Origin of the sequence: Bifidobacterium rousetti, assembly GCF_008698235.1 — a bacterium.
GTDB lineage: Bacteria > Actinomycetota > Actinomycetes > Actinomycetales > Bifidobacteriaceae > Bifidobacterium > Bifidobacterium rousetti.
In genome coordinates this window covers 1-57671 of record NZ_PEBH01000001.1, presented here as the reverse complement: position 1 = coordinate 57671, position 57671 = coordinate 1, and the positions used below count along the sequence as shown (strand labels likewise).

The window sequence follows — 57671 nt, the reverse complement described above, 5'->3', positions numbered from 1 at the left end:
CATCGAGATCGTGCCGCTCTCCGTCGTCACCCTTGACGATCAGGGGCGCGCCGCCGACATCCACACCTACGAGCGCGGCCACACCAGCATGCGACACCGCCTCCGCACCGACCTCATCGACATCGTCACCAACACCACCTATGACTACCTCTACGGGGAGGACGAATGAGCATCAATACGATAGTCCACCGTAAACTGCGCGTGCTCGCGGGGTGCCTGCTGATCATCCTCGTGGGTATCCTCGCCGGATGCGGCAACGATACCGGTGACGGCACCGCCCAGTCGCCCGACACGAGCGCCGAGACCCGCGTCTACCAGACCGACGACGGACGCCGCGTCACCTGCATCGTCATCACCCGGGGACTCGTCCGAACCCCGCAGACGATGTCCTGCGATTGGATCCACGCCGACGGCAGCGACTACATGGGAGCGGAATCATGAACGTCAGCGTCTCGATCGACTGGAAACACACGCCACTGAGCGAACTCAACCAGCACCGGTTCATCGCGATCACGCAGGAAGGCCAGACCCTCGACGGATACCTGTCATACGAGCCCGACGGCATGCACGGGCCCACCTGCTTCGACTGGGACTACCTGACCGAGGTCCTCGAACGCCACCCGGCCGGCCACAACGTCCCCCACCCCGGCTTCCGCTCGATCAACGTGCTCGAGGAGATGAAACCATGACCAGACAGAACATCAAGGATCTGGTCGTCCGCTGGCATGCCCGCGACGCCGCCACGCCCGAGGAGACCGCGCGCCTGCTCAACCTGCCGCTGGCCGAGGTCAACGCGATCCTCGCGGAGGCCGGCCGGCGCCACCCCAGCGTGAGGACCACCGGCCCGGAGTTCATCGAACCCGAACTGTTCCAATAATTAATACAATAATTAAATATTTAAATAATTATTTCAGTAATTAATTAAATAAATAATTATCGCGACAAATAATCATGGCCTTCCCCTGACGCCAATCAGAACGGGAAGACCGGAAGACAACGGAAGATAACATGTCACCCGGTATTCGATTCTACCAGAGGACGGAGAAGCCTGTGACCACCACCTGCCAGAACTGCCGGAACACCGTCGAAACCCCATGGACCCTATGCGCCGCATGCCGACGCGACTACGCGGCCCAACTCCACAGGCTCCGCCACGACATGCAGCTCCTCCAACGACTCGCACGCCACGAATACAAGCTCACCGACCCCGCGAACGGCGGACACGCCCACGGCGGCGACGCCCCGCTGCCAGTCAACCCGCACCTCGAGGACATGCTCGACGACATCGAGGACACGCTCCAGGACATCTGGTTCGACACCGGCGCCACATGGACCGACAAATGGCAGCGGCTCATCACCCGCATGCAAACCCACCTCAACGACCTCTGCCAGGCGCCCCACGCCGGCCAATCACTCCGCAGCATCACCAAGGCCATCATCCGCATCGAGAACGTGCCCGTCGACCGACGCCCACGCACCCGCCGCATCATCGGCCACTGCCCCGAATGCGGCCGCGAGATCACCGCCGCCAAACAGGAGCTCTACCGCATCTGCGAGACCTGCGGCACGCTCGTCAACGTCAACGACATCCGCGAACAGGCCCGAAGGGACGTCGACAAATACCACAAGACGCTCACACCGGCGGGCTGCGCCCAGTGGCTCCGCGAGGAATACGGGTACGAGGTCAGCCGCAAGACGGTGTCGAACTGGCTGAACCGGGGCAAGCTGCCCTCCTCGAAGCGCGTGGAGGGTTCGGACGGCTACTGGGAGTTCAACGTCAGGGAAGTGCTCGCGATGGCCATGGCGATCGGACGGGGCTGATCAGACGGCGGTGAGCTTGTGCGTGGCGAGGCGGTTGAGGCTGATGCCCTGCTCGGCCGCCTCCAACGCGAGCTTTCGATGGTCCTCGGGCGGGATGCGGACCATGAAGCGGCCGGAAAACGTGCGGTCGGACAACGGCTCCGGAACGGTTTCGCCATTGCGCTCCATATCGGCCACGGCCTCGCGCACGACCTGCTGGACGCCGGCGAGCGTCTGTGCCGGGGATTCGTCCAGCCAGCTCAGGCCGGGGAATTCGGCGCATGTGCCCACGTACTCCCCGTCCTCGTTGGACCACTGCACCCGGTATGCGTAGTGGTTGATCATGGTGTTCGAGTCCATCACTTGCCCTCCTTCTTGTCGATGGCCCTGAGGATCTGCCGGACCTGATACGCCTTGGCGTTGCCGTCGTGCCCGCGCTGGATGTTCACGTAGGGCTCGCCCTGCCACGGCGTGCGGTACACGTGGTGCGACGTGCCGTTGTTGCGTGGGACGCCGAAGTAGTGCTCGCACACCTTGGACACGTCGTCGAAGCGGACGGCCTTGGGGTTGTTGCGCATGGCGGCGATGATCTTCTCGATGCTGGGCATACCAACATGATACCAATAATAGTGCATATAGGCAACCCGGGAACACCCAAGCGACAAAGCAACTTCCAAGCGGCAGTAGATTGAATCCACCCCGTGGTATACTCCGTATCAGGATCAGTGTGAGGCCTTGGAGAACAACAACCCCAAGGCCTCTCGCATACCCATCAAGGCTTGCGTGCCCGAGAGGCCTAAAGGACGACGTCGGGAGACGTCGTGTGAAGCAAACCAATCGCCACTTCACCGCGGATTCGAATCCCGCCCAAGCCACCAACAAACACAGCCCCGGCCAACCACCGGGGCCTTCGCATACCAGGACTCAAACCCATGCGAACCAAACCCAACCCGCGCAAAACCAACGGATGGCGACGCAACCAGCTCACCGCCCGAGTCAAAGCCGCCTACGACACATGCGTCATCTGCGGCCGCCCAGTCGACAAGACCATCAAATGGCCCAACCCATGGTGCGCCGTCACCGACGAAATCATCCCCGTCGCCAAAGGCGGCAACCCATACGAATGGACCAACCTCGCCCTCGCCCACAAATGGTGCAACGAGATCAAAAGCGACAAAACCCTCGAATGGGCCCAAACCGAAGTCCAACGCATCCTCAACGGCCAAGGACCCGGCACACAAACCAAACCAACCGCCATCCCATTCCGACGCCTCAACATATGAACAAAACATCTCACCATACGACCATATGGGGGGTTGGGGGTCGAAAGGTTTTTCGGCCCACCCCACCGGCATAGGGCCGATATCTCCCCGGGAAATGGTCAAGCGTGACGCGGTAAGCGTGACGGAAGGAACGAATGCCTATGAAGTGCCTCGAATGCGGCAGGGAATTCGCCCCGTCCAACCACGGCAGCCCTAGCAAATACTGCTCCGGGGCGTGCCGTGCGAAGGCATACCGCAAACGCCGAAGGGCCGGCGGCGAAGTGGAGGAAAAGCGTGACACGGCGCCGGCGAAGCCAAAGACTTCCGTTCTCACCGGCCGCGAGTTCGAGCGCATGATGGACGACAGCATGGAGGACGTGCTGCGCCACACGCGCGACGTGCTCCGCAAGGCGATGGACGATCCGGGCACCAGAGCGAGCGATCTGCCGGCACTGTCGCGTCAGTACATCGCCGTATGCCGCGAACTGGAGTCCCAGTCCGGCGGTAACGACCTGTTCGCTGCGGACGACGAGACCATGGGGGTGAGCGCGGATGCAGGAGCGTCGATTGTCTGAACTGGCCCATGTGCTCTCCCGGCCGTCCGGCGTTGTCTCCAGTGACTTCCCTCGAATCGAACGCGCCGCGGCCCGTATGGGCATCCACTATGACCTGTGGCAGCAGGGCATGCTCTACCTGCTGTTCGGCCGACGCGAGGACGGGAGGTATGCGTGCGGCGAAGGCGGCGCTGTCATCAGCATCTGCCGGCAGGTCGGCAAGACGTTCACGATCGGGTCGGCGGTGTTCATCCTGTGCGCCGGCCGCTCCGGCTTGAAGATCCTGTGGACCGCGCACCGCACCAGAACCTCGGATGAAACGTTTCAGACGATGTGCGGGTTCGCTCAGAACAAGCTCATGGCCCGCTACGTGGATCACATCCGCCGTGCGAACGGCCAGCAGGAGATCGCGTTCCGCAACGGGTCTCGCATCATGTTCGGCGCCCGCGAACAAGGGTTCGGCCGTGGTTTCGACGCGGTCGACATGGAGGTGTTCGACGAGGCTCAGATCCTCACCGTCAAGGCGTTGAACGACATGATCCCCGCCACCAACGTGAGTCCGGACCCGCTGATCGTGTTCATGGGCACTCCCCCGCAGCCGGGCGATCCGTCGGACACGTTCGCGGAAAAGCGGGCCGCGGGGCTCGCCCACACCGACGGCATGCTGTACATCGAGTTCTCCGCCGACCGCGACGCGGACCCGGACGACCGGGAGCAGTGGGCGAAGGCGAACCCCTCATACCCGAAACGCACCAGCGAGACCGCGATTCTCAGGATGCGCAAGATGCTCGGAGATCCGGACAACTTCCGTCGCGAGGGGCTCGGCATCTGGGACGAATCCGTCACCTCGCACGCGATCGATCCGGATTTATGGGAGCGGGGCGTGGTCGAGGACCCCGACTTGGACGGCCGGCTGGCGTTCGGGTTGGACATGCCGCCGGACCGGCGGTCGCTGGCGGTCGGCATGGCCGTCAAGCACGAGGACGACACCGCGTTCATCACATTGCAGGAGTACCGGGACACCGCGAAGGATGGCGTCATGTGGGCGGTCGACTGGCTCGAGGAGCGCTGGCCCAGGACGTGCGCGGTCGTGATCGACGCGCAGTCGCCCGCCATGAGCCTCGTGGACGAGCTGATGAAACGGCACGTCAGGGTCACGGTCACGCAGACGCGCGATCTCGGCGCGGCCACCGGCCGCGTATTGGACATGGTTCAGGCCGGCACATTGCAGCATTTCAACGCACAGGAGCAACCCCAGCTGAGCATGGCCGTCAACGGGGCCACGTTGCGTGACCTCGGGCCGAACGGCATGAAGGCGTGGAACAAGAAAGGCAGCGACGTGGACATCAGCCCATTGCAGGCATGTACCCTCGCCTTGCACGGCGCGTTCACATCGAAACGACATCCCGGCAGACGGGCGAAGGCGGTGGCACTATGACTCATCAGCTCGTACCCGATCTGGCCAACGTCAACGTGGCGAACCTGCCAGACGAATACAGGAACGACATGCAGATCATGTGCCGTCAATGGTCATCGAAGCTCACGAGGAATCTGCTGCGCACCACCTACTACGATGGTCGCAACCGGTTGAAGAACCTCGACATCGCGGTGCCTGACAGCATGACGCGCATCGACGAGGTGGTCGGCTGGCCGCAGAAGGCCGTGGACGTGCTCGCCAACCGCGTGCGGTTCGACGGGTTCGTCACCACCGGCGACGACCGCAACCCGCTCGGACTGGACGAGATCCTCGACGCGAACGACTTCAACGTGACGCTGCCGCAGGCCATACGTAGCGGGCTCACCCACTGCTGCTCGTTCCTCGCGGTCCGTTCCGCGGAACCGGAGGACCACATCGATTCGCCGGTCGCCGTCTCGTTCCGCAGCGCCCTGTACGCCACCGGCATTTGGGACGCACGCCGTAGAGGCCTCACCGCCGCGCTGACGGTCTCCGACATCGACTGGGACATGTACGCGCAACTGCAGATCGTCGTCCCGGTGGAACTGTTCCTCTACGAGCCCGGCGTCACCATCCGCATCCGCCGGGCCGGCGAAATGACATACATGGCGGACGCTCCTATCCCGACGAGCATCACCGACCATGTGCCCGTGTACATGCTCCCCTACCATCAGGATCTCGAACGTCCGTTCGGCCGCAGCCGTATCAGCCGCGAGGTGATGAGCCTGACGGACACGGCGGTGCGCACGATGCTGCGCATGGAGGTGTCCGCGGAATTCTACTCAAGCCCGCAGCGTTATCTGCTCGGCGCGGACCCTCCCGTAGGCAAGGACGGCAAACCGTTGACCGGCTGGCAGGCCGCGGTCTCGAAGATGCTGGTCGTCAACCGCGACGAGAACGACAACCTGCCGACCATCGGCCAGTTCGAACAGATGACCATGGCACCCCACACGGACATGCTGCGCGCCCTCGCCGGCCGTTTCAGCGGCGCGACCGGCGTGCCCATGGCCCAGCTGGGAGTGCTCACCGACTCCGGCCCCTCGAGCGCGGAGGCCATCGCCGCAGCCGAGACGGAGCTCGCCATCGAGGCGAGGAACACATGCGAGGCGTTCGGCGCGCAACTGCGACGAGCCGCCAAGGACATGCTCCGCATCGCCAGCGAGAGCGTGGACGAGGACTCTCTGCGCAATCTTCAAGTCAATTGGCGCAACCCCGAGCGGCCGAGTCAGGCCGCGATGGCAGACGCCGTATTGAAGCAGGTGCAGGCGATCCCGTGGCTGGCGAATTCGACGGTCATCCTCGAGATGCTCGGCTACACCGACTCGCAGATCACACGGCTCCTGTCGGACAAGAACAAGCAGAACGCGGCGGCGGTGCTCGACAGGCTCGTCAACTCGAACGCGGTCAACCAGCCGGCGAACACAGCGGTGAACGGAGGCGGCGATGGCGGACAGCAGCAGCCGTACACCCAGCCGCAGCCAAGTGGACGACCTGACCAAAGCCCAACTGGAGGCGGTGCGCCAGGCGCAGTCTGAGCTGACCAAGGTGTTCAACACGGTCTACAACATGTACGACGACCCGGCCGAGATCCGCAACGCCCTGCTCGACCTCGTCCCCGCGATCGCCCGCAAGTACGGGAACCTCGGGAGCGTGGCCGCGGCCGAATGGTACGACCGGATGCGCGCCAAATGGTTCAAGGACGACGGGTACTCGGCCGACTCCACGTACGACCCCGACGACGTGCCGATGCGCAAGACCGTCCGCCGTCTGGCCGGCAACCTCTGGGACAAGGACGAGAACACGCCCGCGAATCCGGACCTCATGCTGAGCGGCCTGCACGCGGCCATGGACCGGTGGGTCAAGGCCGGCGGCCGCGAGACCATCACGCGCGCCGTCAAAAAGGACCCCAGTAAGCCGCGGTTCGCCCGCGTGCCGCAGGGTGCCGTGACGTGCGCGTTCTGCGCGATGCTCGCCGGCCGAGGGTTCGTGTACTCGAGCGCCGAGGCCGCCGGAGCGATGAACCAGTACCACCATGACTGCGACTGCGTGCCCGTGCCCAGCTGGGACAGGAAGAACCCGAAAGTTGCGGGGTACGACGACAAGGAGTACGAGAAGCGGTACCTCGAGGCACGGCGCATGCTCGAGAATCATACGGTGCCCGAGAAGCTCATGGACGGGCTGCTGAGGATCAAACCCTATCTCGAGCCGAAGCACAGGAAATCGTGGTACGGCCCGGAGGATCCGAACAACGCCAACTCCATCACCTACCTCATGCGCCACCTGCACCCCGACGAATTCGTCGACCGTGTCGAACGCGACGGCATCATCCCGACAGAGCGCCCCATACCGGATTACAAGGAAAAACAGCCCAGCAAACCATTTGAAGGAGATGCTTGGAATTCGCTTAATGGCTGGAGCCGGAACGATTACACCAACATCCGCAAAGTGCAGAACGGTGAAGCACCCCGTACATGGGAAGGTCTTATCGACCGCTACCGGGAGGAGGGAGACCTTCTCGAGGAATCGGTCAAAGGGTACTCGACTGGGAAAACCCTTTACCGGGGACTGAGCATGAACTCTGATGACTGGCAGACAATATTGAACGCTTTTCCCGGCGAGGAGCTCAACGAACACGCACTATCATCATGGTCATCAAGCGCAAAAACCGCTATCGAGACATTCGCCACCCCTCGCACCTCCCTTGATTCATCCGTGGTCATCATCATGCCCCATGGAGGTAAGAACATGCTCTCCGTGGACAAGGGGCTCGGAAAGAATAGGATGGAATACGAATACCTCAGTTCGGGCCGGAATCGTTACCGGATCATCAGTGTCACGAACGGGAAAGCGTCCGATATCGATGCATCATTGGACGACAGGCCGATAACCATCATCGAGGTGAGACAGATATGAAGCATGAATTCTATGAGTACTGTGAGCCTTGTCCTGATTGGATGAACGAACTCCCTTGGGATGAAGCGCAGAAGATTCCCGCCCACGTCGATGTCGATATGCTGCAATCATATGAGGACGGATACCGGATTCTTCGTCATGTCGCCATTCGCAGGAAGGAAGGTTACGGCGGTCTGATCAACAGCAACGAGGTGGCCGAATACTGCATCCGGCACAAACCCGAAGCGCTGTCCGACGACGAGGCGCGGCGTGTGTTCTCCGCGCTTGCCAAGGAAGCGGCCGCAGCCCAATAGCCAAAACATCTTTCACGAAGCCACCTTTCGGTGGCTTTTCTCGTATAAGGAGCACACCATGATAGACGAGCATGCAGAGACCGCCAACGTCTCGGTGAAGGTCGTACCGGATCTGAGCGTGATGCGAAGTATGCTGCTGGACATGGTCGCCGTCATCGACAAATACGATGACGGCGACCGCTCCGACTCTGAGCATTCAGACTAAGCCGTGAGCCTTGGCGCACTTACCGCAGACCGGCAGCGAGTCTGGCGGCAGGTTCGCCGGTGGCTGCATGCGCTTATGGCAGTAGGCGCATTCATGCCGATGCTCGGCGGCATACTGTTTCACGGCCCGCTCGCCGAGTTTCTTCAACGCATTCGCGTTGAGCTTGATCTTTGTCACTACGGATTGGCCTCCTTTCTGCGGGTATGCCCGCATAGACCACGATAGGGGCGGTCCGTCTTCGATTTTTCAGCCATCCCGCACGGGGTGGCTTTTTTCATGCCCGCATGGGCCTAACCCCAAGGAGGAACCATGGCCGAGGAAACGACTGGAGACCAGCAGGCGCAGGAGCCGAACGGCGAAGCGCGGCAGCCCGAACCCGACTGGAAGGCCAAGTACGAGGAGACGCTCGCCCACTCGCGCGAGTGGGAGAAGCGCGCGAAGGCCAACAAGACCGCCGCCGACGAGCTGCAACAGCTCAAGGAATCGCAGATGAGCGAGGCGCAGAAGGCCGAAGCCAGAACCGCGCGTCTCCAGAAGGAGCTCGACCAGCTGAAGGCCGAGAAGCAGACGAACGCTTGGCGGGCTCAGGTCGCCGAGGAGTCGAAGCTGCCGGCCTCGCTCGTGTTCGGCTCCACGCTCGAGGAGATGCAGGCCAACGCCAAGGCCATCGGCGAGTACATCGCAGAGAAGACGCGCCCGGCCGTGCATGTGCCGGGAGAAGGCAAGCAGCCGTCCCAGCCGCCATCCGGCGGCTCCGGCGACTGGCTGCGTGACGAGTTCCTCCATAACAAGTAACCCCCTTCATAATCCGCTATCCCGAAAGGAGCAGTCAGATGGCTTCCAATGTGAATTCCATCATCACCAGCGGCGATCTCGGCGGCGGTCTGATCCCCACCGAGTATTCGACCCAGATCATCCAGGACGCGCCGAAGTCCAGCGTGTCCCTGACCCGCATGCGTCAGATCCGCATGTCGACGCGTACGCGCACCCAGCCGGTGCTTGATTCCAAGCCGATCGCCTACTGGGTCGGCGGCGACACCGGGTTGAAGCAGACCACGAAGCAGGCGTGGAGCGGTCTGAGCATCACGGCCGAGGAGATGGCCGCGATCGTGCCGATCCCGGAGGCCGTGATCGCCGACTCCGGCATCCCGCTGTGGCCCGAGGTCCAGCCCCGCTTGGCGGCCGCGCTCGGCTACAAGCTGGATCAGGCGACCCTGTTCGGCGTGGACAAGCCCGCCTCGTTCCCGGAGGGCATCGTCCCGCAGGCCATCGCGGCCGGCAACACGCTCACGCAGGGCAAGGATCTCGCCAAGGACGTGGCCACGATGGGCCAGAAGCTCGCCGAACAGGGGTTCGCGATGAACGGCTTCGCGTCGCAGCCGGGCCTCAACTGGCAGCTGATCGGCCTGCGTAACGCGAACGGAAGCCCGATCTACGTGCCGTCGCTCGCGTCCGGCACCCCGTCCACCCTGTACGGGTACGGGCTCAACGAGGTCGACAACGGCGCGTGGGACACCACGAAGGCCGTGCTGCTCGGCGCCGACTGGAGCAATTTCGTGATCGGCATCCGCCAGGACATCACGTACAAGATGCTCGACCAGGCGGTCATCACGGACGACAACGGCAAGGTCGTGCTGAACCTCGCGCAGCAGGACTGCGTCGCGATGCGCGTCGTGTTCCGCGTCGGCTTCCAGATCGCGAACCCGATCAACGACGTGCAGCCCGACAAGACGAAGCGTTTCCCGGCATTCGTGATCGCCCCGCAGGCGGCGGCACCGGCCCCGACCACGAAGTGAGGCCGTCATGAGTCTGAACCGACAGGTGCAGTTCGTGCACCAGGACAAGCCGGAGCCGGGCGAGCTCATCGCCACGGTCGCAGTGTTCGACGAGAACGGCAACCCGGTCGACATCACGGGCGGCGGCTCGTCCCAGCCCGCCACGCCGGCGGATGGGAGCGTCACCGCGGAGAAGATCGCGACCGGCGCGGTCACCCCGATCAAGCTCGCCGCCTATGACAGCAACACCGGCCACGGGAAGGTGCCGAAGGTCAAGGCCGATGGCACTGGCTTTGATTTCGTCGACCTGCCCGCGGCGCCAGCCGCCGCCACGCCGACCGCGGCCGGCATCGTCCGTCAGGCGGCGCATGTCGCCGACCCGGCCGGGGCCGGTCCGACGAAGGCCGAGTACGTGGCCCTGCGCGACGCGCTCGTCAACGCCGGCCTCATGGCCGCCAAATAGCAGGAGGGAGGCCGCTCATGAGCGAACCGGAAGACGTCGACCCGGGCATGAGCGTGCCCACGCCGCCGTTCGCAACGGTCGACGACCTCGAACTGCGGTGGCATGCGCTCACCAGCGAGGAGCGGGACCGCGCCGAGGTGCTGATCGAGGACGCGGCCGACGTGATCATGACCCAATGCCCACGCTGGTATTCCGCGTCCCCGGCCACGTTGAAGCGCATCACATGCGCGATGGTCAGGCGCGCCATGTCGGCCCCCGACTACGGGGGCGCGGACGTGACGCAGGCCAGCCAGTCGGTCGGTCAGGTCAGCATCGGCCTGACGTACAGCAACCCGAACGGCTCCCTGTTTTTGTACAACAACGAGAAACAGCAGTTGGGGTGCGGGGTCCAGCGGTTCTGGAGCATCGACCTGTCGAACGGGGAGGCGGACACGCCATGAGCCTGTTCGACTGGTGCCGGACCCCTCTGACCGTGGAACGCGCGCCCCTCATCGGGGAGCGTGGGAGCATGATCCGCGACTGGGAGCACGCCGAACCGCACACGATAGACGGGTGCGAGATCCAGCCGGGCGGCATGCAGCTGTCCGCGGACGGGACGCGCGTCGAGAACCGCACCGTCCTCTGGAACGTATGGCTGCCCCCGGACGCGGACATCCAACCGTCCGACCGGATACTGATCGACGGCCGCCCGTACGCGGTCGAGGACGGCGTCCAGCCGTGGAGGGGGCCGACCGGCATGATCGACCACCTGCACATGCAGCTCGTCGACTGGAAGGGGTGAACAATGGCCCAAAACGTTCGACTGAAGTTCAACCGCAAGGCGTTCGGCGAGATCCTCAACAGCCAGAGCGTGCAGGAGCTCGTGGACCGGACCGGCGCCGACATCGCGCACCGGGCCAACGTGCTATACAGGGGGCCGCGCGTGAGCACCGGCCGCAAACCCGTCGTACAGGACTACCGGTCCACCGAGGGCCTGCACGGCAAGTACGGCCGACGCGGCGGCGGACGACCCGTCTGCTACGCGCACCCGCACGGGTGGCTCGCACGCAAGGACCAAGCCCTGAACCATACGCTCGAAACCAGTCTGAGGGGATGAGCGTATGGGCAATCTCGTCAGAACCGTGGACGCTGCCGACCGGCTGCGCCTCGACCTCGACGCCCTGTCCGATGAGGCCGGCGTGCGGCTGAACGTCGGATGCTCGCCGTTGCGCGAGGATTTCGACCGGATGCTGCCGTTCGCGTGGATACGCATGCTCGGAGGCGACCGGCACGGCATCGTCGTGGACTCCGTGACCCTGTCCGTGGACGTGTACGCGGCCACGTGGAAGCAGGCGATGGACGCCGCGTTGGACGCGCACATGCTCACGGCCCGGCTCCCCTACGACCAGGACGCGCTCACCGACTGGAAGACGGTGAGCGCGCTGTCCCTGCCGTACGAGAACCCCGACCCGGACCATCCGAGCATCCCCCGATGCTCGTTCTCATTGACCGCCGTGGTGAAGGCGGACATCAGATAAACCACAGTTTTCCCATATCAAGGAGGAGACAATCATGGCTGTAAACGCCAAGAAGGTGCTGGTCGGCACCCCGGACCAGAAGGTGACCGGCGCGATCATGTCGGCCCCGATCGGCACGCCGCTGCCGCAGACCATCGACGACGAGCTGGACGAGGCGTTCACGAACGGCGATTCCGGCTATGTGAGCTCGGACGGTCTGACGCTCACGCCGGACGTGAGCACGAACGACATCAACGAGTGGGGCGGCGCGCTCGTGCGCCGTGTGCTCGAGACGTTCTCCGGCTCCCTGTCATGGACGTACATCGAGACCGGCATCGCGGAGCTGAGGAACGCGTTCGGAGACAACAACGTGGAGGTCACCGCGGAGGCGAACGACCAGCACGGCACGCAGGTCCGCGTCGGCATCGGCGCCGAACTGCCCGCCCGCAAGAGCTGGCTGTTCCGGATGAAGGACGGTGACGCGCGCGTCATGATCGTCGTGCCGGACGCCCAGCCCACGTCATTCGATGACATCACGTTCAACGCGACCGATCCGATCCCGTGGCCGATCAACTTGGCCACCTACCCGGACGCGAACGGCAAGAGCATCTACATCCTGCTCGACGACGGCCAGAAGATCGGCGTCGCCCCTGTCAAGAAGCCGGTCACCGGCGTGGACCTGACCCCGGAGACCGCGACCGTCACCGAAGGCGAGGACGTCGACCTCACCGTCGCGTTCACCCCGGATGATGCGACCGACCAGACGTACACGGTCGCATCCTCGGATGATGAGACCGCCACCGCGCAGATCAAGGTGGGTTCCCCGCTGACCGTGGTCGTGCATGGCGTGAAGGAGAACGCGGACCCGGTGACCGTCACCGTCACCACGAATGATGGTGCGAAGACCGCTTCCGCTCAGGTGACTGTCGCCCCAAAAGCGTGAAGTCGGTGACGGTCACCGCCGTTGACGGCGGAGCCGCGCCGACCGAGGTGCTGATCGGACGCACCATCACACTGAAAGCCAGCGCTGTCTACGGGGATGATTCACCGGTTGAGACGCCGACCGTCGTGTGGGCGTCCAGCAAGCCGGATGTCGCCACGGTAGCGGATGGCGTCGTGACCGGCAAGACGGCCGGCTCCACCGTCATCACCGCCACGGTGGATGGCGTCACATCCCCCGATCTGACCGTCACCGTAGCCCCGGTGCCGGTCGAGACGGTGAGGATCACCAGCACCGTGAACCAGGGCGTGGAGGGTTCGGATGTGACGTTGACGACCGAGGTCACGCCGGACGACGCGACGGACAAGACCCTCACATGGGAATCCAGCACGCCGGAGGTGGCCGCGTTCACGAAGACCGGTGCTCCTGCGGGCGGCAAGATTCTGACCCTGTTGAAGAAGGGCGAGACCACGATCACCGTGCATGCGGGCGACCAGTCGGCCACGCTCGACTTCACCGTGCTCGGCTTGGACGCGTTGACGGTGACGGCCACGGCCCGTCAGGGCGGTCAGACCCTCGCGGTCACGGAAGCGGTCGGCGATGGTCTCCAGCGCCGCTACATGATCACCGACGCCGACGCGAAGCCGACCGTCGCATATGACACGGTGTGCGCGACCGCAGACGGCTGGCTGGCATGGCCGGCCAACGGTGAGGTGTCCGGCACCGAAGGGCAGGTCGCGACCGTCGTGGACGTGACCGTGCAGGGCGCGAAGTCTCGCGGCAAGGGCGAGGCGGTGCTTCCTGCCCCTTTAGCGTAGGCCCCGAATCCATCACGGTCTCTCCCAACCCCGTCACCCTACGGGTCGGGGAGACCGTGGCATTGGATATACGGGTGTTACCCGAAGGGGCGCCACAGGACGTGACCGTGGTATTCGACCATCCCGACATCGTGTCGGTCAAGAGCGTTGAGGGCGGGTACTCGCTGACCGCCGTCAAGGATGGTACCGCCACCCTCACCGTCGCTTCCACGGCCGATTCGGCCGTGACGGCCCTGATACCGGTCACGGTCGTGTCGAACATGCTCAGGTATGGTCCCGCCACAGGCTTCAACGGGGACAAGGCGACCGTAAACGAGGACGGCACGCTGAACCTCACCGGCACGGCAGCGACCGGCTGGACGGGCTTGAAATGGGAACAGGATATCGCGGCATTCCCACCGGGCACCACCTTCACGCTGGGATGCTACGACCTACCCGACGAACTCGAAATCATGTTGCAATTCAACGGCAACACGGCCGCCACGCACATGTTCACCAGCCCCGCCCGCAACAGCTTCAAGCCTACGGGCGTGGTGCCAGCCGACGCGAAAACCGTGTTCATGGCAATCCGACGACACAACACCGCAAGCGATTTCACCGTCACGAACGTCAAGCCGATGTGCAACACCGGCAGCACGCTTCTGCCGTTCGAGGCTCCCGCCGACATCAGCTTCAACGGGGGGGCATGAACTGATCCCATGGCGATACCCCGCCCTGCCTACCACAAGCAACGGCATCACGTTCACGCAGGATGGTGACGGCGTGCGCGCGAAGGGCACGGCGACCGGTTGGGCTTCATGTGATGCCCGTATCACGTTGGAGGCGGGCGACTACGAACTGTCCGCCACCACGCCCAATAGCGGCGTTTACGCGTCACTAATCAAGACGAGCGAGACCAGTTCGACACTCTCGACCCTCACCGCGAACCCGAATCGCGGCACCGTCGACGCCGGCACGTACCTGATGCGCGCCGGCGTCGTCTCACACGTGACCGTTGACGCGACCATCACGCCCACGCTCACCCGCATCACCTGAAACACACTCTGTTTGGACAGGCATGGGCCGCGACCCTGCCAGCGTCGGACTGGCTGTTCACCAACATCCCCTACACCATCTGACCTCTCGGGGTCGGTGTCCTAATTCTTCCCCGCGGGGTCTCTTAACCTTTCTTCGCCCCGCGGGGAACCTCCCCTCATTCGCACGGAGAAAGGCACTTGTTTTTGAAGAAAGGCACACTCATGAACATCGTCAACATCGCCGTACCGCAGGTCCAGACGTTCGACTTCACGGTCCCGGGCGTGGACGGCGTGCACCACATCCCGCTCATGGAATACCTGCCGAAAAAGCTGGTGCGCGCCTACCTCGACCTGCAGTCGATCGACGACGAGCAGGCCAGGGGCACGGCCGCGGACGACTGGATGAGCAGCGTGTTCGCCCAGTACTGCCCCGAACTCGACCTCGACGACAAACCGTTGAGCTTCACGCAGGCGATCATGTCCGCGTGGAGCGACGCGTCCAACGGTGATCTGGGGGAATCGCGGGGCTCCTCCGTCTCTGCGACGAGCACGGGGGCGCCCTCGACCATGACCTCCTCACCCGCACCGGATACACCCTCGATGATGTCCCCGACCGTCTGAACTGGACGAGTCTGAGGCATTTCGTCCAGTACCTCGGCCCGGACAGCACGCTCCTGATGGAGACCCGGCCCGAACTGGCCGGGTGGACGCGCGCCAACATGCTGACCGCCGCACTGGTGGACGCGGTGAACATGCTGCGCTGGGAGCTGGCCGCCAGGGACACGCCCAAGGGCAGGCCGAAACCGAGGAAGCCGGAGCCGATACCGCGTCCCGGCGTCCGCTCGAACGTGAAACGGTACGGACGGGACCCGATCCCGGCAAGCCGGTTCAACCAATGGTGGCATCGCAAGGCCGCCGAAAAACACAGGAACAGATAAGGGAGGCGGCGCATGGCCAGCAGCGATGGAGTCGAGGTCGCGAAGGCGTTCGTCACGATCCTGCCGGCCATGCCCGGCATCCAGAAGGACATCGCGTCCGCGTTCAACCCGGCCGCCGCGAACGCGGGCAAGCAGGCCGGCGAGAAGGCCGGAGGCGGGTTCAAGGGCGCGTTCGGCTCGGGCATCAAGGGCGTCGGCGGCATGTTCAAGAGCCTCGCCGGCGTGGCGACCGCCGCGTTGGGCGGCATCGCGTTCGGCAGCATCGTGTCCGGCGCCGTCGAAGCGTCGGATGCGACCAAGAAGTTCGCGTCGACATTGCAGTTCGCCGGCATGGGCAAAGACCAGATCGCCGGACTGACCGACAGCGTGCAACGGTACGCGGACCAGACAGTGTACGATCTGAGCGACATTCAGAACATGACCGCCCAGCTCGCCAGCAACGGTGTCCCGAATTTCGAGAAGCTCGCCGAGGCGGCGGGCAACCTCAACGCCGTGGCCGGAGGCAACGCAGAGACATTCAAGTCGGTCGGCATGGTCATGACCCAAACGGCCGGCGCCGGGAAGTTGACGACGGAGAACTGGAACCAGTTGTCCGACGCGATCCCGGGGGCGTCCGGCAAACTGCAGGAGGCCATGAAGGCCAACGGCGCGTATGTCGGCAACTTCAGGGACGCCATGGAAAAAGGCCAGATCACCGCGCAGGAGTTCAATGACGCGGTGATGCAGCTCGGCAGTTCGGACGTCGCGAAGCAGGCCGCTACCAGCACGAGTACGTTCGAGGGAGCATGGGGCAACCTGCAGGCCGCAGTCCAGAAAGGCACCGTCGAGATCGTCGACAAGGCCATGCCGTCGATCACGAACGCGATGAACGGATTGTCGAACGCGGCCCCCGGCGTGTTCGCCGTGGTTGCTGGCGCGGTGGGCGGGCTGGTCGGAGTGTTCGGACAATTGGGTGATGCGATCGGTCAGGCATGGTCGACAGTCCAAGGCTCCGACGCGTTCCAGACGCTGTCGGCCACCCTTCAATCGGCGTCCGGATCCGTGCAGGCATTCGTCGGATCGCTGGGTTCGATGATTTCCGGCTTCTCCACAGGTGATGGTGCGGTCTCCACGTTTTCCACAATCATAAGTGGATTCAGTGGACTGTTCACGCCGATCATCACCGCCTTCTCCTCTGTCGTCGGCTGGGTATCGAAATTCATCACCGCGATGGCAGACACTGGTGCCATCCAATCGTTCTTCACGGCGTGGGGCGACTGGATCGGAGGGATGGCGCAGTTCGAGGGCACGATCGCGTCCATCGTCACTGGCATGGGGTCGTTCGCCAGCGGCGCCAGCACTGCTTCCGCTGCCGCGGGACTGGTCAGCGCCGCGATGGATGCCGTATCCGCTGCCGTGCAGACGGCTGTCGGTTTGCTGCAGGGACTGTCTGGTTGGGCGGCCGATAATACCGGGCTGCTGCAGACGGCGTTTGCCGCCATTGCCGGCGGCTTCGCCGCATTCAAGGCATACACCGTCATCACTGCGGCGGTGTCGGCGTTGAAGGGGTTCAATCTGGCCACCACCGCGGCCAGTGTCGCGACCAAGGCCGCCACGGTGGCGCAGGCGGCGTTCAACGCGGTCATGAACGCGAATCCGGTCATGCTGCTCGTCACCGCGATCGGAGCCCTTGTCGCCGCGTTGGCGTGGTTCTTCACGCAGACCGAAACCGGCCGGAAGCTGTGGTCGCAGTTTACCGGGTTCCTCATGGCCGCGGCGCAGGCGGTGGGCGCGTGGTTCTCAGGTCCGTTCGTCCAGTTCTTCCAGTCCACGTGGCAGGCGATCCAGACCGGGTTCGGCGCTATCGGCTCGTTCTTCTCCGGAGTGTGGGACGGGATCGTATCCGTCGCCCAGACGGCGGCGGGCATCATTTCCACCGTGTGGGACGGGATCGTCACGGCCGCGAAGGCCGCGTTCACCTTGATCGCAACGGTGGTGCTGACCCCATGGCAGCTCGCGTTGACCGAATTGGGCAAGGCGTTCGACTGGCTGAACACGAACGTGTTCCAGCCCGGATGGTCCGCGATCCAAGACGTGTTCTCCAGCGCGTGGTCATTCATCCAGACGAACATCATCAAACCGTTCCAGGACGGGTTGAAGACCATAGGCGACGCATTCGACTGGCTGAACACCACCATCATCCAACCCGTGTGGAACGCGATCCTGTCGACATGCACGACCGCGTGGAACACGTTGAAAACCACTGTGTTCGACACGTGGAACGCCGCGGTCAAGGCGATCGGCGACGCGTGGAACTGGCTGTACACGAACGTGATACAACCTGTATGGAACGGCATCCAGACGGCGTTCACGACCGCGTGGAACATCATCAAACGAGTGGTCATCGACGCGTGGAACCGTGAGATACAGGGCTGGGGTCGCATCTTCAACTGGCTATACAACAACGTCGTCAAACCCGTATGGGACGGCATCAAATCCGTGTTCACCTCGACGTGGAACTGGATCAGCCGCAACGTCATCGACCCGTTCAAGCAAGGCGTTGACAACCTCGGCAAGGCCATGCAGAACATGAAGGACATGGCCTCCCGCGCTTGGGACGGGTTGAAGGAGGCATGCGCCAAACCGGTCCGCTGGGTCGTGCAGACCGTGTACGAGGGCGGCATCCGCAAGGTGTGGAACGGTGTGGCCGACGCGGTCGGTTTGAAACTGAAACTGCCAGCCGGACCGAAGTTCGCGCGAGGCGGCGTCATGCCCGGGTACACGCCGGGCCGTGACGTCATGATGGCCGCCGTCTCCGGCGGCGAGGCTATCATGCGCCCCGAGTTCACGCGCGCCATGGGCAAGGACTGGATCTACATGATGAACCGTCTCGCCCGGCAGGGCGGCCCCAAGGCCGTCAGGCAGGCGGTCGCAGGCTCCATGCCCGCGTTCAGGGACGGCGGAGTCGTCGGGTCGATCAAGTCCACACTCGGCAACATCGCCGACGGCGTGGCCGATTTCGTCTCTAATCCGTCCGGGTTCGTCACCAATCGTATTCTCGCGCCGGTCAAGGCGCAGATCGCCGGGTGGATGACCAACCCGTGGAACCGGATGATCGTCCAAATGCCCGTCAAGTGGGCGCAGGCGCTGGCGGACAAGGCGAAGGACGCGATCGGCTCGATCGGCGCCGGCATCGGTGGCGCGGTGTCGGGCATGGTCACGAACTTCAAGGCGTCTGCGGGCGTGGCCCAGTGGACGCCGCAGGTGCTGACCGCCCTCGCGATGCTGGGCCAGCCCGCCTCATGGCTGCAGACAGTGCTGCGCCGCATGAACCAGGAGTCGGGCGGCAACCCGAACGCGATCAACAACTGGGATTCGAACGCGAAGGCCGGCCACCCGTCGCAGGGCCTCATGCAGACGATCCCGTCGACGTTCGCCGCGTACGCGGGACCGTTGCGTTCCCGCGGCATCCTCGACCCGCTGGCGAACATCTACGCCGGCTTGAACTACGCGATCCACCGTTACGGTTCGCTGGCCGCATTGAATCGGCCGGGCGGGTACGCGCTCGGCGGCATCGTACCGATGCTCGCCAAGGGCGGCACCGTCATCCGCGACGGGGTCGCGATGGTCGGCGAGAAGGGCCCGGAGCTCCTGAACCTGCCCGCCGGCGCCCAAGTGAGGCCCCTCGGCACGACGGTCGTGAACCAGTCGTACCGGACGGAAACCGCGGGCACGTCCGACGACGACCGTCTCGTCGACGCGCTGGCCACGGCCCTCGAACGGCTGCCGGTCGTGGTGACCTACTCCGGCGCGCGGGCGGCGGCCATCGCGTTGGCGCCCGCCATGAGCGACGAGATCGGACGACTGCAGATGAGAGGTGTCTGACATGGATTGGGATACCTACGGGCGTACGCGGGTCACACACCCCGAACCGCCCGACGGCAGCGGATTGACCATCAACGGCGAACCGTTGCACAAGCTCGGATTGTGGCTGGCCGACAACCCGGAGCTCGCGGCCGCGACCCCCACGGCCCAGTACACCAGCATCCCCGGCACGTACGGGTCCGTCGACACGAGCCTGTACGACCTGTCCGGGCACATCCTCACTGGCCGCCGCGACCTGACCATCCACTTGGTCACGGCGGGCGACGAGCCCGAGGCGACCGAAACCATGAGGAAGGTCGCCGCATGGCACGGGACGACGGTCTCCGTATGGTGGAGGCTCTGGCCGGGCACGCTGCACGGCGTGTGCTCCGTGGGAGCGTGGACCGAGCACCGTGACCTGAACGCCCGCTTCCAGGGCCTGACCGCGGACCTGACCATATCCTGCGAGCCGCTGATGGACGGCACCCCGCTGGCGTTCACGATCGACGTGGACGGGGCGACCGCGCGCATCGAGGGCAACCGGCCCACAGGCCCGCTCGTGCGGACCACGCCGCCGGCCGCCACGAAACGCCTCTACCTGACGTTCGGCGACCGGCAGCTCGTGTTCAACCACGATTTCAACGGCGCCGAACAGCTGGTCGTGGACTGCACCGGGCGCAAGCCCGTCAGCCGGATCGGCGACGCCGTGCTGTTGCCGTCGGTCGATTCGGACTATCCGGTACTGGTCCCGGGATTCATGTCGTGCACGATCAGCGCCGGCGAGATGACCGTCACCTACACGCCGAAATGGATGATCTAAGGGGAGTTGCCGTGGTCATACGGTTCATGCTGTTCGACTCGATGGGCGTGCAGAAGGCGCCCACGCTCGACCTGTGGAACGCGGTGCGGGAACGCACGATCGGCGACTCATGGAAGGACTCGTTCCAGGCGGACTGCGCCGGAACGGTCGACAAGGGCATGTACATCGTGTTCGAGGATTACGACGGCTGGTGCGAGTACCGGGTCACCGCGCCGGACGACATCCGGCAGGACGCCGGACCGTCCGGCAACATACAGGCGGTCAACAGCGTGCAGGAGCTGGACTCGACCAGCATGTTCGACGAGCACGGCTTCCACGAGACCGGGATCGGCGTGCGCCGCGCCGCCGAGGCGTGCATCAACGGCACACGCTGGTATGTCGGCGACCTCGACGAGACGGACGAGCATGGGACGCGTGTGCTGCATGACGTGTCGTTCGACCCCGGGACCGGCGGATGGACGGCATTGCAGCAGGTCGCGAAAACATGGGGCTTGGAGATCTCCACCACCATCCGCATGGAATCCACCAGGGACAGTGTGGGGCAACGGTACGTGAACCTCACCCGGCACCGGGGTTCCACGACGCCCGTGTCCCGGTTCGAGTATTCGGCCGACCTGAAGAGCGTGCGCCGCACGTTCGACGCGCGCGAACCCGTCACCCGCCTCTACGCGTTCGGCAAAACCGTGAAGGACGAGACTAACGGCACGGAAAGCCCGGTGACGGTCGAGCCCATCATCGGCAAACCGTACATCGACGCGGACCCCGGCATACTGGACAGGTGGGGTGTCGCCGGGCCCGACGGCGACCGGCGTCCGTTGATCGGCAGCGTCTCGTACACGGACATCGAGGACCCCGGCGCCCTGTACGACAAGGCGTTGGAGCAGATGAAGACCTTGTCCGCGCCGTCGGTCTCCTACGAGGCCGAGGTCACGGACATCCCCGGCATGGACGAGAGCCTGACCATCGGCGACGCCGTGCAGGTCATCGACACCAGTTTCACGCCGGACCTGCGGTTGGAGGCGCGGGCCATCGGCATCAAACAGGACCTCGTCACGGGGTCCCGCGTCGTCACCCTCGGGTCGATCGTGGAAAGCCTCGCGGAGAAGCAGACGATCATCACCCGCACCGCGCAGACGGTCGCGGAGGGCAAGCCCGTGTGGGACGCGGCGTCGGGCATCGCGGACGCGGCCCACTCGACCGCGACCGACGCGTACAACGAGGCCACCGGCCTGTCGGAGAAGGTCGATACGGCTGTGTCCTCGGCTACGGCCGCGCAGACGACCGCCACGGCGGCTCAAACTGCCGCGTCTGCGGCGGATTCGACGGCCAAGGCCGCTGCCGCTCAGGTCGCGCTGGTGGGCGGCATGACGGATGTGACGTTCACGGTGGCCGAGTTCGGTGATGGGTTGTCCGTCACGAAGGCCGTCACGAATCTTCCCGCGTCGATGGTGGCGGGCGCTCCCCCCGTGCGCGCCCAACAGGATTTGTGGGGCGTCTGCCAGCCGATCGTGCTGGATCACGATTCCGACGAGTCGATTCCGGCGGGGTCGATTCGCGTGGATGTGAAATCGAAGCCGACCGCCGATCTGATCGTCCGGCTGGCCGCGTTGAAGGGAGCCGCGTCATGATCGTGCAGACCCCTGCGGGCGGTGGCGTGCAGGAGACGCCCACCGACCAGTTGACCTCGACCGACGTGCTCCTGTTGCACGCGAGGGCCGGATTGCAGATGGTTCCCGCCGATGATGCGGTGGCCGTCGCCTGTAAGGCGTTGGGCGTGGACACGTTGACGTTGGACGAGTTGCAGTCGAACGCGACGGTGCTCGCGCAGGTCAAGGACAGTCCCCTCGCGGCCGCGTGCATCCGGTTGTCCTCCGAAGCCGCTCGGGCGTTGGGTTTGGACGAGGTGGACGTGACCGACGCGGAGCAGATGACCGCGCTCTCGAAGGACACGGCGAAGCTGCTGGAGTTCTGCAAGAACGGCAAGCTGTTGGCCCGTATGGCGCGCTCCACGGTGAATTCCGGCACTATGAGCGTGCTCAAGGCCATCAACCAGTCCGCCACGCTCCTCCAATGGGTGTACCAGAGCGTGGCCGCGTCTGGCTGGTTCACGGCGAAATCGACCAGCTATCAGGATGGCGTCGCGAGCCTGAACACGTACGGTACCGCTTCGGCGGCGGCGAACTGCATCATCCTCACCGCCACCGGCTACTGGAGCACGGCGAGCACCCAGTTCACGAACGTCTTCGTCAACGGCGAGCAGGTCAGCAACGGTTCCCTCGTGAACACGAGCCGACCCACCACGGTCACGAAGACGAACATCGGTGCCGTGTCGCTTCCGGTGACGACGTGGACGGAGACGAGCGACGCGTATGCGGCTATGGCCTCCTACACGGGTCTTGACCTAGGTGATTCGATCTGGCAGTACCCCGATTCCGCGTCCCTGACCACTGGCGGCGTCACGTTCACGCGCAGCGGCGACAGAGTCGCCGTGAAGGGCACCAGCTCGTCGGGCGCATGGCCGGTTTATGGCAAGAGCGTCACGCTTGCGGCGGGCAAATACCATCTCGCCATCAGCGGCGCGGTGAACGTGAAGGCCGAAATCAAATCCGGCAGCACGTCCTATCTGAACACGGGCGCAAGCAAGTACGAGGCCACGTTGAACGCGGGCACGTACAACCTGAACCTGTTCGTCAGCCCGTCGACCTCGGTGGACGAGACCGTCACACCGTGGCTGGTGAAACTCTCCTAACCCCCAAACAACCAAACCATAAGCCACTCCACATCGGGGTGGCTTTATTGTTATCCGAAAGGAAGTCATTATGGCTTTGGCCTCGAACCGGCGCATCCCGGTCATCATCAATCTGGCCAACGACTACCAGCCGCCCATCCGATTGAATCAGGGCGATCTGGCGGGCCGTACGATCCGCGTGGTCGTGACGGACAACGGCGCGCCCGTCACCGACAGCCTCAAAGCGAGACTCACCTATAACACGAACCCGGCGGATTCGACCAGTGTGGGCGATTTCGTGCCCATGAACCCGGTCAGCGGGGCCGCGACGGCCACGTTCGAGAAACCCGTGCCCACCTCGGCCCTCGCCCGGTCTGGTGAGATCATGATGGGCGTCGACGTATTGGACGGCGACACCGTCATCGCGTCCCGCCCGTTCAAGGCGCTCGTGGACCCCTCCGTCATCAACTATGATGCGACCACCGACGACGGGCGCGGCTATTTCGAGGCCATGCTTAAGAACATTCAGGATTACGCGGACTTGGCTCAGGAGTATGCTCAGGCCGCGCAGGACGCGGCCGCGAACTTCGGCATCAGCATCGGCACCGTGGACACGGTGGAACCGGGCGGCAAGGCCACCGCAACTTTGGACAAGAACGCCGGCCAGAACATCCTGAACTTGGGTATCCCGCAGGGCGAGGTGGGACCGCAGGGCGTCGCCGGACCGCAAGGCCCCACGGGACCGCAGGGGCCGAAGGGCGATGTGGGCACCGGGTTGCGCATCCGCGGCTCCGTCACCAGCAAGGATGATCTGCCGACCTCGGGCGTGGAGCAGGGCGACGGCTACCTCGTGGGCACCGATTTGTACATTCGCATCGGAGACAACTGGGAGAACCAAGGTAGTTTCACCGGCCCCGCAGGAGCCGCCGTCTACCTCGCTTCCGTGAAGGTCGAACCGAGCACGACCGTCGCCAAAAGCTCGATCACGTTGGGTCCGAACCAGACGATCAAGGTCGGGGACACCATCCTCTCCAGTGATGGCCGCACGTATCAGGTGCAGACCGTCGCGGACGACAACTTCACCGTCGGCACGCTCATCAGTTCGATCAACGTGGGTGTGGCCGGCCCCAAGGGCGACAAGGGCGAGACCGGACCCCAAGGACCGCAGGGCCCCAAGGGCGACAAGGGCGACAAGGGCTTCACCACCGTGAGCGCCGAAACCGTCGAGGGCAGTGCGGTCACGGCCACGCTGAATGGCACGGATTTGCATTTCGGTTTGCCGACCAAGGGAGCTAAGGGCGACACCGGCCCCGCAGGACCGAAGGGCGATCCGGGTGAGCGTGGCCCCCAGGGGCCGCAGGGCGAGCGTGGCGCGACCGGCGCGCAGGGTCCGGCCGGTCAGGACGGCCGTGACGGCGAGACGCCGAGTCTGTCCGGTTACGCGACCCAGTCGTGGTGTCAGAGCAATTTCGTGGACAAAGGGGATTACCAAACCCTCAAAGTTCAGTCTGGTAGTTGGAGTTGTGGCACTCTTGCTGAGCAGGAACGCAAGGATACGTCAGTATCGTTTTCGGGGTTTTCGCAAACCCCGATAGTCGTAGCGACGTGCAATTCGGCTAGCGTTAATGTCCACACTAACGGGGTTACATCTAGTGGCTGCAATATACAAGTCTGGAGCATGTATAACAACAGCGCCTATGGCGAATGGTACGCAATCGGCTACTGAGGTAATTACCAAACCCTCAAAACCGATTCCGGTTCGTGGGGCGGTTCCGGTCAATGGGGGTCCACGAGGATCAACTTCAACCAGAACTTCACCCGCACGCCGGCCCTGACCGTGAACGTGGGACAGGCCAACGTCAACGTGGTGACACAGACGCTAACCTCCAGCGGCTCAACGATCGCGTGGTACATCACAGACGGAGGCACGGGAAGTGTGAACGGCACATGGAGTGCGGTCGGAATCTAGAGTCAGATTCCGACCGCACTCCAGTCGGGGTCCACGTTCCCGTACTGCTTAGAAGTTGGTTGCACCCTTAGCGCCATTGATATGCACTCCACCCGAATCAACCATGATGTTGTAACCGCCGAACTGGATGGCACTGTAACTCGGAGTTAGGTCCACTCGCGCAGCGCTTCCGTACCGCAGGTGTGTGGATGATCCCCCGAGAGACAGTGTGGCGACTCCACCACCAAGGTCGATTGACTGCGCATCAGGGTTAAAGGTTTGGTAATACCTCAGCTTGAGCCGATGGCTGTCCATGATCCGCTAGCGGTCGATGCCGCACCCGGCGCGTACGCCTGCACGGAGAAACCGCTGCTGCTCACGCTATCCGGGTGGACCGATACGTTGGCCGCTCCGCATGTCACGCACACCACAGGCGTGGAGCGGAACGACTGGTTGAAGTACACTCGCGTCGACTGCATCTCGCCAGACGCCAGCGAACCGATTCGCCAACTACCGCTCTGAATCAACGGGGATTGGTAATCCTACGCAAGCCGGTTTTGGCCGTTTGGGCCGTTTGCGAACACGCCGCTTGATGTGACCATTACGTTGTAGCTACCGTACGCGATGGCCGCGTAACTGCCTGTCAAATCGACGTGCGCGCTACCGTAGTTCAGGTTCGATGAACTAGCCTTCAATTTCAGTGTTGCGTCTCCTCCACCGAGGGTAATCGACGTCGCCGTGGTGTCGAAGGGTTGGTAATGCTTACGCCAGCTTCTTTTGTCCCGAGGGACCATTCGCAAAAGCACCTTCTGGAGTAACCAAGAAGTAGTAATCACCATAGGCTATTCCTGCTCGACCAGAGGAGAGATCAACGTGCGCATCACCATAGGCAAGATTGGCTGAACCACTTTTGAGCGTCAATTGTGCAGGACCGCCACCGAGGGAGATGGTTGATGCACTCGGGTCGAAGGGTTGGTAATACCTCAGAAGTGGGTTACACCTTTTGCACCATTGATGTGAACCCCGTTCGCATCAACGATGACGTTGTACTGACCATAGGCGATTGCCGTGTAGCTAGGCTCACAATCGGTGTGACTGTTGCTGCCGTATCTCAGGCTGGCCTCCCCGGATGACAGAGACACATTGGCTGCACCTCCACCGACTGTAAGGGTGACAGCATCGAGGGATTGGTAATACCTCAGACACCAAATGCGTACCAGAAAATCTGCCCGGAACGTGGAGATGTGTGGGCCACGTATCCCTGCACGCTGAAGCCTGTCGAAGAGATGTTCTTCACATGCACGACAAGACGCGCCTGATCCGAGCCCACTGTGACTGCTGGCGGATTGGAGAACCTTCGATTGAAACTCACGTTCCATTCGCTGGACCCCTGTCCGTCCAAGCTGAAGCCGAGCGAGCCACTGTCGGCTACAGGGGTTTGGTAATCCTATGCGAGTTTCTTGCCATTGGACCATACACCGTCTGACTGTACGGTCAGGTTATAGTTGCCAAAGGCCATCCCGGCATATCCAGAGGTAACGGCTACCTGAGCTGATCCATAGGCGAGGATAGCCGCCCCGCTTTTGAGGGTCAACGTCGCAGGGCCTCCACCAAGGTTAATGTTCACCGCGTCCGTGTCGAAGGGTTGGTAATCCTCTAGGCGTTCAGTAATGCCTTCTCCCAAGTGCGTTGTGCGTCTTTGAGGACGCTGAGGTCTGGGCGCAGGTAGTAGCGTGCCGTGGTCTGGATCGACGTGTGGCCTAGGGCGCGGCTGACTACGGTGACGTCCACTCCTGCGGCCAACGCGGTCGTAGCCCAACTGTGGCGCAGGTTGCGGCGTGGCACGAGCGGCAGGTCGTTCTTGCGGCACCACGCGCGGTATTTCCGGTCCACCTGCGGCGGGGTAAGCGTGCCCACGAGCCGGCCTTTGCGTTTGATCTGGCGAAGCCGGTTGACCGCGAAACGCGGCAGGACCACGGCCCTGCGGCTCAACGGCGTCTTCGGCGGCACGGTGAGCTCACGCCCGTTGACCCATTGCACGCAGCGGACGATCCGCGTCTCGCCCGTCACCAGATTGATGTCGCCCCATTCGAGGCCGTGCGCCTCCTCAGTGCGCAATCCCAGGGTGACGGAGCAGATGAGCCATGCTTCCAATTCATGCCCGAAGAAGCCTTGCAATAGGGCTTTGACCTGACTCGCGTCGAGCACGTCGGGCCTGTAGTCGGGCTTGCGTGGCGGCGTGACCCGCATGGTCACGTCCACGTCCAACAGTCCCCATCTGACGGCCTTGCGGAGCATGGCGCGCAGGACGCCCCACGCCTTGGCCGCGCCTCCCCTTGTGGGGATCGACGCGAGCCACGTCTCGATGCGTTCCACATCCAAGTCCGTTAGCTCGCAGTCACCGAGCTTCACGATATGCGTGCGCCATGCGCTCTCGTACCCGGTGATCGTGACCTCGCGCAACCCTGCCAGTGACGGCCGGTAACGGCGCGTCCAAAACTCCTGTAACAGCATTTATCCTCCAATAATCCCCCACGCCCGATGGCCCTATGCTACCGGCATCGCGTGGGGGATTCCGATAGTAAAGGAGCCTCGGTTTGACTGAGACTGTGCCCGTTTGGGCGGTGATTCTGACGGCGGTTATTGGGTCGGGAGCCTCGGGCACGCTCGTCGCGTGGATGCTCCAACGCATCGACCGGCGTAACCGGCTGCTGACCAAGGACGATCTGGACAAGGCGTTGTCGGACAGTCCGATCATCAGGGAGATTCTGACGAAGCTCGACCGGGATTGGAACCGGTTGAACCAGTTCGAACTCAACCAGTTGCGCGCCGAACTGTTCGCACACACTCGAAGCCGCACCCAGCACGAACGCCAGCTCGAAGCGGGCAAGGAGTACGTGAGCAAGGGCGGCAACGGTTTGGGCCACGCGCGTTTCGACTGGCTCACCAAGGACTACGAGCAGAGACTAGCGGACTGCGACTGGGATTACACGAAAACCCACCACAACAACGATTAAGGAGAATCATGGCATTACAAGGAATTGACGTGTCGAACTGGCAGAAAGGCATTGATCTGACTGCTGTCCCGGCCGATTTCGTCATCAGCAAGGCCACGCAGGGCACCGGCTATGTGAGCCCGGATTGCGCGCGGCAGGTCGAACAGGCTCGGGGCGCGGGCCGATTGTTTGGCGTCTACCACTACATCGACGGTTCCGACGCGGCCGGGGAGGCCGACTGGTTCGTGAACAATTGCGCGAACTGGACCGGCAAGGGAATCCTCTGTTTGGACTGGGAGTCGAATCAGAATCGGGCGTGGGGCAACGAAGCGTACCTCGAAAGGGTCATCGAGCGTGTGATCGACCGCACGCACATCCCCCCGATGGTCTACGTTCAGGCGTCCCGTCTCGCTCAGGTCGCCCCCATCGCCAAGCGGCATGACTGCGGCCTGTGGGTCGCCCAGTACGCGAGCATGAATGCGACCGGCTATCAGGAGTCGCCGTGGAACGAGGGCGCGTACTCGTGCGCCATCCGCCAGTACACGTCCGCTGGACGGTTGAACGGCTGGAATGGGAACCTCGATTTGAACAAGTTCTACGGGGACAAGACAGCGTGGGTCGCGTATGCGACGGGCGGCACCACGCCCAAGCCGGAGAAACCATCCGTCCCGCAGATCACGGTCGATGGCTACTGGGGCAAAGCCACCACGCTGAGACTCCAGCAGGTGTTGGGCGCACCCTATCAGGACGGTCTCATCAGCCGTCAGAACCCCCAGTGGAAAACCCGCTGCCCCGGATGCACCGACGGCTGGGAGTGGAAGCTGGGTCGCGGCGGCTCGCAGACCATTTCGATCATCCAGCAGCGTCTCGGCGTCACCCCGGACGGGCTGATCGGACCCAACACGATCAACGCTCTGATCCAGCGGTTCAAGCCGGAATCCGGCGCGACCGTATTGGACGGCCGTCTCGACGGCCCCTCCATGACCATCAAGGCCATGCAACATCGTCTCAACCAGAACAAGTTCTAACGAAAGGAGCCTATTATGGCTGAACACAAGGAAACCACGACCATTCCCGGCCTCACCGCTGAGCGAGTGAAGGCCATCGCCCTGCTCATCGTCCAGTTGTATTCGATCGCTCAGACCGGCCTCTCGTTGGCCGGCATCAGCCAACTGCCGTTCACCACCGATCAGGTGAGCACCGCCATCACCGGCGTGATCGCGGTCGCCACCTCCATTTACGCATGGTGGCGCAACAACAACGTCACCGAGGCCGCGTTCGCTGGTTCCCAGTTGACCAGGAGCATCAAGAACGGCGACATCGACACCGTGCAGGGGACGAGCGCGGCCCCGGACGTGAAGCCCGTGGACGACACCAGCCTGTACGCGCGTGACGAGAACGGCGACGTGATCTATGACCCGTTGACGAACACTCCCGTCATCAACGTGGAGTGAGCATGGGCAACGTCAACACGTTGATCGACCGGATGCGCTACTGGTGCGCGTCCGGCAACCTCGGGTATGACCAGGCGCAACGCTGGGACATCCGCGTGGGCGGCGAATGCGACTGCTCCTCGCTGGTGATCCACTGCCTGAAAGAGGCGGGATTCGACACCGGGTCCAGCTCGTACACGGGCAATATGTCGGCCCAGCTCACCGTGCGCGGTTGGAGGAGACTCCCCAACAACGGCCGACCCCAGCCCGGCGACATCCTCCTCAACGACGTGCATCACGTCGCCGTCTACCTCGGCAACGGCCTCCTCGCACAGGCCAGCATCGATGAGCGCGGCCGCGCGTCGGGCGGCAGGAGCGGCGACCAGACCGACCACGAAACCAACATCCGAAGCTACTACAACTACCCGTGGAACTGCTACTTGAGGTTCACGGGCGCACAGGAAGGAAACGATATGGCGTCAGCCGCAGAAGTGTGGACCTACAACTGGCAGAACACCGCGAACGGCGGCAACACCTACAACGCCCTGATGGGCACCGCCACCAACACGGATCGTACGTGGCGGTATTTGCAGCCGAGGTTCCTTGGTTCGAAGGACTCCACCACGCGACTGCTGTGGATTCCGGGACAGGACGTGATCCCGCTCTACGAGCCGAGCGAGATGAACGAGGTCGCCGGAGATTATAAGAACATCACCGGCCACACGATCCCGACCATCCTGTTCAGCACGAAGAAGCAGCTCGACTACTTCATCTCGATCGTCACCAACAAAACCGCTGACGAACGCAAGCAGTACAAGTGACGACTACCGCCCCTCTACCCAGTACCGGGTGCGAGGGGCGGTTTTCGCGTTGCGGGAGTATGTTTCACGGGCCAGTTTTTTGCCCACATTTTGCCCACGGTCACCACCGAAACATCACGAAAAAGACCGAAAATCACCGAAATGAAAAAGCCACTCACCCTTACTCTCGTAAGGGAAAGCGGCTTATACCAACCCTCGCTCAGCTCAGCGCGTCCTTCAGCTTGCTGAAGAAGCCCTTCTTGCCGCCCGCGGCGCCGGCGGCGGGGCGGGAGCTCTGCGCCACATGGGTGGCGCCTTCGTCGTGCGAGGCGGCGAAGCGTTCGATCAGGTCGCGCTCGTCGTCGGAGAGCTTGGTGGGGATCTCGACGGCGATGTGGGCGATGAGGTCGCCGCGCTCGCCCTGCTCGCGCATGCGCGTGACGCCGAGACCCTTCAGGGTGACGGTGTCCTCCGGCTGGCATCCTGCCGGCACGGAGACGGTCTGCTTGCCGTCGAAGGTCTCGATCTCGAGGTCGTGGCCAAGCACGGCCCAGCTCATCGGCACGCGCACCCAGCAGTGCAGGTCGTCGCCGTCGCGGGTGAACTGCTTGTTCGACCTGATGCGGATGTCGACGTACAGGTCGCCGGCCGCGCCGCCGCCCTCGCCGACCTCGCCCTGGTTGGCGAGGCGGATGCGGGATTCGTCGCGGATGCCGGCGGGCACCTTGACGCCCACGTTGCGCGTCACGCGCACGCGACCGTGGCCCATGCACGAGGGGCACGGCTTGGAGATGATGTCGCCGTGGCCCTCGCAGCGCTCGCACGGCGCGGAGGTCATCATCTGACCGAGCATCGTACGCACGACCTTCTGGCGGAAGCCGCTGCCGTGGCAGTCGGGGCAGGTCGTCGGCTTGGAGCCGTCCGCGGAGCCGGTGCCGGAGCAGTCGGGGCACAGTCCGAACGTGGTGATGCGCACCTGCTCGGTGCCGCCGAACACCGCGGTCCTCAGGTCGATCGTCATGCTGGCGAGCGCGTCTCGGCCGGGCTGGGTGCGTGGGGTCGGGCCCTGCGCGCCGCCGCCGAACGCGCCGCCGAAGAACGTGCTGAACACGTCGCCCATATCGCCCATGCCGCCGAAGCCGGACTGGCCGAATCCCGCGGAGGCGTTGGGGTCGTTCGGGTCGACGCCGGAGTCGTACATGCGGCGCTTGTCGGGGTCGCGCAGCACCTCGTAGGCGTTGTTGACCTCCTTGAACTTGTCCTCGAACTGGGGTCCGGCGATGTCGGGATGGTACTTGCGGCTCATCTTGCGATAGGCCTTCTTGATGTCCTCTTCGCTCGCGGTGCGGTCGACTCCCAGCACCTCGTAGTAATCTGCCACGGTTCGTTCGGTCCTTTATTTTGGTTGTGTGCTAGCGGGTTATTGTGTCACAAGGCTCGGTCAGGGATGATCCGGGACGGTCCGGCTTGATCGGGGGCCTCGGCGCCGTCCGGTGTCGCCGGCGCGGACGGGGATGCTCCGGAATCGACCTCGTCGCCTCCCGCGTTCCCGTCGACGCCGCGGCCCGATTCCCCGGTCTCGCCGTCGGCGAGGAACGCGGTCAGGTAGCGTGCGACGGCGCGGACGGCGGCGATGGTGGTCGCGTAGTCCATATGCGTCGGTCCGATCGAACCGATGAAGGCGACGGGCTCGCCGGCCGTGTTCTCGACGGCCGCTCGCGCCACCGGCGCCGCGTCCGCCCCCGGTTCGGGGCCGGACGCCGTCCCGTCCGCCCCGGACGTGCGGTCCGTGTCGGCGTGGCCGTAGCCGCTGGAGACGACGGCGGCGTGCATGAGCCCCGGCGTGTGCGTCTCGGAGCCGATCGCGACGCCGACGCCGTCGACACGGGGCGACTCCTCGCTCAGCGCGCTCATCAGCTTCATCAGCACGACCTGCTCCTCGAGCGCGTCGAACAGGGGCGCGAGATCGGATACAGCGCGCTGGTGGGCGAGGCTGGAGGCGCCGGACATGTACAGTTCGCTCGCCCGCTCGTCGTCGGCCATCGATGCGAACGCCTGCGCGAGCCGTTCGGCGAGGGGCGCGAGGTCACGGAACCGCGGCCGGGACGGCAGGGCGCGCACCCGTCCGGCCGCCGCCGGCAGCGACAGACCCGCGCATCCGGCGTTGACGGCGTCGGTGAACTCGCCCAGATCGCGGGTGGACGGCATGTCCTGCACGACGATCGTGTGCTGGGCGACCCGTCCGGTGTCGGTGATGACGACCGCCAGCAACGTAGCCATGGCGACCGGCACGAGCTCGACGTGGCGCAGCGTGGATCTGGCGAGCGACGGCGAGGCGACGACGGCCACCTGGCCGGTGATCCGGGCGAGGAGCCGGGCCGCGCGCTGGAGGGTGTCCTGCAGGCTGGCCGATCCGGACAGGAAGCTGTCGATGCCGTTGCGCTGGGCCTTGGACAGGGGCACGACGGTGGCCAGACGGTCCACGAAGTATCGGTATCCCTTCTCCGTGGGCACACGGCCGGCCGAGGTGTGGGGCTGGATGAGATAGCCCTCGTCCTCAAGCGCGGCCATGTCGTTGCGGACCGTCGCCGAACTCACCCCCAGATCGTGCTGCTTGGTGAGCGAGCCGGAACCGACCGGCTCCTGGGAACGGATATAGTCCTCGACGACGGCGCGCAGGACCAGCATGCGCCTCGACTGGGGCATCGCGCACCTCCTTGGATCTCGCCGGACGGGCCGTTCATACGTACCCGTCCGGCAGTGTTCATCAACAATTCATGTCCCGGACCCGACCACGGCACCGGGCGTCCATCCGCCCCTCCGACCAGGGGCCGACGGCCTTCCGGACACCGTCGAAACCGGGTCCGAACCGACATGACGACCGCCCCGGAAGCCACCGAAACGGCCGTTTTCGTCTGTTTCATTGTATTAGCACTCCGATATGTCGAGTGCTAACGCGTTCGTCGGCAGCGTAGAGGCACATCCTGTGAACGCTAACAGAACAGAAGTTACCAAAACACGCCAAAATCACACCACTACGTCGCGAAAGGACGGTAACATGGGCATCGCAATGTGAGGGCGTCTTGCGCTCGGCACAAGCCGGATACGCGGCCCGACCAATTGGAAGGAAAGTAATCCATGACCGAATTCAAGGAGACCGAACTGGACGAGCGCGCCATCAAGATGGCGAAGGTCCTGTCGGCCGACGCGGTTGAGAAGGCCGGTTCCGGCCACCCCGGTTCCCCCATCTCCCTGGCGCCCGTCGCCTACACCCTGTACCAGCACTTCATCAAGCATGATCCGAACGATCCCAACTGGGAGGGCCGCGATCGCTTCATCCTTTCGGGCGGTCACGCATCCCTCACCCAGTACGTTCAGCTGTACTTCTCCGGCTACGGCGTGACCCTGGACGACCTCAAGCACTTCCGCGGCGGCGCGGACACCCGCACCCCGGGCCACCCGGAGTACGGCCTGACCCCGGGCATCGAGATGACCACCGGCCCGCTGGGCCAGGGCTTCGCCTCCGCCATCGGCTTCGCGTACGGCGAGCGCTTCCAGCGCGGCCTGCTCGACCCGAACACCCCGAAGGAAGAGTCCCCCTTCTACCACAAGATCTGGGCGATCTGCGGTGAGGGCGACATCGAGGAGGGCATCTCCGGCGAAGCCGCCTCGCTGGCCGCCAACCAGAAGCTCGGCAACCTGACCGTGATCTTCGACGCCAACCGCATCCAGATCGAGGGCGACACCAACCTGGTGCTGGCCGAGGACGTGCTCAAGCGCTTCCAGGCCTACGGCTGGTACACCGACGAGTTCAGCTTCATCCAGCCCGACGGCTCCTACAAGGAGGACATCGAGGGTCTGGCCGACGTCATCGCCAAGGCCGAGGCCGCCGCCCCGGACCAGCCGAAGCTCATCAAGGTCCACTCCCTGATCGCCTGGCCGACCCCGGGCAAGACCAACGACCCGTCCTCCCACGGCTCCAAGCTGGGCGCCGAGGCCGTCGCCGGCCTCAAGAAGATCCTCGGCTACGACCCGGAGGAGTCCTTCCACGTCGACGAGGAGGCCCTCGCCCACGCCCGCAAGGTCGCCGAGCGCGGCCTCGAGGCCCACAAGGAATGGGACGAGAAGTTCGACGCGTGGCGCAAGGCCAACCCGGACAAGGCCGCCCTGTACGACCGTCTGAAGGCCGGCGAGCTGCCGGAGGGCTTCGACAAGGCCATCGATGACCTCGAGGCCACCTTCGAGGTCGGCAAGGGCGTCGCCACCCGTGGCGCCTCCGGCTCCGTCCTCAACGCCATCGCGGCCGTCATGCCGGAACTGTGGGGCGGCTCCGCCGACCTCGGCGGCTCCAACAAGACCGACCTCAAGGGCGCCGCCACCTTCGCCCCGGCCGAGTGCGCCACCGCTCAGTGGCCGAACTGCAACGAGTTCGGTCGCCAGCTGCACTTCGGCGTGCGCGAGTTCACCATGGGCTGCATCACCAACGGCATCCTGCTGGGCTCCCACACCCGTCCGTTCGGCGGCACCTTCTTCATGTTCTCCGACTACGAGCGCTCCGCCGTCCGTCTGGCCGCCCTCATGGAGATCCCGAACCTGTACATCTGGTCCCACGACTCCGTCGCCGTCGGCGAGGATGGCCCGACCCACCAGCCGATCGAGCACCTGGCCTCCTTCCGCGCCATCCCGCAGCTCGAGGTCATCCGCCCGGCCGACGCCTTCGAGACCGCCGAGGCCTACCGCTACTTCTTCGAGAAGAAGAACACGCTGCCGGGCGCCATGGTGCTGACCCGTCAGGGCGTGCCGGTGCTCGCCGAGACCGCCGCCAAGGCCAAGGACGGTGTCCGCAAGGGCGCCTACGTCCTGGTCGACACCGAGGGCACCCCGGACGTCATCCTTCTGGCTTCCGGCTCCGAGGTCCAGTGGGCCGTGGCCGCCGCCAAGACCCTGGCCGGCGAGGGCGTCAAGGCCCGCGTCGTCTCCGTGCCGTCCATGGAGTGGTTCGAGGAGCAGGACGCCGAGTACAAGGAGGCCGTGCTTCCGGCCGCCGTCAAGGCCCGCGTCTCCGTCGAGGCCGGCGTGGCGATGCCGTGGTACAAGTACCTCGGCTCCTACGGCAAGCCCGTCTCCATCGAGCAGTTCGGCCTGCAGGGCAACGGCGCGCAGAACATGATCGACCTCGGCATCACCGCCGAGCACGTGGTCGAGGCCGCCAAGGCCTCCATCGCGGAAGTCGAAGCCGCCAAGTGACCCGTCGGCCGGTGGCCTTCGCCGCTACGGCGCGAAGGCCACCGGCCCTCCCCCACCCAACAAGATTTCCAAGTTTGATCCAATAAGGTATCAAGGAGAAAATAAATGACTGAAGCAACTCAGCGTACGTCCGACAACGGCGTTTCCATCTGGCTGGACGACCTGTCCCGCTCCCGCATCGAGTCCGGCTCCCTGCAGGACCTCATCGCCAACAAGAACGTGGTCGGCGTCACCACCAACCCGTCCATCTTCCAGAAGGCCCTGAGCCAGGTCGGCCCGTACGACGCGCAGCTCAAGGAGCTGGGCAAGGTCGACGTCGAGACCGCCGTGCGCGAGCTCACCACCACCGATGTGCGCAACGCCACCGACATCTTCCGCGAGATCGCCGAGAAGACCGATTTCGTCGACGGCCGCGTCTCCATCGAGGTCGACCCGCGCCTGGCCCACGACACCGAGAACACCGCCAAGCAGGCCGTTGAGCTGTGGGAGAAGGTCAACCGTCCGAACGCGATGATCAAGATCCCGGCGACCCTCGAGGGCCTGCCGGCCATCACCGCCACCCTGGCCAAGGGCATCTCCGTCAACGTCACCCTGATCTTCTCGCTCGAGCGCTACGAGCAGGTCATCGACGCCTTCATCGAGGGCATCGCCCAGGCTGACGCCAACGGCCACGACCTCAAGCACATCGGCTCCGTCGCCTCCTTCTTCGTCTCCCGCGTGGACACCGCGGTCGACAAGCTGCTCGAAGCCAACGGCTCCGACGAGGCCAAGGCCCTCGAGGGCAAGGCCGCCGTCGCCAACGCCCGTCTCGCCTACGAGCTCTTCGAGAAGAAGTTCGCCGAGGATCCGCGCTGGGCCGATCTGGCCGCCAAGGGCGCCAAGGTCCAGCGTCCGCTGTGGGCCTCCACCGGCACCAAGAACGCCGCCTACTCCGACTGCAAGTACGTCGACGAGCTGGTCGCCCCGCACATCGTCAACACGATGCCGGAGAAGACCCTGAACGCTCTGGCCGACCACGGCAACGGCGCTCCGTCCATCGAGGGCACCTACGAGGAGTCCCACGCCATCATCAACAAGCTGGCTGAGCTGGGCATCAACCTCAAGGACGTCACCGACAAGCTCGAGGCCGACGGCGTCGCCGCCTTCATCAAGTCCTGGGACTCCGTCCTGGCCGACGTCCAGTCCGGCATCGACCGCGTCAACGCCTGAGATCCCCTCAGTCGCGCATCGCGCGTCCACATACCGGCTGAATAGCTGAACCATTGAGGCTCCCGACCCCACGGTCGGGAGCCTCAATGCGTATGGTGGAGTGCGCACGAATCACGAACACGCGAGAAGGGGATGCCCGCCATGCAATCGAACGCACATCAGCTGAGCGAACAGCCGAGCACACGCCGTCTGGACGCACGCCGTCTGGACGCACGCCAGAGGCTGGTGATGACCTTCACGTTCTTCTCGATGTTCTTCGGTGCCGGCAACCTCATCTTCCCGCCGTTCGTGGGAGCGCAGGCGGGCTCATCCGCCCTGCCCGCGGCCGTCGGGTTCATCGTCTCGGCGGTGGGCCTGCCGATCCTCGGCGTGCTGGCCGTCACGTTCGCGGGCGGGTTCGACGCGCTCGCCGGACGGATCTCCCCCAGATTCGCGCTCCTGCTGGGTCTCGCCATCATCCTGACGATCGGACCGTGCTTCGCGATCCCGCGCACGGCGACCACGTCGTTCGAGATGATGGTCGCGCCGTTCGTCGCATCCGATTCCCGTTGGATCGCGCAGCTGGTGTATTCGCTGGTGTTCTTCGCGCTGTCGTTCGTCTTCGCGCAGCATCCGGAGAAGCTTTCCAAGGTGCTGGGACGGTTCATGGGACCGCTGCTGCTGACGCTCATCGCCGTGCTGTTCGTCGCCTGCCTCGTACACGGCATCGGCAGGAGCGTCGCGCCGATGGGCGACTATGCGTCCGGACAGATGGCGCGCGGCTTCCTCGACGGCTATCAGACGATGGATCTGCTGGCCGCGTTGTACTTCGGCATCGTGATCTCGGCCAACATCCGCGCCCAGCGGATCGACGACGAACGGCAGGTGCAGGTCGAGACCGCGTACGCGGGCGTCGGCACCGGCGTCCTGCTTATCCTCATCTACGGCGCGTTGAGCTATGTGGGCGTGGTCTCCGGCGCGATCGCCGCGATCGACCCGTCAAGCGACACGGGAGCCACGGTGCTCACCAACCTCACGTCCTCGGTGTTCGGCACGGCCGGCACCGCGTTCCTCGGCGTCGTGTTCGTCATCGCGTGCCTCAACGTGTGCACCGGACTGATCTGCACATGCGCGACGTACTTCCACACGAAGTTCCCCACGGTCGGCGGGCGCACGGTGAGCTATCGCGCCTGGCAGCTGCTGTTCACCGTGTTCAGCTTCGTGGTGTCGAACGCGGGTTTGAGCCTCATCATCAAGGTGTCCGTGCCGGTGCTCTCCGCGCTGTACCCGATCTCGATCGTGCTGGTGCTGCTGGCGCTCACGCACCGGGTGCTGGGAGCGCGTCTGCCGCGCGTGTACCGCTGGACCGTGCTGCTGGTCGGCGTCGTCGCGTTCGCCGGATGCGTCTCCTCGCTGGCCGCGGTGTTCGGGGCATCGATCCCGTGGCTGGACGCGGCGCTGGCGCTGCTGCCGTTGCAGTCGTATTCTCTCGGCTGGGTGATGCCGGCCGTATTGGGTATCGTCTGCGGGGCCGTCGACTCGACAGTTCGGGGAAAACGGTGATCTGGATTCTCCTGTTTTGTCCCCTTATCGCCGGATTGACTACCCCTCAGACCCACTTCGCGGGCCAGCTCGTCCCGCAATTAAGGACGCACTACGTGCGTTCTATTAGCTCGCCTATCGGCTCGCACGTTGCCTGCAAACAGCTCTCGCTGTTTGCTTTACGGCAACGTCCTGACAAGGGGAGCCAGCGGGGTGTCAGGCGAGGGTGAAGGCGATGATGTAGGCGACGGTCAACAGCGCGATCGCGGACGCGGCGAGGGTCATCGGCAGTTTCGCGTGGACTTGAATCACGTTGTCCGCGGAAGGCAGTCGCGACGACTGGAGCACGGACCGCGTCGCCCTTCTCGCGACGATCGCACCGGCCACAATCAGGACGATCCCGGACAGCACCAGCAGTATCGCCGCCGTCACGATCATCGCCGTCATCGCTGACGGGCCGGTGCAGGAGGCCTGCAATCCACCACCGTCCGTGGCGGACAGGGCCGGACAGAAGTCGGTGCGTCCCCCGACCCTGATCAGACGAAGCAGATAGCCGGACGCGGTCCCCGCGGCGCAGCACCAGCCGACCAACGCGGGGATGGCCACCGCCGCGGGACGAGGCGAGTCCTGTTGCGTCACCGTCACCGCGTAGGCGAGACAGGCCAGTGAGAACGCGAGGATGACGCCGCCGCTGATGTTCACCTCGTCGGACAGCGCGTATTCGGTCATGAGCACCGGGAACGCGCCGACCATCAGGGACAGCCACACCCGGCGGACGGTGTCGGGTGCCGGCAGTTTCGCATACAGCATCCACAGGATGGCGTAACAGCCCAATACGCCGCCGACGATCGGACCGCCGTTCAGGAACACGACGGCCAGGGCGCAGGCGCACACGACGATGGCGCCAACCCATGCCGCCGCACGGCTGAGGCGACGCCGGACGTGAAGCAGGACGACGGCGGTCGCCACAGCGACCACGATCACGCACAGGACGGCCACGCCGGCGAACCATGCGGGCGCGGTGACGCACATACCGTACCCGCTGTCCGCGTTCGACGGGGCGTTCAGCACGTCCCTGTAGTACGAGGCCCGATCGACGAGCGGGCAAGCGGGGTGCAGCATCATGCCGCCCCAGATGCGCTCGTACAGCGGGGCGAAGGAGATCCCGGCCCCGCCGATCGCGGCGACCGCGGACAGGATCGCGGCCTGCGCAGCCGGGAGCACAGGACGAACGTTCAGGGAATCGTAAGCTGCCATGACACCACTGTACGGCTCGGAGACGGGCACGCGCATCGTACCGAGCCGACCTTTACGAAACCGGCTACGCGGCAGCGGCGGCCTCGGCGGCCTCGTTGATGCAGCGGATCGCGTTCAGGGTGCGCGGATAGCCGATGTAGGGCATCGTCTGTGAGACGACGGCGATGAGGAACGCCTTCCCGTTGCCGACGCGCAGATTGGCCTTCGCATGGGCGACGAGCTGCGGTTCGCAGCCGCCCTGCGCGGCGAGGAAGCACAGCGTGATCATCTCGCGGTGGCGCGTGTCAAGGCCGCCGCGCGTGTAGTAGTCGCCGAAGCAGTTGTCCGCCAGCCACTTGTTGATGTGACGGGTCTCCTCCGGCCCGGACGTGGCGAAGCCGCGCATGCCCTCGCCGAAGATCTCGATCTGCGAGCGCTCGCCGGCCTCGGCGCGTGTCTCGGGCGTCGTGGTCGACTGGCCTTCGAGTGGCAGGGTGACGCCGCGATCGGTCAGCGTCTCGTTGACGATGGTGAGGAACGGCAAGACGCGGCCGAAGCCGAGGTAGGCGACCGCCTGGTAGACGATCTCCTTGACCTGGATGGGGCTCACTCCCCCGTCGAGCGCGACCGGCAGCATCGTGGCGAACGCGTCCTCGCCCTGGCATCCGAGGAGCGTGGCGAGGATCGCCATCGAACGGGTGGCGTCGTCGAGATCGGGGTGGTTGGCGCCCGGCTCGTGAACGACCTCGTCGTAGGCGAATCGGGTGAACAGGTCGATGAACTCCGGGTCGCACTGGCCGAGCGTGGGCTTGCCGTCCGCGAACAGGCCGCCTTTTCTGGTTCCGAACATGTCGATGGTTCCTTTCCCTCGCGCATCCGCGCATCTGGACGAATGATTCCCACCCTATGGACTTCAAGCGCTGCAGGTCAACGGTCGCCCAGCGTGTCGTTGTCCGCACTGTTGCGGTTACCATGTCCACGGCCCACACCACGCGCGGCGGGCATGCGGAAGAGAACGAACGGACAACGGAACGAACGGACATGGGAAGGAGAGTCGAACGGTCATGGACAGCGAACTGTTCGAGAAGGCGCCGATTCCGAAGGCGTATTTCAGTCTGGCGATGCCGGTGGTGCTGAGCATGCTGGTCACGCTCGTGTACAACATGGTCGATACGTACTTCATCGCGCACACCGGCGACACGAACATGGTGGCGGGCGTCTCGCTGACCGCACCGGTGTTCACGGTGATGATCGCGTTGGGCGACATCTTCGGCCTCGGCGGCAGTTCGGTCATCTCCCGGCTGTTCGGCCGGCACCGCTTCGCAGACGGCAAGCGGCTGAGCGTGTTCTGCTTCTACGCGGCGATCTTGACCGGCGTCCTCATCGTGGTGCTGGGGCTCGTGTTCCGCGATCAGATGCTGACGTTGCTCGGCGCGACCAGCGACACATGGGTGCCGGCGAGCGAGTTCTATACGCTGATCATCATCGGCTCGCCGTTCATCATCGTGTCGATGACGCCGACGAACATGCTGCGCACCGAGGGCCACGCGGTGCAGTCGATGATCGGATCGATCGCCGGCACCGCGATCAACGTGGTGCTCAACCCCCTGTTCATCCATGTGTTCGGTTGGGGCGCGGCCGGCTCCGCGGGTGCGACGGTGATCGCGAACATCCTCACCGACGCGTACTTCGTGTGGTTCCTGCTGAAGCGCAGCCCGAACCTGTCGATCGACCCGCGGCTCATGTTCCGCAGTGGCGATGGTGTGAGGACGGATGCGAACGAGGTCGGGGACGAACGCCCGGCGGACGCGGCGAATACAGACGCGACGAATACGGTCGTGACGCCTGCGCGCGTCCGTCTCGACATCACCGGCGCCGAAGTGCGCGACATCCTCGTCATCGGCATTCCCTCGGCGATCACGAACCTCACGCAGAGCGTCGGCATCGTGATGATGAACCTGTTTCTGCTGCCTTACGGCACCGACGCGGTGGCGGCGATGGGCATCGCGCTCAAGGTGGTGATGATCGCGGTGCTCGTGTTCGTCGGCTTCGCCTTCGGCGCGCAGCCGCTCATCGGCTACAACTACGGCGCACGCAACATGGTCAGGCTCGCCGGGATCATGCGGTTCGCGTACGCGTTCCTATGCTCGTTCGCGCTGGTGATGACGGTGGTGTTGAGCGTCTTCGACCGTCAGCTCATGCGCTTCTTCATCGCCGACGAGACGATCATCACGCTCGGCGCGGGCATGCTGCGCGTGCAACTGCTGAGCCTCGTGTGCGTGGCGATCGTCATGGTCACGACGTGCACGTTCCAGTCGACCGGCAAGGCGCTGGGCGCGTTCCTGCTGTCGATTGGGCGTCAAGGCGTGATCCTCGCCGTGACGCTGTTCGTCGGATCGCGCGTGGCGGGCTACAACGGCGTGATCGCCGCGCAGGCGTTGGCCGATCTGTTGACGGCGATCCTGGCGGTGGTGCTGTTCGTGGCGATGCTGCCGGAGCTGCGCAAACCGCGTGGGATCAGTTCTGCCAGTAATAGCTGAAGAAGTCGGCGATCTTGGCGGTCGCGTCCTTCAACACCTCGATGCGCGGCAGGTAGACGATGCGGAAGTGGTCCGGCTCGCCCCAGTTGAAGCCGCCGCCGCGCGTGATGAGGATGCGCTGGTCGTGCAGCAGGTCGAGCGCGAACTGCTCGTCGTCGCGGATGTGGAACCGCTTCACGTCGATCTTCGGGAAGATGTAGAACGCCGCCTTCGGCTTGACCGCGGTCAGGCCGGGGATCGCGTTGATCGCGTTGGTGATGTACTCGCGCTGCTCGTAGAGGCGGCCGCCGGGCACGATGTAGTCGTTGACGCTCTGGTGGCCGCCGAGCGCGGTCTGCACGATCGACTGGGCGGGCACGTTCGAGCAGATGCGCATGTTCGCGAGCATGTTGATGCCCTCGATGTAGTCGCGGGCGATACGCTTGTTGCCGGAAAGCACCATCCAGCCGACACGGTAGCCGGCGATCATATGCGACTTGGACAGGCCGGAGAACGTCACGCAGAACAGGTCCGGGGCGAGTGAGGCGATGGACGTGTGCTTCAGGCCGTCCATGACCAGACGGTCGTAGATCTCGTCGGAGAAGATCATCAGATGGTGCTCGCGGGCGAGTTCGACGATCTGCTCGAGCACCTCCTTCGGGTAGAGCGCGCCGGTCGGGTTGTTCGGGTTGATGAGCACGATGGCGACGGTTCGGTCGGTGATCTTCGCGCGCATGTCGTCGATGTCCGGATACCATTCGGAGGATTCGTCGCACACGTAGTGGACGGCGGTGCCGCCGGCGAGGTTCACGCAGGCGGTCCACAGCGGGTAGTCGGGGCTTGGGATGAGCACCTCGTCGCCGTCGTCGAGCAGCGCGGACATGCACAGGTTGATGAGCTCGCTCACGCCGTTGCCGGTGTAGATGTCGTCGATGGTGACGTTCGGCAGGTTCTTGAGCTGCGCGTACTGCATGATGGCCTTGCGCGCGGAGAACAGGCCCTTGGACGGCGAGTAGCCTTCGGTCTCGGTCAGCTGGTGGGCCATGTCGTAGACGACCTCGTCCGGGGTGCGGAAGCCGAACGGCGCCGGGTTGCCGATGTTGAGCTTGAGGATGTGGGTGCCGTCGGCCTCCATACGGGCCGCCTCGTCGACGACCGGGCCGCGCACATCGTAGAGCACGTGGTCGAGCTTGTGCGATTTGCCGAATGTGCGACGGCGCGGGGTCGGGGAACCCGGCGCCGGTGAGGATGGCGAGCCGTCCGGAGACGCCGCCGAACCGTTCGACCCCGTCTCGGAGGACGTCACGGCGGCATCGTCGACCGGGCGCACGGCGTGGGTCGGTTCGGGGAACGGTTCGACGATCGGATCGGTGTCGGCGGTGGATTCGGGGTCGATGGCGTCCGCGCCGTTCGCGGAGGACGGCATCGAGGTTCCCGGACCAAGGACCGTGACAACGTCGTCGGACGAGCCTCTCAGATCCCCCCTGAGCCAGGCCGCATCCACCTTGAGCTCGCCGGCGAGGAAGTCGAGCACGTCCTCGCGGGGCATGGTCTTGCCGGCCACGTACTGGCTGATGTGGCTCTTGCCCATCTTGACGCCGCTGCGTTCGGCGGCGTGGACGAGATCGATCTGCTTCATTCCCCTGTCGATCATCGCATTGCGCAGACGGTCGGCGAACACCGTAGTGGTCATGGCTTCCTCCAAACCATAAAGTTCAATTTATATTGAACATTGGTTCAAAAGCTAGACCCAGTTCAAGACAAGTTCAATTTGATTCCGTCATCATCTCACATCGTGAATTGAACTTTTGTGTTCAGGAGAGCAGGTGGGAATCGATCCATTGGGCGACGCCGTCGTCGTCGTTGGGAGGGCAGATCTGATCGGCGATCTTCAGGACCTCGGGATTGGCGTTGGCGACGGCGACGCCGATGCCGGAGGCGGTCATCATGTCGATGTCGATGAGGTCGTCACCGAAGCTCACGGTCCCGGCAAGCGGCACGTCCATGCGCTTGCACAGGGTCTCGAGCGCGTGGCGCTTGTTGGCGAGGGGGTTCATGAGCATCCACATCGACCCCTCGGAGATCGCCACGTCGAAGTCCGGCGGCACGAGGGTCTTGAGCCGCGCCCACTGCTCGGGTTCGGGGAAGATGATGAGCTTGTCTGCCACGCCGTCGGGCACGTCGGTGAAGTCGGTGGGACGCCACGTCTGCGTCTTCCAGTAGACGCTCACGTCGAAGTTCGTGTAGCGCACGTCGTCCATGACGATGCCGAGCTTCAGCCCCGGCATCTCGTCCAGCAGGAACCGGCACACCTCGCAGGCGCGCGACGAGGGGAAGCCGATCTTCATGAGGTGCCCGTCGGCCGGCATCATGCCCGAGGTGAGCATGTCGTAGTCGGAGCGCGTGGGGTCGAAGTCGATCAGCGCGCCGTTGAGGTAGACGACCGCGTCCACCGGGAGCTTCTGGGCGTACTCGTAGCCGGTGCTCACGGGGCGTGCCGTGGAGATCGCGAAACGGTATCCGGCGTCGTGCAGGCGTTCCACGGCCTCGACGGAACGGCTGGTGATGTAGCGTTCCTCGAACGTGGGCGCGCCATGCAGGAGCGTGCCGTCGAGGTCGGCGACGATGAGCCGCGGCCGCGGGTCCATGCCGGCGGCCGTGATGGTGCTTGCGGTATCCGTCACAGCAGCCCCTCGCAGTAGGATCGCACGATCTCGGCGGAGCGGTGGAGCTTGGCGTGCTCCTCGTCGGTCAGGTCGAGCTCGACGATCTCGTTGGCGCCATTGGCGCGCAGCTCGGTGGGCACGCCGAGGAAGACGTCATGCTCGCCGTATTCGCCGTCGAGCAGCGTGGAGACGGGCACGATGCGGCGTTCGTCCCACAGGATCGTCTGGACGATGCCGGCAACGGTGGAGGCGATGCCGAAGTTGGTACCGTGCTTGACGGCGACGATCTCGTTGCCGCGCATGCGCGTCTTGCGTTCGATCTCCTCGGTGGAGACGGAGGAGAACCGGCTCTGGTTGTCGGCGAGGAACCGGGCGAACGGTTTGCCGCCGAGGGCGACGGTGGACCATGCGGTGAACTGGGAGTCGCCGTGCTCGCCCATGACGAAGCCGCCGACGTTGCGCGGGTCGAGGCCGGTCTCCTCGCCGATGATGGTCTTGAGGCGCGAGGTGTCGAGCGCGGTGCCGGTGCCGAGCACCTGCGTGCGCGGCAGGCCGGAGCGCTTCCACGCGTACCACGCCATCACGTCGACCGGGTTGGAGACCATGACGATCACGCCGTCGAAGCCGGAGGCCATGACATGGTCGACGACGTCGCCGACGAGGCCGACGGTGAAGCCGAGTTCGGCCAAACGGGTGGAGTTGGCCGGGGGCTTGCGGCCGACGGTGATGACGACGATGTCGGCGTCTCGGCAGTCGGAGTAGTCGCCGGAGTGGACCCGGATGTGGCGGTCCCAGAACTCGCTGCCGTCGTCGAGGTCGTGGCTCTCCCCCGACGCCTTGTCCGGATTGTGGTCGATGAGCACGAGCTCGTTGCACAGGCCGTGCGTGACGATGGCGAACGCGGCGGTGGAGCCGACCTGGCCCGTGCCGACGATGACGACCTTGTTGCGGTTCATGGTGACCATGGGATTGTCCTTTTCCGTTGTTGCCGTGCCGGGGTCCGCCCGTGCCCGGCCGCCGCGCATACGAACACGACCCATGGCCGCGGAACGGTCATGGGTCGTCGATGGTGCACGCCGGTATGTCCTTATGCCTTGCGCGATGCCCTGCGGGCGATGGATCAGATGAGGTTGAACTTGGTCATCAGGCCCAGGGCGATGATGATCGCCACCCAGATCAGGGCGATGATGACGGTCCAGCGGTTCAGGTTCTTCTCGGCGACGCCGGAGGTGCCCGCGTTCTGCGTCAGGCCACCGCCGAACATGTCGGACAAACCGCCACCCTTGCCCTTGTGCATGAGGATGAGCAGGGTCAGCAGGCAGCTGAGGATGACGACGACGATTTCGAGGGTGATTTTGACTGCGGTCAAGGTGGATTACCTCCGGGTTCTACTATTGCTCCGCCCAAGCATAGACGGGGACGCCGACGGATCGGGGCGTGCGGTCCGATGCGCGTCCGATGCGCGGTCCGGCGAACGGTTCGGCGGACCGCCGGTGAACGGTTCAGCGCACGGTTCTGAGCGTGAGACGGCAGATGCGCGCCAGCTCGTCCGCGTCCAGCGAGGCGCCTCCGATGAGGAAGCCGTCCACATCGGGTTCGCCGATGAGCTCCACCGCGTTCTTCGAGGTGACCGACCCTCCGTAGAGGATGCGCACCACGTCGGCGACGTCGGCACCGAACGTGCTCTTCATATCGGCGCGGATGGCCTGCGCGGCGTCCTGTGCCGATTCGGGGGTGGCGACCATGCCGGTGCCGATCGCCCAGACCGGCTCGTAGGCGATGATCAGCCGGGACGCCTCGTCCTCGTTGAGGTCGCGCGTGACGTCATGGACCTGTCCGACGGCGAAGTCGAGTTCGATGCCCTGACGGCGCTCCTCGAAGCTCTCGCCGACGCACAGGATCGGCTGCATGCCGGCGGCGAGCACGGCGCGCACCTGATCGACGATGTTGGCGTCGTCCTCGGGATGGTATTTGCGGCGCTCCGAATGGCCGATGATGACGTACGAGCAGCCGAGATGGGCGATCATGTCGGCGGAGATGTCGCCGGTGAACGCGCCCTGATCGGTGACGGACACGGACTGGGCGCCGTAGTGAATCCGCAGCTTGTCGGCCTCGACGAGCACCTGAACGCTGCGCAGCGATGTGAAGGAGGGGAACAGCGCCACTTCGACGGATCGGAAGTCGAAGCGGGCGTCGCGCAGCAGCCATGCCAGCTTCTGCACGAAATAGGTCGCCTCGAGATGGTCGAAGTTCATCTTCCAGTTGCCGGCAACCAGCGGGATGCGTTTGGACGCCATGGGTTCCTCTCTGTTGGCGTTGGCGGGATCGCCCCGAAGGCCGATCCGAAAGGGCGATAGAAGGGCGATAGAAGCGAAAGGGCGGCCCAAGCCGCCCCTCGCCTCATCGATCGGATACTACTCGAGCACCTTCAGGCCCGGAAGCTCCTTGCCCTCGAGGAACTCGAGGGAGGCGCCGCCACCGGTGGAGATGTGCGAGAAGCCGTCCTCCGGGAAGCCGAGGTTGCGCACCGCGGAGGCGGAGTCGCCGCCGCCGACGATGGTGAAGGCGCCCGCGGCGGTCGCGTCGACGAGGCCCTGGGCCACGGCCTTGGTGCCGTCGGCGAACGCGGCGATCTCGAACACGCCCATCGGTCCGTTCCACACGACGGTCTTGGAGTCAACGATCTTGTCGTGGAACAGCTTCTGGGAGTCGGGGCCGATGTCGAGGCCCATCTTGTCGGCCGGGATGGCGTCGGCGGGGACGACCTCCGGGGCGACCGGGGTGTCACCGGCCGGGAAGCCGGGGTTCACGACGATGTCGGTCGGCAGCACGAGCTCGACGCCGTTCTTCTCGGCGGTCTCGATGTAGCCCTTGACCTTGTCGAGCTGGTCCTCCTCGAGCAGGGAGGTGCCGACCTCGTAGCCCTTGGCCTTGAGGAAGGTGAAGACCATGCCGCCGCCGATGACGAGGCGGTTGGCCTTGTCGAGCAGGTTCTCGATGACGCCGAGCTTGTCGGAGACCTTGGAGCCGCCGAGCACGACGGTGAACGGACGCTCCGGGTTCTCGGTGGCCTTGGACAGGGCCTTGACTTCCTTCTCGACCAGCAGGCCGGCGGCGGCCGGCAGATCGGCGGCCACGTCGTAGTTGGAACCCTGGGCGCGGTGCACGACACCGAAGCCGTCGGAGACGAAGACATCGCCGAGGGCGGCGATCTTCTTGGCGTACGGGGCGCGGACCTCCGGGTCCTTGCTGGTCTCCTCCGGGTTGAAGCGCACGTTCTCGAGCAGGACGACGTCGCCGTCGTTCATCGCGGCGACCTTGGCCTGGGCGTCCTCGCCGTAGGTGTCGGCGGCCAGCGGGACCTCGACGCCGAGCAGCTCGCCCAGACGCTTGGCCACCGGGGCCAGGGACAGCTCCGGGACGACCTTGCCCTTCGGACGGCCGAGATGGGCCATCAGGATGACCTTGGCGCCTTCCTCGCGCAGGGTCTTGATCGTCGGCAGGGCGGCCTTGATACGACCGTCGTCGGTGATCGTGGTGCCGTCCAGCGGGACGTTGAAATCGGCGCGCACCAGAACGCGCTTGCCCTTGAGATCTCCAAGATCCTTGAGTGTCTTCATGTGTATCCTTTCTGAACCGCTTGCGCGGGAAAGTGGCGAGTTCTTGCCACTTCGCATAATACAACAGGCCCGCCGTCAATGGCGGGCCTGACACATGTTTTTCGTCAAAACGAGGACCTTCGGGATCGCTCGCTCATGACGATCGCTCAGGAACGATTGCCGACGGTCTTCTCCGCGAGCTCGATCAGCGCGCACAGACGCTCGGCGAACTCGTCGACGGACACGTCCAGCTTGGCCTTCTCGATGACCCTCGAGATGCCGTTCTCCTTGGGGTACTTGAGGCTGGTCCTGCCGACGACGGCCAGATCGTCGGGGATCTCGACGCCGGCGTCCTCCAGAATCCTGAAGGCGCGCTTGACGGCCTCGGTCGACTGCTTGCGCTCGAGCATGTGCAGACGCCTGATGCGGCCGGCGACGGTGTCCTTGGACAGCGGCGGATCGGACAGACGACCCAGCTCCTCGAGGCTCGCCTCGGCGTGCGCGAGACGCAACTGGCCCGCGTCGCGCATGTTCACGCGCGAGGAGTCCTCCATGTCCACACCGAGCAGTTCGAGGATGCGGAAGTCGGCGACCACGTTCTTGCACGCGACCGACGCGGCCATCGCCGAACGACGCATGTTGGCGTCGTCGAAGTTGGCCAGACGGTTGGCCTTGGAACGGGTCTCTCCGTCAGGGCGCTTTCCGGTCCACTCGCGCGCGGACTGCACCGCGCCCATCGAGTTGAGCATGCGCTCGATCGAATCCGGGTCGGTGAGCGTCACACGGTACGACTTGCTCAGCTGACGGGGCTTGGAGGTGATGCCCAGACGCCGTGACAGGCCTGCGAGCGCCATCGCCGCCTCGTTGCACGGGCAGACGATCTCCATGTACGGGTTCTTGCCGAGGTCGGACAGGCGTCCGGTGGCCATGAACGCGCCTCGCCAGGCGGCGCGCACCTGCGCGATCTTGCCCTGGACGATCTTGGCGGGCAGTCCCCTGACCGGCTTGTTGCGATCGATCAGGCCGGTGGCCACCGCGAGGTTCACGGCGCCCCTCTCCACCTTGACGACATGGTACTGGTGGGGTCCCTTGGGCGTGCTGCGGCTTGAGGTGATGAGATTGGCCTCAAGATTGTACAGATCCTTGATATTGCGCTGCAGCCATTGCGCCGCAACCAGCGAATCGAAGCTGGCGAGCATGACGATCTGCTTCTGAGCGCTACGCGTGAAACCGCCGGCGAAGCGGATCATGGCGGTCACCTGCGCCTTGAGCGCATCCGCCTTCTCGTCCTCCAACGCCGCCAGCTCGCTTTTCACGTCATCCAGAAGAGCCAAGAGCCAACCTCCTAAGTCTCGTCCCTCTCAATGGTCCCGGGCCCGGTCATGGGGATGATCCCGCCGTCCGCCGAATTTCTGTGATACCGACCATCTTGGACAACCCTCTTACCTTTACCGTCTTTTCGTCGGGGTCGTCTCGGGATGTGGTCAGCATGTGGTCATCGCCTACGTTGCAGCTCACGGGCCGAAACGGTGACGTCGAGGCCGTGCGAGCGCAGCCGCCGGGCCAGTTCCTCGCTCATCGCGACGGAGCGGTGCTGCCCGCCCGTGCAGCCGATGGCGATGGTCACGAAGTGCTTGTCCTCCTTCGCGTACCCCTCGATGGCGGTCACCAGCGCCTTCTCGTAGGCGTCGAGGAAATCCGTGGCGCCCTTCGAGCCGAGCACGTAGTCGGAGACGGGCTTGTCGAGGCCGTTGAGCTCCCTCAGGCTCGGGACCCAGAACGGGTTGGGCAGGAACCGCACGTCGGCCACGAAGTCGGCGTCGGTGGGGGTGCCGTACTTGAAGCCGAAGCTGAAGATGTGCACGGCCACGGTGGACGGTCCCTTGCCGACCATCGCCTCGTACAGCTTGGTGGACAGCTGGTGGATGGACAGCGCGGAGGTGTCGATCACCATGTCCGCGCGCTCCTTGAGGTTGGCGAGCAGGGACCGTTCCTCGTTGATGCCGTCGATCAGGCGGTTGCCGCGCTGCAGCGGGTGGGGGCGGCGCACCGACTCGTAGCGCTTGACGAGCACGTCGTCGCGGGCGTCGAGGAACAGGATGCGGGTCTTGACGCCGAGGTCGTCGAGGTGGCTCAGCACCTCGTTGAGGTCGTCGAAGTAGGAGCGGGAGCGCACGTCGATGACGGCGGCGAGCTTGTGCACGCCGTCGCCGCCGCGCGCGTTGGTCATCATGTCGACGAGCGGCACGAGCAGCTTGGGCGGCAGGTTGTCGACCACGTACCAGCCCATGTCCTCGAGGCAGTCGGCGGCGTGCGAGCGGCCCGCGCCGGACATGCCGGTGATGAGCAGCACCTCGAAGGCGTCGGCGGGCGCCGGCTGGTTCTCCTCGCCCGGTTCGCTCTGGTTGATCATCGTCATCAGTCGTCGGTTCCTCATCGCGGCCATCACAACGCCTCCTCGAGCGCACGCCTCATCGCCATCTCCAACTGGTCGTCATCGGTGGTGACGTCCTGCAGCCTGCGGTCGGCGTCCGAGGGCGGATCGCCGTCCCACACGCCGGTCATCAGCAGCACCTGGATGACGGCCTGATAGAGGAGCATCTCCTCGCCGCCGATCGCGTGCCCGCCGCGCGAGCGCCACGCCTGCATGAGCTTCGTGGGACGCGGATCGTAGACCACGTCGAGCAGCAGGCCGTCGAACGTCACGCCCGACGCGCCGATCACGCCGGCGAGCCCGTCGGCGGCATGACCGGGGATGGTGTTGATGACGTAGGTCGCCCGCCGCGCCGCGCCGACCACCGCCCCGTCGTCCGTCAGATCGATCTCGTCATAGGGCCGGCGGTCGTCCCCGTAAAGGATCCTCGAGGCGTGACCCAGCCCGAGGTCCCGCCCCGGATGCCGGGAGGCGACGGTGATGCGGCCGATCTCGCGCATCATCATGCATGCGGCGGCCGCCGACGTGGCGGTGTTGCCGTTGCCGATGATGAGCGCGCGGCCGGACCCGTCGTCGGCGTGATGCGCGCCGAGCTCGCGGTTGGCGTGGTCGAAGGCGAGCTGGATGCCGACCACATCGGTGTTGTAGAGCTTGACGCCCGGCCTGCCGTTGGGCCATGCCGGGTCGCCGTGGGTCGCCGCCGACCAGTCGAACACCGCGGTGTTGGCCACCTTGAGCTCGCGCGCCCACACGTTGGCGGGCGTGCCGTAGGGTTGGATGGTCTTCTTGAGCGGCATCGTCAGGCTCAGTCCGCGCCATGTGGGATCGAGCCCCTTGAGGAAGGCGTCGAGGTCCCCCTCGCCCACCTCGTGCTTGTCGTAGGCCCAATCCGTCAGTCCAAGCGCCCGGTACGCCGCGTTGTGCAGCACCGGGGACAGCGAGTGCGCGATGGGTTTGCCCAGCACCGCGCATCGGTTGGCGATCGTCATCCATGCCTCCTTGGGTTCACTTCCACCCATCCTACTCGGAACGGTGTTGCCCGCCGTCATCGCCGCCCTTCGCGAGCGCATCGTGGATGGCCTGCGCCTTCGCGTGGCCGATGCCCTTGACCGACTCGAGCTCCTCGACGCTCGCCTCGCGCATCGCTCGCACCGAGCCGAACCGGGCGAGCAGCCGCTTCTGATAGGTCTCGCCGATGCCGGGGATGTCGTCGAGCGCGCTGCGCAGGGCGCCCTTGCGCCGGGTCTGGCGATGGTAGGTGATGGCGAAGCGGTGCGATTCGTCGCGCACGCGCTGCAGCAGGTACATGCCCTCCGACTGTCGTTTGAGGATGATCGGATAGTCGTCGTCGGGCACCCACACCTCCTCGAGGCGCTTGGCGAGCCCGCATACCGCCACGTCGTCGACGCCGCAGTCCCTCAGCGCCTTGGCCGCGGCCATGACCTGCGGACGGCCGCCGTCGACGACGACGAGGTTCGGCTTGTAGGCGAAGCGGTGACGGTCCGTGTTCTGCTGGACGACCGGCTCGGCGGGTGCCGCCCCCGGCTCCGCCGTGGCCTCCTCCGCCGCGCGCACACGCCGTTCCGCGTCGATGCTCTCGCCGGAGTCGCCGGCAATGTTGCCGTGGCGGAAGCGCCGGGTGAGGGTCTCGTACAGGGCGTCGAGGTCGTCGAGCGCGCCCTTGCCGTCCCTGCCGCGGATGGCGAACCGCCGGTATTCGGACTTCCTGGCCATGGCGTCCTCGAACACGACCATCGAGGCGACCTGGAACGCGCCGCCGACGGTGTTCGAGATGTCGTAGCATTCGATGCGCAGCGGCGCCTCGTCGAGACCGAGCGCGTCGGCGACGTCGTTCATCGCCTGCGTGCGCGCGCCCATGTCGGAGATGCGGCTCAGCTTGCTGCGCTGCAGCGCCTGCGAGGCGTTCTCGTTGGCGCGGTCCATGAGCTGCCTCTTGTCGCCGCGCGAGGCGACCCGGATCGAGACCGCTCCCCCGCGCAGGCCCGTGAGCCAGCCTTCGAGCTCCTCGCGCCGGGATGGCTCGATCGGCACGATCACCTCGCGCGGCACCGGGGCGATCGGCGCGAGCAGGTCCGCCCGGCCGGTGACCTCCTGCCGCGCGTTGCGCTCGCGGGTGGCCTTCGCGCGCGCGGCCGCGTCCACCGCGGTCACGGTCTGCGTCGAGCCAATGGCCTCGCGCCGCTCGCGCACCAGCCCTTCGGCGCCGGCGACCGTCACCCCGACGTTCCGCCCGACGCCGTCCGCACCGCCGTTCCCACCGGTCTCGTCACCACCCGCGCCGCCGGCCAGTTCGGAGTAGACCTGCACGATCAGGTCGGCCATGAGCCCGGCGTCGTCGATGTCCTCGACGCGTTCGACGCTCCAGTTGCGTTCGCCGCGGATCGCCCCGGCGCGCACATGGAACGCGTGCACGGACGCCTCGAGCTCGTCGGTGGCGAAGCCGAACACGTCGGCGTCCACATCCTGGTCGAACACGACCGCGTTCTGCTCGACGACGGTGGAGAGCATGGCGATCTCGTCGCGCAGCCGCGCCGCCTTCTCGAACTCGAGGTCGGCCGCCGCCGCCTTCATGTCGCGCGTCAGCTGCGCGAGGTACGACCTGCCGAGGCGACCTGTCATGACGCCGACGAGCCGCTCGCACATGCGCCGGTGCTCGTCCGTGCCGATGCGGCCCACGCAGGGCGCCGAGCATTTGCCGATGGATGCGAGCAGGCAGGGTCGTCCGGTCAGCTCCGCCTTGTGGTACACGCTCGTCGTGCAGGTGCGCACCGGGAACGTGCGCAGCAGCCGGTCGAGCCCGTGCCGCAGATCCCACACCTTCGCATAAGGGCCGAAATAGCGGGTGTCGCGGCGTTTGCGGCTGCGCGTCACCCACACGCGGGGCACGCGCTCCCCCACCGAGACGGCCAGATACGGATAGGTCTTGTCGTCGCGGAACTGCACGTTGAACCGCGGGTCGAACTCCTTGATCCATGTGTATTCGAGCGTGAGCGACTCGAGTTCGGTGCCCACGACCGTCCATTCGAGACTGCGCGCGGTGAGCACCATCGTCTGCGTGCGCGGATGCAGCAGGTACAGCGGCTGGAAGTAGTTGGTGAGCCTGTTGCGCAGGTTCTTCGCCTTGCCCACGTAGATGACGCGCCCCTCGCCGTCACGCCATTTGTACACCCCCGGCTTCGCCGGGATGTCGGAGGTCCTGGGCCGGAACAGGTCGCGCGAATCCCCCAGCAGCGGGGCCCCGTTGCGGTTCACGCGCGCCGCGTCCCCGCCGGAGACACCCGCGCCGGCACCTGCTTCGCCCTCACGCCCGCCGCGCAAGGCATCGGCGGTCCTACGCCATACCTCCGGCGAATGCCGTTCGATGTCGTTCGTCACAGCATGCCCTTGAGGAACTTCCCCGTCCACGACCCCTCGCACGCCGCGACCTGCTCGGGCGTGCCCTGCGTGACGATCGTGCCGCCGCCGTCGCCGCCTTCGGGGCCCAGATCGATGATCCAGTCGGCCGACTTGACGACGTCGAGGTTGTGCTCGATGACGATGACCGTGTTGCCCTTGTCGACAAGCCCCTGCAGCACCGTGAGCAGCTTGTTGACGTCCTCGAAGTGCAGGCCGGTGGTCGGCTCGTCGAGGATGTACACCGTCTTGCCGTCGGATCGGCGCTGCAGCTCGGTGGCGAGCTTGACGCGCTGCGATTCACCGCCGGAGAGCGTGGGCGCGGGCTGGCCGAGGCGGATGTAGCCGAGGCCGACGTCGACGAGCGTCTTCAGGTACCGGGAGATGCCGGTGTACGCCTTGAAGAAGTCGGCCGCCTCCTCGATCGGCATGTCGAGGATGTCGGAGACGGTCTTGCCGTTGTACTTGACCTCGAGTGTCTCGCGGTTGTACCGCTTGCCGTGGCAGGTCTCGCACTCGACGTACACGTCGGGCAGGAAGTTCATCTCGATCTTGAGCGTGCCGTCGCCGTGGCAGGCCTCGCACCGGCCGCCCTTGACGTTGAACGAGAAGCGCCCCGGGCCGTAGCCGCGCACCTGCGCCTCGGGGGTCTTGGCGAACAGCGCGCGGATCTTGTCCCACACACCGGTGTAGGTGGCCGGGTTGGAGCGCGGGGTGCGCCCGATCGGGTTCTGGTCGACGTGGATGACCTTGCGCACCTGGTCGAGTCCCTCGACGCGGCGGTGCTTGCCGGGCACGATGCGCGCGCCGTTGAGCTTGTCGGCGAGGACCGGGTAGAGGATCGAGTTGACGAGCGACGACTTGCCGGAGCCGGAGACGCCGGTGACGACGGTGAACACACCGAGCGGGAAGTCCACGTCGATGTTCTTGAGGTTGTTCTCGCGGGCGCCGACGACCCGCAGACGCGCGGTCTTGCGCACCTTGCGCCGATGGTCGGGCACGGCGATCTCGCGGCGGTGGGCGATGTAGTCGCCGGTGATGGACCGTTTCGCCTCGATCAGGTGCGAGGCGGGGCCGGAGTAGACGACCTCGCCGCCGTGCTCGCCGGCGCCGGGGCCGATGTCGACGAGCCAGTCGGCGCCGCGGATCGTGTCCTCGTCGTGCTCGACGACGATGAGCGTGTTGCCGAGGTCGCGCAGGTGGTGGAGGGTCTCGATGAGGCGCGCGTTGTCGCGCTGGTGCAGGCCGATGGACGGCTCGTCGAGCACGTACATGACGCCGACGAGGCCGGAGCCGATCTGCGTGGCGAGGCGGATGCGCTGCGCCTCGCCGCCGGAGAGCGTGGCGGCGGCGCGCGACAGGGTGAGGTAGTCGAGGCCGACGTCGTTGAGGAAGCCCAGACGGGCCTTGATCTCCTTCAGCACCTCGCCGGCGATCTTCAGCGCGGAGCCTTCGAGGTGCAGGCCGTTGACCCACGAGAGCTCGCGCACGACGGGCATGTCGCACACGTCGAAGATGGACTTGCCGTCCACGGTGACCGCGAGCACCTCGGGCTTGAGCCTCCTGCCCTTGCACACCTGACAGGGCACCTCGCGCATGTACGACTCGTAGTACTCCTTCATCGACTGCGAATCGGTCTCCTCGTGGCGGCGCATGAGGGTGCGCACGACGCCCTCGAAGCCGGTGGAGTACTCCCTCAGGCGCCCCCAGCGGTTGCGGTAGGAGACGTCGACCTTGAAGTCGTGGCCGTAGAGGATGTCGTGACGCACGTCCTCGGGCAGGTCCTTCCACGGGGTGCGCATCGAGAAGCCCATCTCCCTGGCGAGCCCCTCGAGCACGTGCCCGTAGTACTGGGCGCTCATCTTGGTGCCGCTCCACGGTTCGATGACGCCTTCGGCCAGCGACTTGTCCGGGTCGGAGATGACGAGCTCGGGGTCGATCTCGAGCTTGAAGCCAAGGCCGGTGCAGGCCGGGCATGCGCCGTAGGGGGCGTTGAACGAGAAGGTGCGCGGCTCGATCTCGTCGAGTTCAAGCGTGTGCCCGTTGGGGCAGCTGCGATGTTCGGAGAACGGGCGGCGGCGGGCGGGCGAGCCCTCCTCCTCGTCGACGAAGTCGATGACGATGGAGCCGTTGGCGAGTTTCAGCGCGGTCTCCACCGAGTCGGTGAGGCGCTGGCGCATGCCGTCCTTGACGACGAGGCGGTCGACGACCACCTCGATGGTGTGCTTTTTCTGCTTGGCGAGGGTGATGTCGTCGGACAGCTGGCGCATCTCGCCGTCGACGAGCGCGCGGGCGTAGCCGTCGGAGCGCAGCAACTCGAGCATGTCGACGAACTCGCCCTTGCGCCCCCTGACGACGGGGGCGAGGATCTGGAAGCGCGTGCGCTCGGGGTAGGCCATCAGCGTGTCGACGATCTGCTGCGGGGTCTGCGAGGCGACGGGTTCACCGCATTCGGGGCAGTGCGGCACGCCGGTGCGGGCGAACAGCAGTCGCAGGTAGTCGTAGATCTCGGTGATCGTGCCGACGGTGGAGCGCGGGTTGCGGTTGGTGGTCTTCTGGTCGATGGAGACGGCCGGGCTCAGTCCCTCGATGAAGTCGACGTCGGGCTTGTCCATCTGCCCGAGGAACTGCCGGGCGTAGGCCGACAGCGACTCGACGTAGCGCCGCTGCCCCTCGGCGAACAGGGTGTCGAATGCGAGGGACGACTTGCCCGAGCCGGACAGGCCGGTGAACACGACCATGCGGTTGCGCGGGATCGCGAGGTCCACGTTCTTCAGGTTGTGCTCGCGGGCGCCCTGGATCGTGATCTTGAGGTCGTTCGGGATGTGCGAGATGTCGGCGACGAGCGAACCGCCGCGCTCGACGAGCGGCGCCTTCGCGATCTCGCGCGCGAGGAACGACTCCCCGCCGTCCGTCTTCACGTCCGCCTGCACGCCCGTCTTCACGCCCGTCGCCTCCACATCCGTCGTCTCCGTATCAGTCCGCGTCGCCGCCACAGCGCCCCGCCTTCCTCGTCCCTGTTCCGATATGTGCGAATACGTCAAAACCTGCCCCAAGGATACCCGATTCCCCGACATAATTCGAACAGTTGTTCGATGGTGTGTCGGAAAATTGGGTATTGCCTTTGCGCCGGTTCCCCGTTACATTGGCGAAAGGGATCCGTCCGCCGGGCCATACGCGAACCGACGCGCCCGACGTGACGATCGCCCGCAGCACTTGCCCGCCGGCGCACCGGCACCGGACGGAGCCACCCATCCCACTCATCCCCGATAGGAACCCTCACAGGAGACGACAGCCTTGACCGCACCGACCACCCCCGACACCACCCC

Annotated in this window: 55 protein-coding genes, 1 tRNA gene and 2 pseudogenes (1 of these 58 running past the window's edge); 39 read left to right on the top strand and 19 right to left on the bottom strand. The window is 65.0% G+C overall.

From position 1 onward, the window contains the following. The 5 genes from CSQ85_RS00295 to CSQ85_RS13280 form a co-directional block, all read left to right on the top strand. On the top strand, nt 1-169 hold the 3' portion of the coding sequence (locus CSQ85_RS00295) for a hypothetical protein (protein ID WP_150382368.1). The gene continues 53 nt to the left of window position 1, outside the view; the window shows 169 of its 222 coding nt (coding positions 54-222); its start codon lies beyond the left edge, outside the window; the stop codon is at nt 167-169. Further along, nucleotides 166-441, top strand: coding sequence for a hypothetical protein (locus tag CSQ85_RS00290; protein WP_150382367.1), 276 nt, complete (start codon nt 166-168; stop codon nt 439-441). The genes CSQ85_RS00295 and CSQ85_RS00290 overlap by 4 nt, the downstream gene beginning before the upstream one ends. After that, nucleotides 438-689, top strand: a complete 252-nt coding sequence (locus CSQ85_RS00285; RefSeq protein WP_150382366.1) for a hypothetical protein — start codon at nt 438-440, stop codon at nt 687-689. The genes CSQ85_RS00290 and CSQ85_RS00285 overlap by 4 nt, the downstream gene beginning before the upstream one ends. Then, nucleotides 686-877: a hypothetical protein gene (locus CSQ85_RS00280; RefSeq protein WP_150382365.1), complete on the top strand. Its 192-nt coding sequence runs from the start codon at nt 686-688 to the stop codon at nt 875-877. Before CSQ85_RS00285 ends, CSQ85_RS00280 begins: the two co-directional genes overlap by 4 nt. A gap of 131 nt (nt 878-1008) precedes the next feature. Continuing rightward, entirely contained in the window at nt 1009-1821 is an 813-nt protein-coding gene (locus CSQ85_RS13280; RefSeq protein ID WP_223846733.1) for a hypothetical protein, read from the top strand. On the opposite strand, the gene CSQ85_RS00270 is transcribed toward CSQ85_RS13280, so the two are convergent. Beyond that, nucleotides 1822-2160: a type II toxin-antitoxin system HicB family antitoxin gene (locus tag CSQ85_RS00270; protein ID WP_150382364.1), complete on the bottom strand. Its 339-nt coding sequence runs from the start codon at nt 2158-2160 to the stop codon at nt 1822-1824. Beyond that, entirely contained in the window at nt 2160-2408 is a 249-nt protein-coding gene (locus tag CSQ85_RS00265; RefSeq protein WP_150382363.1) for a toxin HicA, read from the bottom strand. Before CSQ85_RS00265 ends, CSQ85_RS00270 begins: the two co-directional genes overlap by 1 nt. A 168-nt stretch (nt 2409-2576) precedes the next feature. Between CSQ85_RS00265 and CSQ85_RS00260 the strand changes: the two genes are divergently transcribed. The 8 genes from CSQ85_RS00260 (at nt 2577) to CSQ85_RS12945 (ending at nt 8483) form a co-directional block, all read left to right on the top strand. After that, nucleotides 2577-2678, top strand: a tRNA-Pro gene (locus CSQ85_RS00260). Nucleotides 2679-2732: 54 nt separating this feature from the next. Beyond that, a complete protein-coding gene (locus CSQ85_RS00255) occupies nt 2733-3083 on the top strand; it encodes an HNH endonuclease (protein WP_150382362.1) in 351 nt (116 codons plus the stop codon). Nucleotides 3084-3223: 140 nt separating this feature from the next. Further along, complete coding sequence (locus tag CSQ85_RS00250; protein WP_150382361.1) at nt 3224-3637, top strand: hypothetical protein; 414 nt, start codon at nt 3224-3226, stop codon at nt 3635-3637. Next, the gene (locus CSQ85_RS00245; RefSeq protein ID WP_317909160.1) at nt 3630-5054 is read left to right on the top strand and encodes a terminase; all 1425 of its coding nucleotides are present in this window, start codon (nt 3630-3632) and stop codon (nt 5052-5054) included. Before CSQ85_RS00250 ends, CSQ85_RS00245 begins: the two co-directional genes overlap by 8 nt. After that, entirely contained in the window at nt 5051-6607 is a 1557-nt protein-coding gene (locus CSQ85_RS00240) for a phage portal protein (RefSeq protein ID WP_190972802.1), read from the top strand. The genes CSQ85_RS00245 and CSQ85_RS00240 overlap by 4 nt, the downstream gene beginning before the upstream one ends. Beyond that, nucleotides 6516-7985 (top strand): VG15 protein, encoded by a 1470-nt coding sequence (locus CSQ85_RS12950; RefSeq protein ID WP_190972801.1) that lies wholly within the window; start codon nt 6516-6518, stop codon nt 7983-7985. Before CSQ85_RS00240 ends, CSQ85_RS12950 begins: the two co-directional genes overlap by 92 nt. Further along, complete coding sequence (locus CSQ85_RS00230) at nt 7982-8278, top strand: hypothetical protein (protein WP_150382358.1); 297 nt, start codon at nt 7982-7984, stop codon at nt 8276-8278. The genes CSQ85_RS12950 and CSQ85_RS00230 overlap by 4 nt, the downstream gene beginning before the upstream one ends. A 58-nt stretch (nt 8279-8336) precedes the next feature. Beyond that, complete coding sequence (locus CSQ85_RS12945) at nt 8337-8483, top strand: hypothetical protein (RefSeq protein ID WP_190972800.1); 147 nt, start codon at nt 8337-8339, stop codon at nt 8481-8483. Here the strand turns inward: CSQ85_RS12945 and CSQ85_RS00225 are convergent. Further along, nucleotides 8475-8660 carry a cytochrome C gene (locus CSQ85_RS00225; protein WP_150382357.1) on the bottom strand — a complete coding sequence of 62 codons (186 nt, stop codon included), beginning with the start codon at nt 8658-8660 and terminating at the stop codon, nt 8475-8477. The two genes, CSQ85_RS12945 and CSQ85_RS00225, sit on opposite strands and share 9 nt — an antisense overlap. Before the next feature lie 132 nt (nt 8661-8792). Here CSQ85_RS00225 and CSQ85_RS00220 point away from each other — a divergent pair, with 132 nt between their 5' ends. The 18 genes from CSQ85_RS00220 to CSQ85_RS00135 all read left to right on the top strand — a co-directional run bounded on the left by CSQ85_RS00220 (nt 8793) and on the right by CSQ85_RS00135 (nt 25046). Continuing rightward, nucleotides 8793-9278: a DUF4355 domain-containing protein gene (locus CSQ85_RS00220; protein WP_150382356.1), complete on the top strand. Its 486-nt coding sequence runs from the start codon at nt 8793-8795 to the stop codon at nt 9276-9278. 38 nt (nt 9279-9316) lie between these two features. Further along, complete coding sequence (locus CSQ85_RS00215; RefSeq protein WP_150382355.1) at nt 9317-10279, top strand: phage major capsid protein; 963 nt, start codon at nt 9317-9319, stop codon at nt 10277-10279. Between the two features lie 7 nt (nt 10280-10286). Next, nucleotides 10287-10721 carry a hypothetical protein gene (locus CSQ85_RS00210; protein WP_150382354.1) on the top strand — a complete coding sequence of 145 codons (435 nt, stop codon included), beginning with the start codon at nt 10287-10289 and terminating at the stop codon, nt 10719-10721. 17 nt (nt 10722-10738) lie between these two features. After that, entirely contained in the window at nt 10739-11161 is a 423-nt protein-coding gene (locus CSQ85_RS00205; RefSeq protein ID WP_150382353.1) for a Gp19/Gp15/Gp42 family protein, read from the top strand. Next, a complete protein-coding gene (locus tag CSQ85_RS00200) occupies nt 11158-11502 on the top strand; it encodes a hypothetical protein (RefSeq protein ID WP_150382352.1) in 345 nt (114 codons plus the stop codon). Before CSQ85_RS00205 ends, CSQ85_RS00200 begins: the two co-directional genes overlap by 4 nt. Nucleotides 11503-11505: 3 nt before the next feature. Beyond that, nucleotides 11506-11817 (top strand): hypothetical protein, encoded by a 312-nt coding sequence (locus tag CSQ85_RS00195; RefSeq protein WP_150382351.1) that lies wholly within the window; start codon nt 11506-11508, stop codon nt 11815-11817. 4 nt (nt 11818-11821) lie between these two features. Next, nucleotides 11822-12238 carry a hypothetical protein gene (locus CSQ85_RS00190; protein ID WP_150382350.1) on the top strand — a complete coding sequence of 139 codons (417 nt, stop codon included), beginning with the start codon at nt 11822-11824 and terminating at the stop codon, nt 12236-12238. A 34-nt stretch (nt 12239-12272) separates the two neighbouring features. Further along, nucleotides 12273-13160 (top strand): phage tail tube protein, encoded by an 888-nt coding sequence (locus tag CSQ85_RS00185; RefSeq protein ID WP_150382349.1) that lies wholly within the window; start codon nt 12273-12275, stop codon nt 13158-13160. A 5-nt stretch (nt 13161-13165) separates the two neighbouring features. After that, nucleotides 13166-13975, top strand: coding sequence for an Ig-like domain-containing protein (locus CSQ85_RS00180; protein ID WP_190972799.1), 810 nt, complete (start codon nt 13166-13168; stop codon nt 13973-13975). 11 nt (nt 13976-13986) lie between these two features. After that, a complete protein-coding gene (locus CSQ85_RS00175) occupies nt 13987-14664 on the top strand; it encodes an Ig-like domain-containing protein (protein WP_150382347.1) in 678 nt (225 codons plus the stop codon). Nucleotides 14665-14737: 73 nt separating this feature from the next. Beyond that, nucleotides 14738-15010, top strand: a complete 273-nt coding sequence (locus CSQ85_RS00170) for a hypothetical protein (protein WP_150382346.1) — start codon at nt 14738-14740, stop codon at nt 15008-15010. Nucleotides 15011-15213: 203 nt separating this feature from the next. After that, a complete protein-coding gene (locus tag CSQ85_RS00165) occupies nt 15214-15612 on the top strand; it encodes a hypothetical protein (protein ID WP_150382345.1) in 399 nt (132 codons plus the stop codon). Nucleotides 15613-15668: 56 nt separating this feature from the next. Then, a complete protein-coding gene (locus CSQ85_RS00160; RefSeq protein ID WP_150382344.1) occupies nt 15669-15929 on the top strand; it encodes a hypothetical protein in 261 nt (86 codons plus the stop codon). Between the two features lie 12 nt (nt 15930-15941). Next, nucleotides 15942-19793: a tape measure protein gene (locus CSQ85_RS00155; protein WP_150382343.1), complete on the top strand. Its 3852-nt coding sequence runs from the start codon at nt 15942-15944 to the stop codon at nt 19791-19793. A gap of 1 nt (nt 19794) precedes the next feature. Next, a complete protein-coding gene (locus tag CSQ85_RS00150) occupies nt 19795-20592 on the top strand; it encodes a phage distal tail protein (RefSeq protein WP_150382342.1) in 798 nt (265 codons plus the stop codon). Between the two features lie 11 nt (nt 20593-20603). Continuing rightward, entirely contained in the window at nt 20604-22220 is a 1617-nt protein-coding gene (locus CSQ85_RS00145) for a phage tail spike protein (protein WP_190972798.1), read from the top strand. After that, nucleotides 22217-23341 carry a hypothetical protein gene (locus CSQ85_RS00140; RefSeq protein WP_150382340.1) on the top strand — a complete coding sequence of 375 codons (1125 nt, stop codon included), beginning with the start codon at nt 22217-22219 and terminating at the stop codon, nt 23339-23341. The genes CSQ85_RS00145 and CSQ85_RS00140 overlap by 4 nt, the downstream gene beginning before the upstream one ends. A gap of 70 nt (nt 23342-23411) precedes the next feature. Beyond that, nucleotides 23412-25046 carry a collagen-like protein gene (locus CSQ85_RS00135; RefSeq protein ID WP_150382339.1) on the top strand — a complete coding sequence of 545 codons (1635 nt, stop codon included), beginning with the start codon at nt 23412-23414 and terminating at the stop codon, nt 25044-25046. Between the two features lie 1878 nt (nt 25047-26924). Here the strand turns inward: CSQ85_RS00135 and CSQ85_RS00120 are convergent. Next, a complete protein-coding gene (locus CSQ85_RS00120; RefSeq protein WP_150382336.1) occupies nt 26925-27782 on the bottom strand; it encodes a tyrosine-type recombinase/integrase in 858 nt (285 codons plus the stop codon). A gap of 83 nt (nt 27783-27865) precedes the next feature. Here CSQ85_RS00120 and CSQ85_RS00115 point away from each other — a divergent pair, with 83 nt between their 5' ends. The 4 genes from CSQ85_RS00115 to CSQ85_RS00100 are packed head-to-tail and all read left to right on the top strand — an operon-like array spanning nt 27866 to nt 30518. After that, nucleotides 27866-28285, top strand: a complete 420-nt coding sequence (locus CSQ85_RS00115) for a hypothetical protein (RefSeq protein WP_150382335.1) — start codon at nt 27866-27868, stop codon at nt 28283-28285. An 8-nt stretch (nt 28286-28293) separates the two neighbouring features. Further along, nucleotides 28294-29292, top strand: a complete 999-nt coding sequence (locus CSQ85_RS00110) for a GH25 family lysozyme (RefSeq protein WP_150382334.1) — start codon at nt 28294-28296, stop codon at nt 29290-29292. Between the two features lie 15 nt (nt 29293-29307). Continuing rightward, a complete protein-coding gene (locus tag CSQ85_RS00105) occupies nt 29308-29718 on the top strand; it encodes a phage holin (RefSeq protein WP_150382333.1) in 411 nt (136 codons plus the stop codon). Between the two features lie 2 nt (nt 29719-29720). Next, nucleotides 29721-30518 (top strand): endolysin-like domain-containing protein, encoded by a 798-nt coding sequence (locus CSQ85_RS00100; protein WP_150382332.1) that lies wholly within the window; start codon nt 29721-29723, stop codon nt 30516-30518. Between the two features lie 199 nt (nt 30519-30717). On the opposite strand, the gene dnaJ is transcribed toward CSQ85_RS00100, so the two are convergent. Both dnaJ and hrcA read right to left on the bottom strand, forming a co-directional pair. Further along, a complete protein-coding gene (gene dnaJ, locus CSQ85_RS00095) occupies nt 30718-31878 on the bottom strand; it encodes a molecular chaperone DnaJ (protein WP_150382331.1) in 1161 nt (386 codons plus the stop codon). 194 nt (nt 31879-32072) lie between these two features. Further along, nucleotides 32073-33203: pseudogene (hrcA, locus tag CSQ85_RS00090) on the bottom strand (heat-inducible transcriptional repressor HrcA); the annotation flags it as partial. A gap of 432 nt (nt 33204-33635) precedes the next feature. On the opposite strand from hrcA, the gene tkt reads away from it, so the two are divergent. The 3 genes from tkt to brnQ all read left to right on the top strand — a co-directional run bounded on the left by tkt (nt 33636) and on the right by brnQ (nt 38495). Further along, nucleotides 33636-35744 carry a transketolase gene (gene tkt / locus CSQ85_RS00085; RefSeq protein ID WP_107041685.1) on the top strand — a complete coding sequence of 703 codons (2109 nt, stop codon included), beginning with the start codon at nt 33636-33638 and terminating at the stop codon, nt 35742-35744. Nucleotides 35745-35849: 105 nt separating this feature from the next. After that, nucleotides 35850-36953, top strand: coding sequence for a transaldolase (gene tal / locus CSQ85_RS00080; RefSeq protein WP_107041684.1), 1104 nt, complete (start codon nt 35850-35852; stop codon nt 36951-36953). A gap of 141 nt (nt 36954-37094) precedes the next feature. Beyond that, nucleotides 37095-38495, top strand: coding sequence for a branched-chain amino acid transport system II carrier protein (gene brnQ, locus CSQ85_RS00075; RefSeq protein ID WP_150382329.1), 1401 nt, complete (start codon nt 37095-37097; stop codon nt 38493-38495). Nucleotides 38496-38690: 195 nt separating this feature from the next. Here the strand turns inward: brnQ and CSQ85_RS00070 are convergent, their stop codons facing one another. Both CSQ85_RS00070 and CSQ85_RS00065 read right to left on the bottom strand, forming a co-directional pair. Continuing rightward, nucleotides 38691-39731 (bottom strand): hypothetical protein, encoded by a 1041-nt coding sequence (locus tag CSQ85_RS00070; protein ID WP_150382328.1) that lies wholly within the window; start codon nt 39729-39731, stop codon nt 38691-38693. A gap of 64 nt (nt 39732-39795) precedes the next feature. Beyond that, the gene (locus tag CSQ85_RS00065; protein ID WP_150382327.1) at nt 39796-40560 is read right to left on the bottom strand and encodes a carboxymuconolactone decarboxylase family protein; all 765 of its coding nucleotides are present in this window, start codon (nt 40558-40560) and stop codon (nt 39796-39798) included. Between the two features lie 214 nt (nt 40561-40774). Here CSQ85_RS00065 and CSQ85_RS00060 point away from each other — a divergent pair, with 214 nt between their 5' ends. Continuing rightward, nucleotides 40775-42250: an MATE family efflux transporter gene (locus CSQ85_RS00060; RefSeq protein ID WP_150382326.1), complete on the top strand. Its 1476-nt coding sequence runs from the start codon at nt 40775-40777 to the stop codon at nt 42248-42250. Here the strand turns inward: CSQ85_RS00060 and CSQ85_RS00055 are convergent. The 11 genes and pseudogenes from CSQ85_RS00055 to uvrA all read right to left on the bottom strand — a co-directional run bounded on the left by CSQ85_RS00055 (nt 42228) and on the right by uvrA (nt 57302). After that, nucleotides 42228-43922: an aminotransferase class I/II-fold pyridoxal phosphate-dependent enzyme gene (locus CSQ85_RS00055; RefSeq protein ID WP_223846732.1), complete on the bottom strand. Its 1695-nt coding sequence runs from the start codon at nt 43920-43922 to the stop codon at nt 42228-42230. The genes CSQ85_RS00060 and CSQ85_RS00055 overlap by 23 nt on opposite strands. A gap of 121 nt (nt 43923-44043) precedes the next feature. Then, nucleotides 44044-44877, bottom strand: coding sequence for an HAD family hydrolase (locus tag CSQ85_RS00050; RefSeq protein ID WP_150382703.1), 834 nt, complete (start codon nt 44875-44877; stop codon nt 44044-44046). Between the two features lie 32 nt (nt 44878-44909). Continuing rightward, nucleotides 44910-45860 carry an L-lactate dehydrogenase gene (locus tag CSQ85_RS00045; protein ID WP_150382325.1) on the bottom strand — a complete coding sequence of 317 codons (951 nt, stop codon included), beginning with the start codon at nt 45858-45860 and terminating at the stop codon, nt 44910-44912. A 155-nt stretch (nt 45861-46015) separates the two neighbouring features. Then, nucleotides 46016-46264, bottom strand: a complete 249-nt coding sequence (secG, locus tag CSQ85_RS00040) for a preprotein translocase subunit SecG (RefSeq protein WP_107041679.1) — start codon at nt 46262-46264, stop codon at nt 46016-46018. A 133-nt stretch (nt 46265-46397) separates the two neighbouring features. Then, the gene (gene tpiA, locus CSQ85_RS00035; RefSeq protein ID WP_107041678.1) at nt 46398-47192 is read right to left on the bottom strand and encodes a triose-phosphate isomerase; all 795 of its coding nucleotides are present in this window, start codon (nt 47190-47192) and stop codon (nt 46398-46400) included. A 117-nt stretch (nt 47193-47309) separates the two neighbouring features. Next, entirely contained in the window at nt 47310-48515 is a 1206-nt protein-coding gene (locus CSQ85_RS00030) for a phosphoglycerate kinase (RefSeq protein WP_107041677.1), read from the bottom strand. Nucleotides 48516-48865: 350 nt separating this feature from the next. Next, a pseudogene (gene whiA, locus CSQ85_RS00025) lies at nt 48866-49828 on the bottom strand (DNA-binding protein WhiA); the annotation flags it as partial. Between the two features lie 161 nt (nt 49829-49989). Further along, nucleotides 49990-50913 carry an RNase adapter RapZ gene (rapZ, locus tag CSQ85_RS00020; RefSeq protein ID WP_223846731.1) on the bottom strand — a complete coding sequence of 308 codons (924 nt, stop codon included), beginning with the start codon at nt 50911-50913 and terminating at the stop codon, nt 49990-49992. 26 nt (nt 50914-50939) lie between these two features. After that, nucleotides 50940-51911: a shikimate dehydrogenase family protein gene (locus CSQ85_RS00015; RefSeq protein WP_150382701.1), complete on the bottom strand. Its 972-nt coding sequence runs from the start codon at nt 51909-51911 to the stop codon at nt 50940-50942. Between the two features lie 37 nt (nt 51912-51948). Then, on the bottom strand, nt 51949-54324 hold the full coding sequence (uvrC, locus tag CSQ85_RS00010) for an excinuclease ABC subunit UvrC (RefSeq protein WP_150382324.1): 2376 nt from the start codon (nt 54322-54324) through the stop codon (nt 51949-51951). Then, nucleotides 54321-57302, bottom strand: a complete 2982-nt coding sequence (uvrA, locus tag CSQ85_RS00005) for an excinuclease ABC subunit UvrA (RefSeq protein ID WP_395956115.1) — start codon at nt 57300-57302, stop codon at nt 54321-54323. Before uvrA ends, uvrC begins: the two co-directional genes overlap by 4 nt. Nucleotides 57303-57671: the final 369 nt, after the last annotated feature.

Excerpts from the sequence above, each read along its gene's own strand:
- CSQ85_RS00290 (WP_150382367.1), top strand. The coding sequence starts at position 166 with ATGAGCATCAATACGATAGTCCACCGTAAACTGCGCGTGCTCGCGGGG.
- CSQ85_RS00285 (WP_150382366.1), top strand. The coding sequence starts at position 438 with ATGAACGTCAGCGTCTCGATCGACTGGAAACACACGCCACTGAGCGAA.
- CSQ85_RS00280 (WP_150382365.1), top strand. The coding sequence starts at position 686 with ATGACCAGACAGAACATCAAGGATCTGGTCGTCCGCTGGCATGCCCGC.
- CSQ85_RS13280 (WP_223846733.1), top strand. The coding sequence starts at position 1,009 with ATGTCACCCGGTATTCGATTCTACCAGAGGACGGAGAAGCCTGTGACC.
- CSQ85_RS00270 (WP_150382364.1), bottom strand. The coding sequence starts at position 2,160 with ATGGACTCGAACACCATGATCAACCACTACGCATACCGGGTGCAGTGG.
- CSQ85_RS00265 (WP_150382363.1), bottom strand. The coding sequence starts at position 2,408 with ATGCCCAGCATCGAGAAGATCATCGCCGCCATGCGCAACAACCCCAAG.
- CSQ85_RS00255 (WP_150382362.1), top strand. The coding sequence starts at position 2,733 with ATGCGAACCAAACCCAACCCGCGCAAAACCAACGGATGGCGACGCAAC.
- CSQ85_RS00250 (WP_150382361.1), top strand. The coding sequence starts at position 3,224 with ATGAAGTGCCTCGAATGCGGCAGGGAATTCGCCCCGTCCAACCACGGC.
- CSQ85_RS00240 (WP_190972802.1), top strand. The coding sequence starts at position 5,051 with ATGACTCATCAGCTCGTACCCGATCTGGCCAACGTCAACGTGGCGAAC.
- CSQ85_RS12950 (WP_190972801.1), top strand. The coding sequence starts at position 6,516 with ATGGCGGACAGCAGCAGCCGTACACCCAGCCGCAGCCAAGTGGACGAC.
- CSQ85_RS00230 (WP_150382358.1), top strand. The coding sequence starts at position 7,982 with ATGAAGCATGAATTCTATGAGTACTGTGAGCCTTGTCCTGATTGGATG.
- CSQ85_RS12945 (WP_190972800.1), top strand. The coding sequence starts at position 8,337 with ATGATAGACGAGCATGCAGAGACCGCCAACGTCTCGGTGAAGGTCGTA.
- CSQ85_RS00220 (WP_150382356.1), top strand. The coding sequence starts at position 8,793 with ATGGCCGAGGAAACGACTGGAGACCAGCAGGCGCAGGAGCCGAACGGC.
- CSQ85_RS00215 (WP_150382355.1), top strand. The coding sequence starts at position 9,317 with ATGGCTTCCAATGTGAATTCCATCATCACCAGCGGCGATCTCGGCGGC.
- CSQ85_RS00210 (WP_150382354.1), top strand. The coding sequence starts at position 10,287 with ATGAGTCTGAACCGACAGGTGCAGTTCGTGCACCAGGACAAGCCGGAG.
- CSQ85_RS00205 (WP_150382353.1), top strand. The coding sequence starts at position 10,739 with ATGAGCGAACCGGAAGACGTCGACCCGGGCATGAGCGTGCCCACGCCG.
- CSQ85_RS00200 (WP_150382352.1), top strand. The coding sequence starts at position 11,158 with ATGAGCCTGTTCGACTGGTGCCGGACCCCTCTGACCGTGGAACGCGCG.
- CSQ85_RS00195 (WP_150382351.1), top strand. The coding sequence starts at position 11,506 with ATGGCCCAAAACGTTCGACTGAAGTTCAACCGCAAGGCGTTCGGCGAG.
- CSQ85_RS00190 (WP_150382350.1), top strand. The coding sequence starts at position 11,822 with ATGGGCAATCTCGTCAGAACCGTGGACGCTGCCGACCGGCTGCGCCTC.
- CSQ85_RS00185 (WP_150382349.1), top strand. The coding sequence starts at position 12,273 with ATGGCTGTAAACGCCAAGAAGGTGCTGGTCGGCACCCCGGACCAGAAG.
- CSQ85_RS00165 (WP_150382345.1), top strand. The coding sequence starts at position 15,214 with ATGAACATCGTCAACATCGCCGTACCGCAGGTCCAGACGTTCGACTTC.
- CSQ85_RS00160 (WP_150382344.1), top strand. The coding sequence starts at position 15,669 with ATGGAGACCCGGCCCGAACTGGCCGGGTGGACGCGCGCCAACATGCTG.
- CSQ85_RS00155 (WP_150382343.1), top strand. The coding sequence starts at position 15,942 with ATGGCCAGCAGCGATGGAGTCGAGGTCGCGAAGGCGTTCGTCACGATC.
- CSQ85_RS00150 (WP_150382342.1), top strand. The coding sequence starts at position 19,795 with ATGGATTGGGATACCTACGGGCGTACGCGGGTCACACACCCCGAACCG.
- CSQ85_RS00140 (WP_150382340.1), top strand. The coding sequence starts at position 22,217 with ATGATCGTGCAGACCCCTGCGGGCGGTGGCGTGCAGGAGACGCCCACC.
- CSQ85_RS00135 (WP_150382339.1), top strand. The coding sequence starts at position 23,412 with ATGGCTTTGGCCTCGAACCGGCGCATCCCGGTCATCATCAATCTGGCC.
- CSQ85_RS00120 (WP_150382336.1), bottom strand. The coding sequence starts at position 27,782 with ATGCTGTTACAGGAGTTTTGGACGCGCCGTTACCGGCCGTCACTGGCA.
- CSQ85_RS00110 (WP_150382334.1), top strand. The coding sequence starts at position 28,294 with ATGGCATTACAAGGAATTGACGTGTCGAACTGGCAGAAAGGCATTGAT.
- CSQ85_RS00105 (WP_150382333.1), top strand. The coding sequence starts at position 29,308 with ATGGCTGAACACAAGGAAACCACGACCATTCCCGGCCTCACCGCTGAG.
- CSQ85_RS00100 (WP_150382332.1), top strand. The coding sequence starts at position 29,721 with ATGGGCAACGTCAACACGTTGATCGACCGGATGCGCTACTGGTGCGCG.
- tkt (WP_107041685.1), top strand. The coding sequence starts at position 33,636 with ATGACCGAATTCAAGGAGACCGAACTGGACGAGCGCGCCATCAAGATG.
- tal (WP_107041684.1), top strand. The coding sequence starts at position 35,850 with ATGACTGAAGCAACTCAGCGTACGTCCGACAACGGCGTTTCCATCTGG.
- brnQ (WP_150382329.1), top strand. The coding sequence starts at position 37,095 with ATGCAATCGAACGCACATCAGCTGAGCGAACAGCCGAGCACACGCCGT.
- CSQ85_RS00070 (WP_150382328.1), bottom strand. The coding sequence starts at position 39,731 with ATGGCAGCTTACGATTCCCTGAACGTTCGTCCTGTGCTCCCGGCTGCG.
- CSQ85_RS00065 (WP_150382327.1), bottom strand. The coding sequence starts at position 40,560 with ATGTTCGGAACCAGAAAAGGCGGCCTGTTCGCGGACGGCAAGCCCACG.
- CSQ85_RS00060 (WP_150382326.1), top strand. The coding sequence starts at position 40,775 with ATGGACAGCGAACTGTTCGAGAAGGCGCCGATTCCGAAGGCGTATTTC.
- CSQ85_RS00055 (WP_223846732.1), bottom strand. The coding sequence starts at position 43,922 with ATGACCACTACGGTGTTCGCCGACCGTCTGCGCAATGCGATGATCGAC.
- CSQ85_RS00050 (WP_150382703.1), bottom strand. The coding sequence starts at position 44,877 with ATGGACCCGCGGCCGCGGCTCATCGTCGCCGACCTCGACGGCACGCTC.
- CSQ85_RS00045 (WP_150382325.1), bottom strand. The coding sequence starts at position 45,860 with ATGGTCACCATGAACCGCAACAAGGTCGTCATCGTCGGCACGGGCCAG.
- tpiA (WP_107041678.1), bottom strand. The coding sequence starts at position 47,192 with ATGGCGTCCAAACGCATCCCGCTGGTTGCCGGCAACTGGAAGATGAAC.
- CSQ85_RS00030 (WP_107041677.1), bottom strand. The coding sequence starts at position 48,515 with ATGAAGACACTCAAGGATCTTGGAGATCTCAAGGGCAAGCGCGTTCTG.
- rapZ (WP_223846731.1), bottom strand. The coding sequence starts at position 50,913 with ATGACGATGATCAACCAGAGCGAACCGGGCGAGGAGAACCAGCCGGCG.